We start from the raw sequence: 55,358 nt of genomic DNA, 5'->3' as shown, positions 1-55,358 counted from the left end.
CACATCACCCGCCACCAGCGCTGGCCCCGGTGCGGGGGTTCCGGCTCGGCGTGCGGTCCCGTGTGGCCACCGCCCTTGCCCATGTCGGACAGCCCCTCCAGCATCCAGGCCCGCAGGCGACTGGGAGGGTGCTCGGTCGTGGCCATCGGCGTGCTCCTGAAGTGTGGCTCCGCTGTTCTACGGCCATCACGCGGACGGCGGCACCAGCGTATGCAGAGAGTGACGCCCGGGCCCGTGCATCCGGGATCCGTGGGCATCAATCCTGCGTTAAGAATGACCCCGGCGCGGGTCCGGCGCATCGAGAAGACGAGGCCGGAAGGCGGTCGGTGGGTGGCCGGGCCCGCCGGCGGGGCCGGTGCGGCGACGGCCACCGAGCGTCATGACCCGTGACGCCCGAGGGGCGCGGGACGATCGTCCCGGCCCCAGGGCCGCTCACTCCAGCCCCGAGACCCGGAACGCGCCCAGAGCGGCCTCGCGGTCGAGGCGGTGGGCGAGGCGGTGCAGGGCCACCGCCCCGCACCGCAGGGTGCCTGCCGCCTCGGCGGCGCGGGCCCCCTCGTCCAGCCGGTACCAGAGGGCGGGGTTGCGGACCAGGACCTCGGGGTCGATCTCCACCCGGTTGCCGAGGGCGTCCCGCAGGACCAACCGCCGTGCCACGCCCTCGACCGGGCGTGCCGCGATCAGCAGATCGGTGCGGACCCGGCGCGTGCGCAGCAGACGGCGGGTGGCCAGCCAGCCCGTACCGGCCGACACCCGTGCCGGTACCAGGACGAGGAGGAGCAGCGAGGCCAGCAGGAGCCACAGCGCACCACGCCGCCAGTCGAGGGAGCCGGCCGCGCCGTCGACGAACAGCAGCAGCCCGAACAGCGCGGCGGAACAGCGGACCGACCTGCGCACGTCCGTGGCCCAGTCCCGGTCGTGCACCGCGCCCGGGCCGGCGGACCCGCGCGGCCCTTCGGTCCGGGGGCGAGTGTCACCGAGCTGCTCCATGAGTTCGACGGTAGACCGTCGCGGGCCGGGCGCGGCCCTTCTCGCCCGTACCTTGACGCCGCTCTGACGGCCCGCGGCGGCGAGCCGCTGTCACAACCCCCGTGTGTCCATGCGCAGATGCCAGGTGTTGCGCCGGTGGACGGCCAGCAGCTGGGATTCCAGCGGGGACGGGGGCACCGCCAGCACCGGGCAGACGGCGTGTGCCAGGCAGTGCCGCGACACCCGGCCGGAGAAGGCCCGTTGCAGACCGCGCCGTCCCGCGCCCACGACCAGGACGTCGTTCTCCCGGTCCGCGGTGGCCACCAGCGCCGCGCCCGCGGTGCCGCGGACGACGACGGGATGCATCGGCACACCGGGGTCCTCCGTTCCGAAGATCTCCTCCAGCACCGACGCCAGCCGCTGCCTGGCCAGCCGTTGCCACTCCTCGACCAGGAGACCGGCGGCGGGCGAGCGCCGCGCCGCGGGGTCGCCGCCCGGTGGTTCCCAGGCCAGCACCGGCCACAGCTCCGCCCCCAGCCGGCGGGCCAGCGCGGTGGCCCGGCGCAGGGCCGTCACACTGCCCAGGGAGCCGCTCACACCGACCACCACACGAGCGGTCGCCGAGGCGTCGTAACCGGACATGGTTCCACCGTTCGATCCGCACGGGGAGGCCGCCGGGCGGTTCCCGCGGACGTGCCCGCGTGCGAGGCCCTTGCTTCCTTCCATCCCACCCCCGCGACGGCGATACGACCAGCCGGGCGGTGTTCCCGGGCCCTTCTCCGGGCACCCGGTGCCGGCGGGCGGATTCACCGACCGAGTCATCGGTATGTACGTCACGGAGGGCCGGGCGGCCTTCGACTGGTTCGACTACGCGCCCACGAGCCCCGAGGACCCCGTCGAGACGCTGCGCCGACGGCCGGCCACGGTCGGTGGCCGACCCCCCGGGGACACGGGTCGGGGCCGGTACGCACCGGGTGCGTGCGGCCGGCCCCTCAGGTCGCTCGTGCTCCGCTCAGGCGGCGGTCATCACCTGGTCCGCACCGGGCGGGCGGTGCGGGGCGATGATCCGGCCGTCGGGCAGCAGCTCACCGGTGTCCTCGAAGAGCAGGACGCCGTTGCACAGCAGACTCCACCCCTGTTCCGGATGGTGCGCCACGAGACGGGCGGACTCCCGGTCGGCGGACTCGGCTGGCGGGCACGGTGGCTGGTGCTGGCACATGGGCGGGATCTCTCGCTCTGTCGTGGTCATGGTGGTCCCCCGTAGTGATGAGTCGGTCCCCCGTGGCGATGAGCCGGTCGAAACCCAGTGTTGCCCTCCGGGCGTCGATCCGCAGGGATTTCGCAGCACCGCTTCTCACTGGTTGAGGACGCGTCACCCGCACGGACGGTTCAGCCCAACTGCACTGTCCCTTCGGGTGGTTCGCAGTGGTCACAAAGGGCTAGTCCGGCCGGCGCCCCGTACGGAGGGGAACCGGCACCCCGTGCCGGTACAGCAGTACCCCGCTTCCCTTCCGGGTGGCGGGGTACGCGGACCCCGTTCAGGCGGGAGAGCCGAGCAGGCGGACGGGAGTCGCCCGATGGGTCAGAACCGGGAGCAACTCGGCCACCTGGTAGGGCCGGTGTGCCGAGATGCCGGGCGGCGCCGGAGCCAGCGGCACGAGCAGATCCGTGGCGGCCGGGTGGCCCTCGGCGCCGTCACGGGTGTGGTCGCCGTGCAGCCACAGGGTGAGCATGTACAGACCGGGCACGGACAACAACCTTGCCTGGTACGGCTGTTGCAGCGCCTCGGCCTGTTGCAGCGCGCGTTCGGTGGACGCGACGTACGGGCCCTCGAAGAAGTGCGAGAAGGCCCAGCCGTCGGGGGTGAGCATGGTCTCCGCCGCGGCCACCGCCCGGTCGCCGCAGCGGATCAGGAAGCGCCAGCCCGCCAGCCGTGTCGCGGACAGACCCTGTGCGGTGATCCGGTCCAGCACATGGACGGGCAGCGGCAGCTCGGGCGTTGCCGGACCCTGCGCGGCGCGCAGGGAGGGGGTAGGGGCCTCACGGACCGCGGTGGGGGAACCGAGGGCGGTGAGGACGGAGCGCAGGGCGGGCGCGGGTGCGGGGGACACGTGCAGCGGCATGTGGGTCGCCTCTCAGTGACAGGCGCGGCGGCGCGAGGAGGGTGGGGCGGACGACGCTGTCTGCTCACAGAAGGCCTGAGGGGTGGGGGCCCGGTCGGTGAACAACGGTGTGCGACTCGGCCTGCCGCCCGACATGGTGACGGCAGGAACACGGCAGGAACCAGAACCGAGGGCGCCAACCTTCTGCCTTGTGGACGAAGTTTATATGACGCATGTTCGGCAGTTGTTTCGTCTATCCCGTCCGGGTAAGTCGCGCAAGGCGCTATTGGGCCGTCGATTTGCGGAACTCATCCCGGTTTCCGCACCCACCTCGTGCCGGTGACCTGGCCATACGCGTCGGTAGCGGTCGGCCTAATGTCATCGGCGTTTTTCACGAGGCGTTCGGGGGCACTCGAAGGAGCACATTGCGGCATGCCCCGTGAATGTGCCGCGGGGAACATCCGACAGACTAGCGGGCGCCAGGCCCGTGCGGGACGTTATCGATCGCTTCGGCTGGGCATCATCCCACCTGACCCGGGAGCCCGGCGGCCGGATCGTCGGCCCGCCCAATCGAGGAGGGACACTTCGATGGGGGAGAAGGTCGTGGCAGGGCAGTTCGACCTGTCCGATCGCCAGCGCTACCGCGAAAAGCTCCAAGAGTGCCTGACGGGACTGGAGCGACTGCTGGTCGAGAAGCGATTCGACCGCCCCAGGAACCTCATGGGGGTGGAGATCGAGTTGAATCTCGCGGGGTCGGACGGTATGCCGAAAATGTTGAACGGGCAGGTGCTGGAACGCATCGCGAGCCGTGATTTCCAAACAGAGCTCGCCATGTTCAACCTTGAAGTCAACATCGCCCCGCACCGATTGGGCGGCCGGGTATTCGACCGGCTCGCCGAGGAGTTGCGCACCTCGCTCGCGTACGCCGACCGGAAGGCCGGTGAGGTGGACGCGGGCATCGTCATGATCGGCATCCTGCCCACGCTCGGCCGGGACGACCTGGTCTCCTCCAACCTCTCCGAGGTCGACCGCTACACCCTGCTCAACGACCAGATCGTGGCCGCGCGCGGCGAGGACTTCCGGCTCGACATCGATGGCGTGGAGCACCTCACCTGCACGTCCAAGTCGATCGTCCCCGAGGCCGCGTGCACCTCGGTGCAGCTGCACCTGCAGGTCACCCCGGCCCGGTTCGCCGACGTGTGGAACGCCGCGCAGGTGGCGTCCGCCGCGCAGATCGCCGTCGGCGCCAACTCTCCGTTCCTCTTCGGCCACGAGCTGTGGCGCGAGTCCCGGCCGCCGCTGTTCCTGCAGTCCACGGACACGCGGCCGCCCGAGCTGCAGGCACAGGGGGTGCGGCCGCGAACCTGGTTCGGCGAGCGGTGGGTGTCCTCCGCCTACGACCTGTTCGAGGAGAACCTGCGCTACTTCCCGGCTCTCCTGCCGCTCTGCGACGACGAGGACCCGTTGGCGGTCCTGGACGCCGGCGGCACCCCCAAGCTCGCCGAACTGGTCCTGCACAACGGCACGATCTACCGCTGGAACCGGCCGGTCTACGGCATCGCGGACGGCGTCCCGCACCTCAGGGTGGAGAACCGGGTGCTGCCGGCCGGACCGACCATCACCGACGTGATCGCCAACGCGGCCTTCTACTACGGCCTGGTGCGCTCCCTCGCCGAGGAGTCCCGGCCCGTGTGGACCCGGCTGCCGTTCGCCGCGGCCGAGGCCAACTTCGACGCGGCCTGCAGGTACGGGATCGACGCGCGCTTCGTGTGGCCCCGGCGGGGACGGTACGGCGGCACGGGCGAGGTCGACGCGGTGACCCTGGTCCGCGACGAGCTGCTGCCGCTGGCCGCCGCCGGACTGGACGCGTGGGGCGTCGAGGCCGCCGACCGGGACCTCTACCTCGGTGTCATCGAGGAGCGCTGCCGGCGGCGGGTCAACGGCGCGTCCTGGCAGGCGGCCACCTTCCACCGGGCACGGGAGCAGGGCCTCGGCCGTGAGGCGGCCCTGGCGGCGACGACCCGGCGCTACGCCGAGCTGATGCACGTCGGCGAGCCGGTGCACACCTGGCCGGTGGGGCTGCCGGAAGCGGTGCCCCTGGGCTGAGCACCCCGGACCGGTGTGCGGCACCGGCACGGACTTCTGCGATCCTTGCGGGGCGTAGGGGGCCGTGGGTCCGTGCGGCGGCTTGAGGCAGGGGTGCAGGTGGAAGCTGGGTCGGTGGACGGGTCCGGGGCCGGGGAGGGCTACCCGCGGCGGCGGATGCTGCGGGACGAGACGGTCCTGGTCCTCGCGCTCTCGCTGGGCGCGAGCGGAGTCTCCGCGCTGATCAGCTTCATCGGCTCGGTCACCAAGCCGGGCGGCCTCAAGGACCAGGCGGCGACCCTGAACGCCTCGGCCGCGCCCGGCCGGCCGTGGCTGGACCTCGCCTGGCAGCTGTTCGGCATCGCCAGCGCGCTGGTCCCGGTGGCCCTCGTCGCCCACCTGCTGCTGCGCGAGGGTGGGAGCCTGCGCACCCTCGGCTTCGACCGCAGCCGCCCGTGGCCCGACCTCGGCCGCGGAGCGGGCGTGGCAGCGGTGATCGGCAGCACCGGCATCGCCTTCTACCTGGCCGCCCGCGGCCTCGGCTTCAACCTCACCGTCGTGCCCGAGGCACTGCCGGACGTCTGGTGGAAGTACCCGGTGCTGGTTCTGTCCGCCCTGCAGAACGCGATCCTCGAAGAGGTCATCGTGGTCGGCTACCTGCTGCGCAGGCTGGGCCAGTTGGGCTGGACCCCGGGGACCGCGCTGGTCGCCAGCGCGGTCCTGCGCGGCTCCTACCACCTCTACCAGGGCGTCGGCGGCTTCCTCGGCAACATGGTCATGGGCGTGGTGTTCGTGTACCTCTACCGCCGCTGGGGACGGGTCGGGCCGCTGGTCGTCGCGCACTCCCTGCTCGACATCGGCGCGTTCGTCGGATACGCCCTCCTCGCCGGCAAGGTGGGCTGGCTGCCGACGGCCTGACGGCCGCCGGCGGGCCGTCGGCACCTGCCGTCCGATCAGGCGGGCGCCCGGCGGACACGCCGCGGGAGCGTGTGCCGGGCGCGCCCGTGCGGGCTCCGCAGGACGGGTTCAGGCGCGCAGCTCGCCCTCGATGACCGTGACCGCGTGGCCGGAGAGCAGGGTGCGCTCGCCGCGCAGGCCGGTGCGGACGAGTCCGGTGCGCCGGGAGGCCTGCAGTCCCGTGAGGTCGTCGCGGCCGAGCCGGGAGGCCCAGTAGGGGGCGAGCGCGGTGTGGGCGCTGCCGGTGACCGCGTCCTCGTCGATGCCGAGGTTCGGGAAGAAGCAGCGGGAGACGAAGTCGTGGCCGAGGGCGGGGTCCTCGGCCCGGGCGGTGGCGATGATGCCGCGGGAGGAGTAGGCGCCGAGGGCCTTGAGGTCGGGGGAGAGGGCGAGGACCGTCTTCTCGTCGGCCAGCTCCACCAGCAGGTCGCCGACGTCCGGGCCGGTGTCGAAGACGGCGGCCGGTTCCGCGCCCAGCGCCTCGGCGACCCCGGCCGGCACCTCCACCGGGGTGAGCGGGGCGGTCGGGAAGTCCAGGGTGATCGAGCCGTCCGCGGCGGGCGTGGCGATCAGCACGCCGCTGCGGGTGGCGAATCGCACCGCGCCCTCGTGGGCGCCGGTGCTGTGCAGGACGTGGGCCGTGGCGAGCGTCGCGTGCCCGCACATCGCGACCTCGGCGACCGGTGTGAACCAGCGCAGCGCCCAGTCGGCCTCGCCGCCGGCGGGCAGCCGGTGCGCGAACGCGGTCTCGGCGTGGTTGACCTCCATGGCGACGTTCTGGAGCCAGTCGTCGTCCGGGAAGACGTCGTCGAGGAGCAGGACCCCGGCCGGGTTGCCGGCGAAGGGACGGTCGGTGAAGGCGTCCACGATTCGAATGCGCATGGGGCCGACGCTAGTGGTTCGGCCGGCTCCCGGAACAAGGCCAATTCACGAGTGCCGGACTGATTCGCGCCCGCTGCGCGCGCGGGCCCGCGCCCACGGTGCGAGCTGTGCGGCACCGAAGGACACCTCCACGGCGAGGAAGGGCCACAGCACCGCCGGCCCGTCGTGGGCCAGCGCGTAGGCCTGCCAGAGGGAGAACAGGACGCGCGCGGTGCCGTCGAGGAGACCGTGCAGCGGCAGCGGCCGTACGACGCGCAGGAGGGCCCAGACCACCACGACCGAGCCCATGAGGTTGGCGTAGAGGGTCTGCATGGGGGTGAGCGCGGGCATCGTGCCGAGCCCGAGCGCGTCGCCCCCGGCGGACAGGAGACGGTGCACCAGCGCGTACGTCCAGGGCGTCGCGAAGCCCGCCGTGACGATCAGGTCGTACCAGCCGCTGGTGCGGACGAGGCGCAGGTAGGCGGGGGCTGCAGGGGTCATCGGGGCTCCTCGGGCAGGGGGCCGGGCAGGGGTGCCGCGGCGCCGGCCACGCTAGACAGCGGAGTACGCTCCAAGGTCAAGTCGACCGGGCGGCGGGGGAGTCATGCGCATCGGAGAACTGGCCGCGCTGAGCGGGGTGTCCAAGGACACGCTGCGGTTCTACGAGAAGATCGGCCTGATCGAGGGCGACCGGCTGGCCAACGGCTACCGCGACTTCCGGCCGGAGACGGTGACCTGGCTGCACTACGTCCGCACCGCGCAGACGCTCGGCTTCACCCTGGCCGAGATCGCCCGGCACGGCGCGGAACTGCGGGACGCCCCGGACAGCGCCGAGGCCCTGTCCGCGCTGCTCGAGGACAAGATCCGGATGATCGACGAGCGCATGGCCGCACTGGCGGAACTGCGCTCCGACCTCGCCGCCCGCGTCGGCACCGGCTGCCCCTTCCGGCCGGCCGACGCGACCCGCTGAGCCGGTCCACACCCTCTGCCCCCGCGCCGGGCATTGCCACGCGACAGGTTCCGATATATCGTTGAGGCATCGCGACCGATACGCGATGCAGACGTGACTGATCATCGATGGAATGGAGTGATCGTGATGCGCACGCACGGTTTCGAGCGTGGACACCGGCACGAGGGCCCCGGCCGGCGCGGCGCGGGGGGATTCGACGGCCGCCGGGCCGCCTTCGGGCCCTTCGGGCCGGGCGGGCCGGGCTTCGGTCCCGGCGGACCCGGCTTCGGCCCCGGGCCCTGGGGGCCGCGAGGGCGTGGCGGTCCCAGGGGGCGGGCCCGGCGGGGCGACGTGCGTGCGTCGATCCTGGCCCTGCTCAAGGACCGGCCCATGCACGGCTACGAGATGATCCAGGAGATCGCCGAACGCAGCGGCGGCGCGTGGAAGCCGAGCCCCGGCTCGGTCTACCCGACGCTGCAGATGCTGGAGGACGAGGGCCTGATCGCCAGCCAGAGCGAGGGCGGCAAGAAGCTCTTCGCCCTCACCGAGAGCGGCCGCACCACCGCCGAGGAGGGTCCGGACGCCCCCTGGGAGGAGGCCTCGCGCGGGGTCGACTGGGAGGCCCTCGGCGAGATCCGGCAGGCGGGCGTCGGCCTGATGGAGGCCTTCGGCCAGGTCTGGAGGACCGGCAGCAAGGAACAGCGGGAGAAGGCGCTGGCCGTCGTCAACGACGCCCGCAAGAAGCTGTACCTCATCCTCGCCGACGAGCACTGAGCCCGGCCGATGTGCGAGTCCGGCCGGGGTCTCATCCTCAGGGAGGAGACCCCGGCCGGTGATGTCCACTCCGTGCGGGACGCGAAGATGGTTCCCACCGTGGATGACCCGGGCCGCTGTGGCTGATGGGGTGGGCGGTGTGCACCCCCGTACAGCCCGCCGGACCGTCCACGACGATGCGGCCGCCCACACGGACGACGATGCCGGGCTCTGTGCCGAGCTGGCAGCGGTGGTCGCCGGTGCCCGCCGCCGGGTCGTGCGCGACGGGGACCGGCAGATCGACACCGCCCACCTGCTGCACTCCCTCCTGGAGCACGACCCGGAGGTGCGCGCGGCCGTCGGCGGCCCGGCGCGGCTGGTCCGGCTGCTCGGCTATCTCGTACAGCGCAGCATCGGCTACGGACTGCGCTGGCAGGGCAGCGTGGAGGACTCCGGGGCGCTGAGCGGCGTACCCGCTCCAGCCGCCCCGGCCGATCACGCCCCTCCCGCGGCTCCTCGCGCGCACCGCGGCGCGCGGCCCGGCGAATGCTGGTCCCCGGCCGCGGCCGTCGCGCTGGCGCGGGCCCGCGAGCGCGCCCGGCGGCGCGGCGAGACCCGCGCCACCGGCACTGACCTGTTCGCCGCCCTCGTCGCGGACCCGCGGTCCCGTGCGGCCGAGGTCCTCGGGCGTGCCGGCATCCCCGCCCAGGACCTCCATGCCCGGATCGGCACCGGCACCGGCACCGGGGAGCCGGCCGGCGACGGCCGGCCGGACCGGTGACGAACCGGCCGTCCACCAGCTGAGACAGGTGTCAAGGGGGGTGACGCTCCTGTCGGCGCCTGCCATCATGTGCCGGTGGAAACGTCTGAGAGCAGTCAGGGCGGCCGGGGCAAGGGCGCCGGACTCGGTCTCGCGCTCGTCTCGGCCCTGGCCTTCGGCGGGTCGGGAGTCGCCGCGAAGCCGTTGATCGAGGCGGGACTGGACCCGCTGCACGTGGTGTGGCTGCGCGTGGCCGGCGCCGCCGTGGTGATGCTGCCGCTCGCCGTACGGCACCGGGCCCTGGTACGCGGCCGTCCCGCCCTGCTCGCCGGGTTCGGGCTGCTCGCGGTCGCCGGCGTGCAGGCCTGCTACTTCGCCGCGATCTCCCGGATCCCGGTCGGTGTGGCACTGCTCGTCGAGTACCTGGCGCCCGCCCTCGTCCTCGGCTGGGTGCGCTTCGTGCAGCGTCGGCCGGTGACGCGCGCCGCCGCGCTCGGCGTGGTCCTCGCGGCGGGTGGCCTCGCCTGTGTGGTGGAGGTCTGGTCGGGACTGGGGTTCGACGCCCTGGGCCTGCTGCTCGCGCTCGCCGCCGCCTGTTGCCAGGTCGGCTACTTCGTCCTGTCCGACCAGCGCGGCGAGGCAGGCGGACGAGCACCGGACCCGCTCGGCGTCATCGCCTGGGGCCTGCTCGTCGGTGCCGTCGTCCTGACCGCCGTCGCACGGCCGTGGGGCATGGACTGGTCTGCGCTGTCCCGGACCGCGGACATGAACGGGACACCGGTGCCGGCCGCCGCCCTGCTGGCCTGGATCGTACTGATCGCCACGGTGCTCGCGTACATCACCGGCGTGCTGTCGGTGCGCCGGCTGTCCCCGCAGGTCGCGGGGGTCGTCGCCTGCCTGGAGGCGGTGATCGCGACCGTGCTGGCGTGGGTCCTGCTCGGTGAGCACCTGTCCGTGCCGCAGGTCGTCGGAGGCGCGGTCGTCCTGGTCGGCGCGTTCATCGCCCAGTCCTCGGCGCCCGCCAAGGGCTCACCGGAGCCGGTGGCGTCGGGCGGCGCGGAACGCGAGTTGTCGGCCCGCGGCACCGGTGCCTAGGGTGGTGCCCATGCCGTCGAACGCACTCGTCCTCTCGCCGCCCACCGCCTGAGGCGGGCCCCGGACAGCCGCCCCGCGCATCCGCGCCGGGCCTGACGGTGCTGCCCGCAGACGAAGTCCGCGCGTCCCGCCGAGGCGGGGCGCCCCCGAACTTCCGCACCGTCGTGTGCGCTCCTGCGGAGACGATCCCTTGCCGAACGATGCCTCCCGCCTGCCCGTCGGGCGCGGCCTGCTGTACCTGATCATCACCGGTGCCGCCTGGGGCACCGTCGGGGCCGCCGCCTCGCTCGTCTACCGGACCAGCGACATGGGCGCCTTCGGCCTGTCCTTCTGGCGCTGCGCGCTGGGGCTGCTCCTGCTGCTGGCCGGCCGCCGGCTGCGCCCGCGCGGGCGCCCGGCCGCGGCCGGACCGCTGCGCCGCCGGATCGGCCGGGCCCTGGCGACCGGCCTCGGCCTCGCCCTGTTCCAGACCGCGTACTTCGCGGCCGTGGAGTCGACCGGGCTCGCCGTGGCCACCGTCGTCACCCTCGGCGCGGGGCCCGTGCTCATCGCGCTCGGCGCCCGGCTGCTGCTCGGCGAACGGCTGGGCGCCGGCGGCGTCCTCGCCGTGGCCGGGGCACTCGCCGGCCTGGGCGTGCTGACCCTCGGCGGCACGGCCGCGACGGTCCGGCCGGCCGGTGTGCTGCTCGCGCTCGCGTCGGCCGCCGGCTACTCGGTCATGACCCTGCTCACCCGCTGGTGGGGCCGGGACGGCGGCGCGGACGCCGCCGGCACCACCGTGTGGTCCTTCGCCGTCACCGGCCTGTGCCTGCTGCCGTTCGCTCTGCAGGAGGGGCTGCTGCCGCACACCGCCCACCCGGCGCGGCTGCTGTGGCTCCTGGTGTACATCGCCGCCGTGCCGACGGCCCTGGCGTACGCTCTCTACTTCGCCGGAGCCGCCGTCGTCCGGTCCGCCACGGTCTCCGTGATCATGCTGCTGGAACCGGTGACGGCGGCCGTGCTCGCGGTCGCCCTGCTCGGCGAGCGGCTCACCGCGGCCACCACCGCCGGCACCCTGCTCCTGCTCGGCGCGGTCGTGGGCCTCGCCGTGGGCGAGGCACGCGGGGCCGGCCGCCGGGGGCCCGTCCCGGCCTGAGCGCCGGATCGGCCGCAGGGCGGACCGGTCCCGGCCCGACCGGTCCGCCCTACCGCGCCGCGAGGTAGTCCGGGAGCTCGATGCCCGGCGTCAGGTCGGGGTTGGCGACCGGGGCGTCGTAGCCCTTGCGCAGCGGGAGCACCCCGGCCCAGTGCGGCAGCGACAGGTCCTCCGGTTCGTCGTTGGCCCCACCCGTGCGGACCTTGGCCGACACCTCGCGCAGATCCAGTCGGATCACCGCGGTCGCGGCCAGCTCCTTCCTGTTCGCGGGCCGGGAGTCCGCGGCGCGGCCCGGCACGACGTGGTCCACCAGCGCGTCCAGGGCCAGGCGCCGCTCCTCGGGGTCGGTGACCTCGTGTGCGACGCCGTGCACCACGACCGAGCGGTAGTTGATCGAGTGGTGGAACGCCGACCGGGCCAGCACCAGCCCGTCGACATGGGTGACGGTCAGGCACACCGGCAGGCCCGGGTCGGCCTGACCGGTCATCCGCAGGGGGCGCGAGCCGGTGGACCCGTGGACGTAGAGCCGCTCGCCGACCCGGCCGTACAGCGTCGGCAGCACGACCGGGGCGCCGTCGCGGACGAAGCCGAGATGGCAGACGTACCCCTCGTCGAGTATCGAGTGCACCAGTTCCCTGTCGTACGACGCCCGGTCCGCGGAGCGCGTGGGCACCGTCCGGTCGGTCGGCGTGTACGCGGCGGTCTGCGTTTCCCCGGTGGTGCCCTGCATGAACGTCCCCTCCATGGCGACCCGTATTGCACTAGTGCATAATAGACTTTGTGCTAGGAGAATATCGGATCGAAGGGCGTGGCGCAGCCGAGATCGCGGCCGAGGTGGAGCGCGCGGTCGGGGCGGGCGAGCTGGAGCCGGGACAGTCGCTGCCCCCGATGCGGGAGCTGGCCGCTCACCTGGGCGTGAACCCGAACACGGTCGCGGCCGCCTACCGCACGCTGCGCGAACGCGGGGTCATCGAAACGGCCGGCCGTCGCGGCAGCCGCGTGCGGCCCAAGCCGGCCACGACCGGCCGCGAACAGCTGCGCGTGGAAGTGCCGCCCGGCGGTCGCGACCTGGCCGACGGCAATCCCGACCCGGCCCTGCTGCCCCGTCTCGCCCCGGCCTTCGCCGCCGCGGCCGGGCTCGGCGACCGCGAGCCCGTCCTCTACGGCGACGACCCGCTGGACGCGGACCTCGTCCGCATCGCCCGGGCCGAACTCGACGCCGACGGCGTCCCGGCGGGGCCGCCCGCCGTGACGTCCGGCTCCCTCGACGCGATCGAACGCGTCCTCGCCGCCCACCTCAGACCGGGCGACGCGGTCGCCGTGGAGGACCCCGGCTGGGGCAGCCTCCTCGACCTGGTCCCCGCCCTGGGGCTGCGCACGGCACCCGTCGGCGTGGACGACGACGGGCCGCGCGTCGACGACCTGCGCCGGGCCCTCGGATCCGGAGCCCGCGCCCTCGTCGTCACCGCCCGCGCGCAGAACCCCACCGGCGCCTCGGTGACGGCCACGCGCGCGCGAGCCCTGCGTGCGGTACTCCGGGGCCACCCGCACACGCTGCTCATCGAGGACGACCACGGCCACGGCATCGTCGACCTGCCGCTGCACACGCTCGCCGGAGCCACCCGGCACTGGGCCTTCGTCCGCTCCGCCGCCAAGGCCTACGGCCCCGACCTGCGCCTCGCCGTCCTCACCGGGGACACCGTGACCATCGACCGGGTGCGTGGCCGCCAGCGCCTCGGCCCGGGCTGGGTGAGCCTGCTGGTGCAGCGGGCCGTGGCCCGGCTGTGGGCGGACGGCGCGGTGGACCGGGCGGCGGTGGCACGGTCGTACCGGGTCCGCCGGGACGGGCTGGTGGACGCCTTGGCAGAGCGGGGCGTCGTCGCCCACGGCCGCAGCGGGATGAACGTCTGGGTACCGGTCCCGGACGAGACCGGTGCGGTGGCGCGGCTGCTGCAGGCGGGCTGGGCGGTGGCCCCGGGTGCCCGGTTCCGCATCGACTCCCCGCCGGGCATCCGCCTCACGGTCTCGACGCTCACGGCGCGGGACATCGACCCCCTGGCGGAAGCGGTCGCCGCGGCGGTACGGCCGTCACCGGGGCGTTCCTACGCCTGAGGGCGCACGAACGGCGGCCCCGCGCTCAGCGCGCCGAGCCGCCGCGGACGGTTCCCCGGGAGCCTTCGCGGACACAACCTAGGCCTCGCCCCTGCGCCGCACCTGGGTCAGCGCGGCCCCGGCGAGCACGATGACCGCCCCCACCGGAGTCGTCCACCTCAGCGACTCCCCGAGGATCGCCACCCCGGCGGCCGTGGCGATGACCGGGATGAAGTAGGTGACCATCTGCGCGGTCGTCGGGCCGACCTCGGCGACCAGCCCGTACTGGATCAGCACCGCCAGTCCCGTGCCCAGCGCACCCAGCGCGCCGATCGCCAGCAGCGGCACCAGGTGGACGTGCGTGGGGAAGCCGGCGAACACCGGGGTCACCACGGCCAGCTGGAGCGTCGCCAGCAGCAGCTGCGCACCCGTCATCGACAGGTGGGAACGGCCCGTCCCGGCCAGCGTCCGCCGGACGTAGATCCAGCCCACCGGATAGCTCAGCGAGGCGAGCAGCGCCATCGCCGTCCCCGTGGCGTCCAGGCCGTGGAAACCCTGCCACGCGCCCAGCACCGTCAGCACCCCGAGGAAGCCCAGACCGAGCCCGGCCACCCGCACCCGGGTCGGCCGGTCCTCGGAGAGGGCCACCAGGGACAGGGCCATGCCCCACAGCGGTGACGTCGCGTTGCAGATACCGGCGAGCGTGGACGGGATCGTCAGCTCCGAGTAGGCGAAGAGGGAGAACGGCAGCGCGTTCAGGAAGAACGCGGCCACCGTCATGTGGCCCCAGAGCCGGGCCCCGCGCGGCAGCCGTTCCCGCTTCAGGGCCATCGCCGCCCCCAGCACCGCCGTCCCGAAGACGAGCCGCCCGAGGGTGACCTGGAACGGGGCGTACCCGCCCGTGGCCACCTTGATCAACAGGAAGCTGAAACCCCAGACCAGGCTGAGGGCGCCGAAGCGGAGCCGCCAGTCGAGGCGGGCGCGGGGGCGGGCGGGGGCGGGGGACTGGGTGCGGGAGGCGGTGACCGTGCTCATGCCCTCAACGATGCGGGAATCAACCTCGTAGGACAATCGAGATTTCTCACCTGGTACCTCTTAGGATTCCTTACATGTTGAGCCTTGAGCGCCTGCGCACCCTCGACGCCCTCGCCCGGCACGGCTCGGTCAGCGCCGCCGCCGACGCGCTGCACGTCACCACGTCCGCGGTCTCCCAGCAGCTGAGCAAGCTGGAGCGGGAGATCGGTCAGCGGCTCCTGGCCAAGAACGGCCGGGGCGTGCGGCTCACGGACGCCGGCCGGCTGCTGTCCGAGCATGCGGCGCGCATCCTGTCGCAGGTCGAACTCGCCGAGTCCGACCTGGAGGCGCACCGCGGCCAGGTCGTCGGTGAACTCAGGGTCTCGGCGTTCCCCACCGCCGCCCGCGGTCTCTTCCCGGCCGCCCTCGGCGCCCTGCGCGCCGAGCACCCGGGTCTGCGCGTGCGCTCCAGCGAACTGGAGCCTGAGCAGGGCATCGCCGGCGTGGTCCGCGGCGACCTCGACCTCGCCGTGGTCCTGGACTGGTACAACAAGCCGATGCCCGTGCCCGACGGCCTGGTCAAGGCGCCCCTGCTGGACGACCCGGCCGATGTCGCCATGCCCGCCGGGCACCGGCTCGCCGACCGGGACGAGGTGGAGCTCACGGAGTTCGCCGAGGACGAGTGGATCACCTGGGGCGAGGGCGAGTTCTGCCACGAGTGGCTGCTGTTCACCCTCCGGTCCAAGGGCGTCGAGCCGATCGTCGGCCACCGTGCGGGCGAGACCCATACGCAGCTCAACCTTGTCGCGGCCGGACTGGGGGTGTGCATCGCACCGTCGCTGGGCCGCCACCCGGTGCCCGAAGGCGTGGTCCTGGTGCCCGTCGCGCAGCGCGTCCGCCGGCACGTGTACGTCGTCTGGCGGGCGGACGCCGACCGCCGGCCCTCGATCCGGGCCGCGGTCGGGGCCCTGCGCGCGACCGCTCAGAAACTCGGCTGAGCCCCGGCCCTGCCGAGCCCGGCCCTATGCCCCGCCCAGCTTGCGGAAGTCCCAGGACACGATCTTCTCCGGGGTCAGCCGCGCCCACGCGTGCCGGCCGTCGTGCGGCATCTCGTCCATACCGAAGTTCTTCCGCGCGAACAGCGTCTCGGCCGTGTCCAGTTCGGCGCACAGCTCCCCGGTGCGCGGCACCTCGCCCACGAACTCCACCCGGCCGGACAGTTCGACCCCGCGCAACTGGTCGTACTCCTCTCCCGAGTCGACCACGACGGCCACGCGCGGATCGCGGCGCAACTGCGCCCAGCGCCTGCTGCGCACCACCGAGTACAGCCACAGCGAGGCGCCGTCCCAGGCGAACCACAGCGCACTGACGTGCGGTGCGCCGTCCGCCGAGACGGTCGCGACCCGGCAGGTGCGCTGTGCGGTGAGAAACTCGTCCAGCTCGCCCGGCGTCATCATGATCTTCCGGCCCCGGCGCTGCTGTGTGACGGTCATGCGGTCCCCTCTTCTCCCACGTCGTGCCAGAGAACTCCGTGCCACGGAGATCCTCTGACATCACGTCGGACAAGGGAACGGGCCCGCCCTTCGCCCGCGGCCCGGCACGGCCGCTCCCGGCGCCCCGTACCGCGGCGAAAGGGTACGTGTGGGGCACGGGGAGCGGCGCGCGCCTGTTCCGGGCCGCCGAACGGCCCGCCGGTTCACCGGCCGGGTTCCGCGCCGGCGTGCCGGCTCAGGCCAGCTTGATCTCGTCCCCGGAGACGGTGATCTTCGCCGGGGGCAGCGGCTCGGTCGCCGGGCCCTGCTTCACGCTGCCGTCCTCGGCGGAGAAGTGGCTGTTGTGGCAGGGGCAGACGATCGCGCCCTTGGCCACGCTGCCCACCGCGCACCCCCGGTGGGTGCACTTGGACGAGAACGCCTTGTACGTGCCGGCCGTCGGCTGCGTGACCACGACGCCCTGGTCCTTGAAGATCTTGCCGCCGCCCTCGGGGATGTCCGAGGTCTTGGCGAGCACGGTGCCGCCCGCCGCCGGCGCGCCGCCCTGCGAGGCGCCGCCGGAGCCGGCCGCGCCCGAGGAACCCGAACCGGTGTTCACGGTGTCGGACGAGCCGTCGTCCGAACCGCAGGCGGTCAGCGCGGCGGCGAGTCCCGCCGCGCCGGCCGCCGCCACGACGGTACGGCGGGCCGGTCCCGTTCCGGGCTGGAGCGATGCGCTGGTCATGGGGGTTTCCTTCCGCGGAGCTTCTCGTCTTTCCGGTCGGTCCGCCCAGGGGTACGGGTCCCGGGCACCGCCTGTTCAGACGGCCGGCCGGATCCGCCGCCCGGTGAGACGCGTGCCGTGCGCCGCGGCCGTGGGCCGAAGTCCGCCGCGGACCCGGCCCGTACCCCAGTAACCTGGGGCGATGCTCAAGGAAGTCACCGCGACCCGCTACATCACGCCCCTGCGTGAGGGCGGCTCGCTGCCGGGGCTCGTCGAGGCCGACGACTTCGGGACCTACGTCATGAAGTTCACCGGCGCCGGACAGGGTCGCAAGACCCTGGTCGCCGAGGTGGTGTGCGGCGAACTCGCCCGCCGGCTCGGCTTCCGGATGCCCCGGCTGGTGACCGTCCACCTCGACCCGGTCCTCGGACTGGGCGAGCCCGAACAGCAGGTGCAGGACCTGCTCCGGGCGAGCGGCGGCGCCAATCTCGGCATGGACTTCCTCTCCGGCGCCCTCGGCTACGATCCGCTCGCCTTCGCGGTGAGCCCGCGGGAGGCCGGCCGGATCGTCTGGTTCGACGCGCTGATCAACAACGTCGACCGCTCCTGGCGCAACCCCAACCTCCTGGTGCACCGGGGCGAGCTGTGGCTCATCGACCACGGCGCCACGATGATCTGGCACCACAACTGGCCCGCCGCCGAGGCCTCCGCGGCGCGGCCCTACGACGCGGGCGACCACGCGCTCGCCCGCTTCGGCCCGGACATCGCAGCGGCCGCGGCCGAGCTGGCACCCAGGGTCACCGAGGACCTGCTCGCCGAGGTCACCGCCGAGATCCCCGACGCCTGGCTCGCCGACGAGCCCGGCTTCGGCACCCCGGACGAGCTGCGCCGGGCCTACGCGCGGCCGCTGCTGGCCCGGGCGGCCGTCATCGCCGAACGCATCACCGGCACCGGTATCGAGGAGGGCAAGTGAGCGAGCGGCACATCCACATGGCCGGCCATGTGGCCGAGCGGCACATCACCCGGGCGGGCCAGGGCGGGGACCGGGACGTGTTCGAGTACGCGCTGCTGCGGGTCGTACCGCGGGTGGAGCGCGGGGAGTGCATCAACGCGGGCGTCGTCGTCTACTCCCGCGCCGGGGCCTACGTCGGCGCCCGCACCCACCTGGACGAGGCCCGGCTGCTCGCGCTGGACCCGCGGGCCGACGTGGCGGGGATCCGGGCCGCGCTCGGGGCCGTGGAGAAGATCTGCGCGGGCGGCGACGACGCGGGGCAGGCGGCCGGGGACGACGCCGGGCGGCGCTTCCGCTGGCTGATCGCTCCCCGCTCCACCGTCGTGCAGCCCGGCCCCGTGCACACCGGGCTGACCGGCGACCCGGCCGCCGAGGCGGAGCGGTTGCTGGACCTCCTCGTGAGGTAATGGATCACACCGGCCGGATGTGCCGTTGACACCGGGTGCCAGGCCTTCTAGCGTCACGGGTGCTGAAGGTACTAAGCGGTCGCTCACCGCACGAGGGGCCCCTTCCAGGACCCCGACAGGTTCTCTCAAGGGCGAGGAGAAGCAGCAATGTCCACCACTGAACAGCGGGTCGCGGTAGTCACCGGCGCGGCGCGCGGCATCGGCGCCGCCACCGCCGTACGGCTGGCCGCCGAGGGTCACGCGGTCGCCGTGATCGACCTCGACGAGGCCGCCTGCAAGGACACCGTCGAGAAGATCACCGCGGCCGGCGGCAAGGCCGTCGCGGTCGGCGCGGACGTCTCCGACGAGGCGCAGGTCGAGGCGGCCGTCGCCCGGATCGCGGCGGAGCTGGGCGCCCCGACGATCCTCGTCAACAACGCGGGCGTGCTGCGCGACAACCTGCTGTTCAAGATGAGCGTCTCCGACTGGGACACCGTCATGAACGTGCACCTGCGCGGCTCCTTCCTGATGACCAAAGCCGTCCAGAAGCACATGGTGGACGCGGGCTTCGGCCGGGTCGTCAACCTGTCCTCCTCCTCGGCGCTCGGCAACCGCGGCCAGGCCAACTACTCGGCCGCCAAGGCCGGTCTGCAGGGCTTCACCAAGACCCTCGCCATCGAGCTGGGCAAGTTCGGCATCACCGCCAACGCCGTCGCCCCCGGTTTCATCGCCACCGAGATGACCAAGGCCACCGCCGACCGCGTGGGCATGGGCTTCGACGACTTCAAGAAGGCCGCCGCCACCCAGATCCCGGTCCAGCGCGTCGGCGAGCCCGAGGACATCGCCAACGCCGTCGCCTTCTTCGCCGGCGAGGCGGCCGGCTTCGTCTCCGGCCAGGTGCTGTACGTGGCCGGCGGACCGCTCGACTAGGAAGCCTGGGGAATCACCGACATGACTGAACTCCCGGAGCTGTCCGGCCGGGTCGCCCTGATCACGGGTGCGAGCCGCGGCATCGGCTACGGCGTCGCCGAGGCACTCGTGGCCCGTGGCGACCGCGTGTGCATCACCGGCCGCAACGAGGACGCCCTGAAGGAGGCCGTGGCCGCCCTGGGCGCCGAGCGGGTCATCGGCGTCGCCGGCAAGGCGCACGACCTCGGCCACCAGGCCGAGGCCGTCGAGCGCACCATGGAGGCCTTCGGCCGCCTCGACTTCCTGGTCAACAACGCGGGCACCAACCCCGTCTTCGGGCCCATGGCGGACCTCGACCTCGACGTCGCCCGCAAGGTCTTCGAGACCAACGTGATCTCCGCGCTCGGCCTCGCCCAGAAGACCTGGCACGCCTGGCAGAAGGACAACGGCGGTGCGATCGTCAACATCGCCTCGGTCGCCGGCCTCGCCCCCTCGCCGTTCATCGGCGCCTACGGCGTCAGCAAGGCCGCCATGATCAACCTGACCCAGCAACTGGCGCACGAGTTCGCGCCGAGGGTACGGGTCAACGCGATCGCCCCGGCCGTCGTGAAGACGAAGTTCGCCGAGGCCCTGTACGAGGGACGCGAGGAGGAGGCGGCCGCCGCCTACCCGCTCGCCCGGCTCGGCGTGCCCTCCGACATCGGCGGAGCCGCCGCGTTCCTCACCTCCGCGCAGTCCGACTGGGTCACCGGCCAGACGCTCGTCGTGGACGGCGGCATCTTCCTCAACGCCGGCGTGGGCTGACCGTCCACGTGCTGGACAGCAGTTTCGGGCGCCGTTTCCCCGCGGAACGGCGCCCGAAACGCCGTCCGGACCACATATCGCCGCATGACAACGTAGTCATCGCTCAATCGATCAAGAAGAGCCGCTCCGGGGTAGGTTCAGCGGCCCGGACGCTGCGGTATGGTCTGCCGACCCTTGGTATGGCAGATCGAGGAGCGTGCGCGTGTTCAACCGGAACCGATTCCTGCGGAAAGTCGCGGCGATCGCGTCCATATCCCTGGTGACCGGCTGCAGTCTGTTCTCCGACGACGACTCCGACAGCGCGGGGCCGATCGTCGTGGGCACCACCAGCGCCCCCAGCACGCTGGACCCGGCCGGCGCCTGGGACGGCTCGTGGGAGCTGTACCGGAACATCTTCCAGACGCTCCTCGCCTATCCGAACGGCTCCACCACGCCCCAGCCGGACGCCGCCGAGAGCTGCTCCTTCACCGACTCGACGAGCCGCACCTACCGCTGCAAGCTGCGCGCGGGCATGAAGTTCGCCGACGGCGACGCGCTGAACGCCGAGGCCGTCCAGCACTCCATCGACCGCATCCGCACGATCAACGCCCCCGGCGGCCCCGCGGGCCTGCTCGGCAGCCTGGACCGCGTCGAGACCTCCGGCGACCGCGAGGTGGTCTTCCACCTCAACCAGTCCGACGCCACCTTCCCGTTCGTGCTGGCCACCCCCGCCATGTCGATCGTCGACCCGGACGACTACCCGGCCAACTCGCTGCGCAAGGACGACAAGGTCTACGGCTCGGGACCGTACGAGCTGAAGTCGTACGAGGAGGGCAAGCAGGCCGTCCTGACCAAGAACGGCAACTACGACGGCTTCGCCGACCGCAAGAACGACGAGGTGACGATCCGCTACTTCCAGGACTCGTCCACCATGGTCAAGGCCCTGCGGGACAAGCAGGTCGACGTCACCTACCGAGGTCTCGCCGCCGACGACATCATCGCGCTGCAGAAGCACAACGACACCGACCTGGAGCTGGTCGACGGCGCCGGCACCGACATCAGCTACCTGGTGTTCAACCCCAAGGACTCCTGGGCCAAGCAGCCCGCCGTGCGCAAGGCCGTCGCGCAGATCGTCGACCGGGGGGCCATCGCGCACAAGGTCTACAAGGACACCGTCGACCCGCTGTACTCGATGGTCCCCAAGGGCCTGACCGGCCACTCCACCGGTTTCTTCGACGACTTCGGCAACCCCAGCGTCGCCAAGGCGCGCTCGATCCTCTCCGACGCGGGCATCACGCAGCGCGTCCCGCTCACCTTCTGGTACACCACCGACCGCTACGGCTCCGAGACCGGGCTGATGTTCCAGGAGCTCAAGCGGCAGCTGGAGGGCTCCGGCCTGTTCACGATCACCCTCAAGAGCCGCCCCTGGAAGGACTACGTGGTCGGCTACCAGAAGGGCCAGTACCCGGTGTTCGGGCGCGGCTGGTTCCCGGACTTCCCGGACGCGGACAACTTCATCGCGCCGTTCGTCGGCGAGCACAACGCGCTCGGCACGCCCTACCCGTCCAAGGAGATCACCGGGCAGCTGCTGCCCCACTCGCGCGCGGAGAGCGACCGCGCCCAGACCGTCAAGGACATGGAGCAGGCCCAGCAGATCATCGTGCAGGACGCCCGGCTGCTCCCGCTGTGGCAGGGCCGGCAGTACGTGGCCGCCAGCGACGACATCTCCGGCGGCGAACAGGCCCTGGACCCGTCGACGATCATGATGATGTGGATGCTGCACCGCAAGACCAGTTGGTGAACCGCCCGCGCGGCGGCGGTTGTCAGTGGTCGCCTGTAGGTTCTGGAGGGAGTGACCGCACGCCGCAATTGATCGACATCGTGAGGACGTTGACGTGACCGACATCGCCATGCTGCCCGAGTCCTGGCGCGGGGTTCTGGGCGACGAGCTGCAGCAGCCCTACTTCAAGGAGCTGACGGAGTTCGTCGAGGAGGAGCGGGCGAAGGGTCCCGTCTACCCGCCGCGCGAGGAGGTCTTCGCGGCGCTGGACGCGACACCGTACGACAAGGTCAAGGTGCTGGTCCTCGGCCAGGACCCGTACCACGGCGAGGGCCAGGGCCACGGCCTGTGCTTCTCGGTCCGGCCGGGCGTGCGGACCCCGCCCTCCCTGCGGAACATCTACAAGGAGATGCAGCAGGAGCTGGGCCTGCCGGTCCCGGACAACGGCTACCTGATGCCGTGGGCCGAGCAGGGCGTGCTGCTGCTCAACGCGGTGCTCACCGTCCGGGCCGGCGAGGCCAACTCGCACAAGGGCAAGGGCTGGGAGAAGTTCACGGACGCGGTGATCCGCGCGGTGGCCTCCCGGCCGGACCCGGCGGTCTTCGTCCTGTGGGGCAACTACGCGCAGAAGAAGCTCCCGCTGATCGACGAGACCCGGCACGTGGTGGTCAAGGGCGCCCACCCCTCGCCGCTGTCCGCCAAGAAGTTCTTCGGCTCCCGCCCCTTCACCCAGATCAACGAGGCGATCGCCCTGCAGGGCCACGAGCCCGTCGACTGGCGCATCCCCGATCTGGGCTGACCCCCGGCCGGCGGGCGGCGCCGTGCCGTGCGGGGCCGCCTGACCCGGAATCCCGGCGGTGCCGGATAGCGTCGGAAGCGGACAGCTGACGACGGCCGGAGGACGCGGTGGCGGAGCGACAGGAGCAGGCGGCGCCGGACGCCGTGCTGACGCGGATCGGCCAGGTCGTCATGCTGCACCACGGCGGCGACCGCGAGGAGGCCCGCAGCCGCTTCCTGGATCTGTGGGCGGAGCTCGGCGAGCACGGCGACCCGCTGCACCGGTGCACCCTCGCCCACTACCTCGCCGACACCCAGGACGAGCCGGCGGACGAACTCGCCTGGGACCTGAGGGCGTTGTCGGCCGCCGAGGAACTGGCCGGCGGCCGCGACGGCGCCCCGCCGAGCGTCCGCGGCTTCCTCCCGTCCCTGCACCTGAACCTGGCCGCCGACTACGTCAAACTGGACCGCGCCGAGGCCGCCCGCAGCCATCTGCGCCGGGCCCGTACCGCCGCGGGCGACCTGCCCGACGACGGCTACGGCGACGGTGTCCGGGCCGCGATCCGCCGCCTGGAGCGGCGGCTGGAGGGGCAGGGCGCCCCGGACGGCGACAGCTGGGGGCCTCCGCGGCAGCGGCCGAGCTAGGCCGTTTCCGCCAGGTCCTGGCACGGGCGTGGCTCGGCGGAAACGCCGCGAGGCCGGAGCGTCAGTGGCCGTAGGCCTGTCCGCAGATCAGCGACTCGGGGCTGCCGACGCCCCAGCCGCCGTACTGCTTGCCGATGGCGCACACGTCCGGGGCCTTCGCGCCCGGCTGCGCGAAGTCCGGGACGCCGACGTGCGACCGCCGCGGGCTGTTCGGGTAGGACCGGGCTCGCGGGGGAGCGGGCGGCTGCCGGTTCGCCTGCGGCGGTGCGCCCGCCGCCCGGTCCGGTGCGGCCGGCGCGGCGGGCTGCTGCGGCTGGGACGGTCCGGCCAGCTCCAGCGCCTCCCGGGCCGGCGCCTGCACCACCCGGGGCCGCCCGCTGCCGTCCGGCCGGGGTGCCGACGGCCGTGACGGCGCCGTGTCCGGCGGGGAACCGGGTACTGCCGACCCCGCGACCGTCATACAGCCGGAGAGGGCAGAGAGGGTCACGGTGACCAGGAGGGCTGCGGTGGTGGTCGATCGATGCACTCGCGCAACTCTGCTGGTTCGACCCCGGGCTTGGCAGCACGGAGCGGAGGTTGACGCCCCCGCCCGGGTGAACTCATGCCCCGTGCGAGGGATGCCGGGGTACCGGGGCTGACGGCCGGCCGCCCGGGCCGCGGCCCAGGCCGTCGTGCCCGCGTCCTCGTCCGGCCGTCGCGGCCGCCGCCACGCGTCCTCACCTACCCAGCAGGCCCGCCAGCAGTTCCCGCAGCCCCGCGCGGATGTCCTCCGGGCCCGGGACCTCCGTGCTGAACGAACCGGCCGCGCAGGAGAACATCAGTCCGTCCGCCCACGCCACCAGGGACAGTACGTGCCGGCCCGGGCAGGCGGAGCCCGCGGCCGTGAGCATCACGGCCAGCTCTTCCTTGAACACTGCGCCCGCCCGGTCGTAGAAGGCCCGCAGTTCCGGGCGCCGGGTGGCCTCCAGGGCCAATTCGTAGCGGGCGATCAGCAGGGCGCGGTCGTGGGTCAGCAGGCGGTGGACCGCGCGAGCCACTCCCTCGGCGAGCGCGTCGAGTCCGTCGCCCGGATCCGGCATCTCTCCCAGCGCCAGCACCCGCGCCTCCCGCTCGGCGTGCCGCCGCACCGCGAGTTCGAGCAGCGCCTGCCGGGTGCGGGCCACGTTCGACGTCGAGCCCGGGGGCAGGCCGGCCGTCTCGTCCACCGCCCGGTGGGTGAGCCCGCGCATGCCGCGCTCGGCGAGCAGGGCCAGGGCGGCGTCGGCCACGAGATCGGCGCGGGAGGCGCCGGGGGTGCGTACGGACATACGACGAGCCTATCCAGCTCACTACGGTTGTAGTAGGCTCACGTCCACTACAGGTGTAGTCACTGGAGGGGTCGTGACACGACGGGTACGTGCGATCGTCATCGGCGGCGGGATCGGCGGCCTGGCCGCGGCCGCCGCCCTGGACCGGCAGGGCTGGGAGGTGACGGTGCTGGAGCGGGCGCCCTCGCTGGAACCCGTCGGGGCGGCCATCTCGCTCGCCCCGAACGCCCTGCGCGCCCTGGACGTCCTCGGCGTCGGCGACGAGATCCGCGATCTCGCCGCCTGGCAGGGCGACGGGGGGCTGCGCACCCCGGCCGGCCGCTGGCTCGTCCGTACCAGCGCCGCGGCCGCCGCCGCCCGCTTCGGCGGCCCGCTGGTACTGCTGGCCCGGGCCACGCTCGTCGACCGGCTCGCCGCGCTGCTCCCGGCCGGCACCGTCCGCACCGCGGCCGCCGCGTCCGTCACCGACCCCGGCGGCAGGGCCCGGCCCGCCCGGGTGACCACCGCGGAGGGGGAGCTGGAAGCGGAGCTGGTGGTGGGCGCGGACGGCGTCAACTCGCGCGCCCGCACCGCCCTGTTCCCCGCCCACCCCGGGGCCGTGTACGCGGGGTTCACCACCTGGCGCGTCCTGATCCCGGTGCCCGGCGTGGAGTTCGCCTCGCACGAGACCTGGGGCCGCGGCCACATCTGGGGCACGCACCCCCTGAAGGACGGCCGCGTCTACGCCTACGCGGCGGCCAGGACCCCGGCGGGGGAGCGGGCACCGGACGACGAGAAGGCCGAGCTGCTGCGCCGGTACGGCCACTGGCACGACCCGGTCCCCGCCGTCCTCGCCGCCGCCCGCCCCGCGGACGTGCTCCGGCACGACGTCCACCACATCGCCGAGCCCCTGCCCGCCTACCACCGCGGTCGCGTCGCCCTCCTCGGCGACGCCGCCCACGCGATGCCGCCCACCCTCGGCCAGGGCGGCAACCAGGCCATCGAGGACGCGGTCGTCCTCGCCCACCACAGCCGCGATCTCCCCGCCTACACCGGCGCCCGGCTCGCGCGCACGACGGCCGTCGCCCGCCGGGCCGTCCGGGTCGCCCGCCTCAACATGGCCGGCAACCGCGCCGCCGTCGCCCTGCGCGACACCGCCGTCGCGGCCCTGTCCAAGGCCGGGCCCGCCCTGTTCCTGCGGGGCTTCGACGGCATCGCCGACTGGCGGCCCCCTTATGCTTCCGGGAAGGAGCACGCGGGCGAGCAGCGGTAGGGGAGAGCACGTGAAGGTCGGCTGCATCGGACTCGGGGACATCGCGCGGAAGGCGTACCTGCCGGTGCTGGGCACGCTGCCGGGCGTCGACCTGCACGTGCAGACCCGCACGCCGGCGACCCTGCACCGGGTCGCGGACACCCTCCACCTGCCCGAGGAACAGCGGCACACCAGCCTGGAGTCGCTGATCGCCGCCGGGCTCGACGCCGCCTTCGTGCACGCGCCGACCGTCGCCCACCCCGAGATCGTCACCCGGCTGCTGGAGGCGGGCGTACCCACCTACGTGGACAAGCCCCTCGCCCACGAACTCGCCGACTCCGAGCGGCTGGTGCGCCTTGCCGAGCAGCACGGCGTCTCCCTGGCCGTCGGCTTCAACCGGCGCTACGCGCCCGCATACGCCCAGTGCCTGGACCACCCGCGCGAGCTGATCCTCATGCAGAAGAACCGGATCGGGCTGCCCGAGGAACCGCGCTCCATGATCCTGGACGACTTCATCCACGTCGTCGACACCCTGCGCTTCCTCGTGCCGGGGCCCGTCGACGACGTGACCGTGCGCGCCCGCGTCCAGGACGGACTGCTCCACCACGTCGTGCTCCAGCTCGGCGGGGACGGCTTCACCGCGCTCGGCGTGATGAACCGGCTCAGCGGCTCGGCGGAGGAGATCCTGGAGGTCTCGGGGCAGGACACCAAGCGCCAGGTGCTCAACCTCGCCGAGGTCGTCGACCACAAGGGGCAGCCGACGGTGCGCCGGCGCGGCGACTGGGTGCCGGTGGCCCGGCAGCGCGGCATCGAGCAGGCGGTCCTCGCCTTCCTCGACGCCGTGCGCGCCGGGAAGGTGCTCAGCGCCCGGGACGCGCTGGCGACTCACGAACTGTGCGAGCGGGTGGTACGAGCGGCTCAGGACCGCTCCGGCGCGTCCTGAGCGCCCGCATCCCCTCCGCAGCGCACAGCGCGGCCAGCACCAGCAGCGCCCCGTGCACCGGCCAGTCGCCGTAACGGACGTACGGCGTGGTGCCGTGCGCGAGGGGCACGTCGTACACGCGGGTGGCGCTCGCGCCGGTGCCGAGCCACGGACCCAGGCGCTGCCCGCCCGGACCGTACACCGCCGAGACACCGGTGAGCGTGGCGTGCACCATCGGGCGCCCGGTCTCGGCGGAGCGCAGCGCGGCCAGCGAGGCGTGCTGCTCCGGGGCCCAGCTGTGCTGGAAGGAGGAGGTGGAGGACTGGCCGAGCAGGAGGTCGGCGCCGTCCTCGGTGAGGTGCCGGCTCATGTCCGGGAACGCCGTCTCGAAGCACACCAGCGGGCCGATCCGCAGCCCGTGGCCGGCGTTCATCACGACCTGCTCGGTGCCGCGCCTGCGGTCCTCGCCGGCCGCCTTGCCCACCGAGGTGGCCCAGCCCAGCAGGGAGCGGGCGGGTATGTACTCGCCGAAGGGGACCAGCCGCATCTTGTCGTACCGCTCCCTGGTCGGGCCGTCCGGGCCGACCAGTACCGAGCTCTTGTATATGCCCGGCCGGTCGGAACGGCGGGCGTCCACGTTGACCAGCACGTCCGCGCCGGTCGCGCGGGACAGCGCGGCGATCCGCCGGGCCAGGTCGGGCCGGTCGCCCAGGTCGAAGCCGACGCTGGACTCCCCCCACACGATCAGGTCGACGTCCCGCCCCGCGAGCCGCCGGGTCAGCTGCTCCTCACGCGCGAAGCGCTTCTCCCCGCTGTCCCGGCCGTCCACGATCCCCGGCTGGACGACCGCGATCCGCACCCGTCCGTCGACGGCCGGGTGCGGCGCCCACGCCCACGCGGCCGTGGTCGCCGCCGCCGTGGCGACCAGGCCGGCCACGGCCGGCACGCGCGACTCGCGCACGGACACCAGGACGGCCGCCGCCACGTTGACGGCCACCACCAGGAAGCTGAGCAGCCAGACCCCGCCGACCGAGGCCAGCCGCAGCGCCGGGCCGACCTGCCACTGGCTGGCGCCCAGCATGCCCCACGGGCCGCCCAGCCCCTGCCAGGAGCGCACCAGTTCCACCGTCAGCCAGCCGGAGGGCAGCACGAGCAGCGCGGCGGCGCTCCGGCCCGGCGACGGCGCCCCGCCGAGGAAGCGGCGCACCAGCCAGCCCCAGGGCGCCCAGAGCGCGCCCATCAGGACGGCTATCAGGAAGATGAACACGTGCAGGCTCGGCAGCAGCCAGTGGTGCACGGCCACGAGGAAGCCGAAACCGCCGCACCAGCCGTCGCAGGCCGCCCGCCGCCCGGTCGGCGCCGAGCGGGCCAGCAGGATCCACGGGACCAGAGCGACGTACGCGAACCACCACAGCGACGGCGCCGGGAACGCGAGTACGGGGAGGGCTCCCGCGAGCGCGGCGGCCGTGGAGCGCCGCCAGGGGGAGGTGAGCCAGCGTTCGATCGTCCTCATAGGGACCCTCTCTACCCAGCGCTGGCTCCAGTGTGCGCGCCGGGGTCGATCTCGCGACAGACCGGGTGCAACACGAGGTCCGCGGTGAGGCGTGGTGCCGCGTCACCGGTGCCGGGGCGCGAGCCGGAGCGCCCTGCGCACCTCCGGGCTCAGGGCCACGCGGTTGTCCTTCCCGGGGACCGCCGCACCGTCCTCGACGGCGTACCACCCCTGCGTGGTGTTCACCAGGAAGTAGCGCCCGCCCGCTCCTTCTTCGAGCAGGAGGACGTACTCCTGCCCGGCGGTGAACCCGGTGGTCTCGGGCCCGGATCCGGGGGTCGTGTAGAAGACCTGGATCTCGGCGCCGGGCACCCGGCCCTTGGCGGTCGCCACCACCTTCGCCGGGGCCACCGTCGTGCCGACGCCCTCGACGGTCTCCTCGTGCCCGGCGCCGAGACGCGCCCGTACGATCAGGGTCGCCGCTCCTTCCAGGTCGGCCGTGCCGCCGAAGTACGGTTCGTCGGCGACGGCGCCGCCGCCCGGTCCGGTCGGACGGCCGCCCGGCCCGTCCGGATCCCCCCTGAGCCCGAAGAGGGCGGTGCCGCCGACGGCGACGGCGGCACCGGTGGCGACGGCGGCCATCAGGAAACCCCGCCGGGTCGGGCGGCCGTCCGGCCGGGCCGGGGGAGGGACCGCGGCGTCGGGGCCGACCAGCGCGGCGAGTTCGCCGGCGGCCCGTGCCGACAGGCTCTCGCGCGCCGCGTGCGGGACCGGGTCGGCGTTCTGGATCAGAGGCTTCACGCGCATCGGACACGCTCCTGGGGCAGTCGGTAGACGTCACGGAACGCTTTGCGGGCTCGATGGAGCCGGACCCATACCGCGGACGCACGGCATCCGAGGACCTCGCCGGCCTCGGCGGCGCTGAGCCCGTCCCAGTAGCTCAGCAGCAGCACCTCGCGATGCTGGGACGGCAACCGGTCCAGGGCGTCGAGAACGGCCTCGTCCTGCACGGACGCCGGCGTGCGGCCCAGTGCCTCGGCGACGGCGCGGTGCGCCTGCGTCAGGCGCGCCACGGAGCGGTGGTGGTTGCTCAGCAGGTTGCGCGCGGTGACGAACAGCCACCCGGTTCCCACGTCGTGGCCGGCCGTCATGCGCTCCCACGCGGTACGGAAGACCTCGGCGGCCAGTTCCTCGGCCGCCCCCCGGTCGCCCGACCGCCGGTGCACATAGGCGCACACCCGCGGGTGCTCACGGACATACAAGGCCGTGAACCGCGCGGCGCGCTCACGGTCGTTCCTGGTCTTCAGGGTCTCCACGCCTCTTACATGTCGGAGACCCGGCGCATCCTTACAGCCGGTCCCGCGATCCGTGCTGTCCTGCCGTCACCCCTCCTCCCGTGCCCGCGGCCGGCGCCACATCTCCTGGACGACGACCTCGCGCAGCCGCCAGCCCTCCGGGGTGCGCAGCAGACCGAAGTCGTAGCGGCCGCCGCACACCAGGTCGGGTCCTGCGGGGGCGCCGTCGCCCGTGAACCGCAGCGGGTTCAGGTAGTCGGCCCGCACCCGGGCGGTGTCACCGGTGTCGTGGTCCAGGAGGCCGAAGCGCACCCGGCGGTTGACGATCAGGTGCTGGCACATGCCGAACCGCGCCAGGCTCTCGCCGAGCCAGCCGGCGACCTGCCCCGCCTCGCCCTCGATGCCGCCGGCGGACCGGTAGTCGGCCCGCCCGTCCGCCGTGAACAGCCTCCGGTACGCCGTCCAGTCGCCGTCGTCCACCGTCACCGCGTACTCGGTGATCAGCTCGTCCACGGCCAGCCGGTCCATCACGGTCGCGAGCTCCGTGCGCTGTGTCATCGGCACAGTGTTGGGCATGGCGGGCACGGAGCCAAGAGGCGCGCGCGATGTTCGCTGCGGGCGTCAACCCGGTTGGGCGACCGCGCCGGAGCAGGAATCATGGTCACGTGACGAAGTGGACGAAGACCGAACCGGTGATCGGGCGGCCGGGCCCCGGACCGGGGCTCTCCGCCTACCAGCGGGCGATGCGTGACAGGCTCCTCGCGGCCCCCGTGGTGCCGGCGCCCGAGCCCTGGCGGCGCATCGCCCACGCGCCGGTCGGCGGGCTCCTCGGGATCGGCTTCGCCTCTCACCCCCGCACCGGCCACGACCTGGTGATGGCCGTCTCGCACGACGGTCACGGTCTCTTCGACGCCGTGACGGGGGAGAGGATCGCGCGGGACCGGGACCCGGACCCCGATGACCGCGGCCGCGACGCGGATCCCGCCGCGTCCTGCCCGGGACTGGGGCCGGTCGCCGGGAGAAGGGTGCGCGTCGCCGGGCTGTTCGGGGGCGGACTGCACACCACCAGCGACGGCGGCTGGAAGCTGGAGACCGTCGCCCCGGCCTGGCCGAACGAGCGTGTCCTGCTCTCCCGTGACGGCGGACTGCCGCACGACGGCCCGCACGGCGAAGGCTGGTGGCACGTCTTCCACTCCCACTACTCCGAGCTGCGCGCCGCGGGTTTCTCGCCCTCCGGACAGACCTTCGCCGTGGCGACGAGCAGCGATCTGTCCCTGTGGACCCGGTGTGCCGGACTCGGCGGTGCCGCCGACGCCTGACCGGGCGGGGCCGCGGCCGCCGGTTCGGCACGGACGTCAGCGTTCCGGGCGGCGACGGCCCTGCCGGTCAGGCGGCCTCGATGACCTTGATGCGGATCGCCGCCGCCCACTCGACGACCAGCGACTCGTACTCCGCGCGCTCCTGGGCCGACAGGGTGCCGCCCGCACGTAGCCACAACGCCCGGATCTGCTCGTTCAGTTCGGCAGCAGACCGCACGGAACCAGGGGGCATGGAATCGGGGGACATGCGGACAAGCCTAGGGGCAAGCACTGACACTGCGCTACCGCGTCACTACACAGAAGGTATGGGCTTGGTCACCGCCGGACCCGTCCCGCCCGTGCGGTGCCCGTCGTCCGCCCAGCCCAGGCGGCATATGCCCGGCCGGGTTGCCGGCCGGGAGTTGTCCGAAACAGCCACGGGACGCGGGCGGCCCGGGGTCAGCTCGCCGATTCCGCCGCGTGCGGGCTCAGGGCGCCCGTCGAGACCAGGGCGATGATGACGACGCCGAGGGCGACGCGGTACCAGACGAACGGCATGAAGCTCTTGCTGGAGATCCACTTCATGAACCAGGCGATGACCGCGTAGCCCGAGACGAAGGCGATCACCGTCGCGAACAGGGTGGGGCCCCAGGCGACATGGCCCTCGCTCACCGAGTCCTTCACCTCGAAGACGCCGGAGGCGAGCACCGCCGGGATCGCCAGCAGGAAGGAGTAGCGGGCTGCGGCCTCGCGCCGGTAGCCCATGAACAGGCCACCGCTGATGGTCGCTCCGGAGCGGGAGACACCCGGGATGAGCGCACAGGCCTGGCACAGGCCGAAGACGAGGCCGTCCTTGACCTTCAGGTCCTCGAGCGCCTTGCGCTGCTTGGGCGCCCGGTGCCGGCCGCCCGTCTCGTCCCGCGCGGCCAGCCGGTCGGCGACGCCGATGACCAGACCGACGACGATGAGCATCGTGGCGGTGACCCGCAGATCCCGGAACGGCCCCTCGATCTGGTCCTTGAGCGTCAGACCCAGCACGCCGATCGGGATGGAGCCGACGATCACCAGCCAGCCCATCTGCGCGTCGTGGTCCTGGCGCATCGCCTTGCTGAACAGCGAGCGGAACCAGGCGGAGACGATCCGGCCGATGTCCCTGCGGAAGTAGATCAGCACCGCGGTCTCCGTGCCGATCTGTGTGATCGCCGTGAAGGCCGCTCCCGGGTCCTCCCAGCCCGAGAACGCCGCGGTCAGCCGCAGGTGCGCACTGGAGGAGACGGGCAGGAACTCGGTCAGCCCCTGGACGAGGCCGAGGACGAGGGATTCAAACCAAGACATGGAGGTACGGCGTCCAAGCGCTGAGGGGAAAAGTGATGATCATGTGACGAGCGCAGCGTAGCGGGCGCGGGTGACGGCGCGGCAACGGGGGCTGGCGCAGTGCCCGTCCCCCGCTCGTGCCCGTCCGCCTGCCGCCCCCCGGCGCCGGCGGGCCCGTCAGAAGGCGTAGCGGATGCGCAGCCAGGGTGCGTGCGCCGCGACGAGCCGCCTCAGGGCGTCGACGGCGTCCGCCTTCACGCCGTTGCGGTAACGCACGTTCAGCGCCCCGTTCTCGGAGCGCTTCCCCTGCTGGAGGCCCGGCTGCCAGAGCAGCTCCTCGGCGCGGGGATGCCAGCCGAGGTTGACCTCGTGCAGCTCCCGGTTGTGGGTCAGCATGATCACTTCGGCGGCCGCCTGCCGTTTGACCCGCTCGGGAAGGACGTCGTCCAGCTGCCGGAGCAGTTCCCCCCACGCTTCCCGCCATCCGGGCCGCAGGACCACGGGAGAGAGGTTGAAGTGCACCTCGTACCCCGCGTCCAGGAAGTCGGCCGCGGCGGCGATGCGGTCGGCCACGGGGGACGTCCGCACGTCCAGCAGCCGGGAGTCGTCGGCGGGCATGAGCGAGAAGCGGACGCGGGTGCGGCCCCGCGGGTCGAGGGCCAGGAGGTCCGGGTTGACGAACTTGGTGGCGAAGGACGCCTTGGCGGTGGGCCACTGGCGGAAGGCGTGCACGAGGTCGGCGGTGTTGTCGCTGATCAGCGCGTCGACCGAGCAGTCACCGTTCTCGCCGACGTCGTAGACCCAGGCCGACTCGTCGCACTGGTTGGGTTCCCGTTTGGGGCCCTGCCGGGCGATGTGGCGCCCCAGGTGGGCGATGATCCGCTCGATGTTGGTGAAGACGGTGACGGGATTGGCGTACCCCTTGCGGCGCGGCACGTAGCAGTAGACGCAGGCCATCGCGCAGCCGTTGGAAGGGCCGGGGGCGATCCAGTCGGCGGACCGCCCGTTGGGACGCGTGGTCAGCGTCTTGCGCTCGCCCAGCACCAGGGTCTCGCCCTTCACCCGCACCCAGCGCTCGACGTTCCCCTCGTTGCCGTGCAGCTCCGGAACGCGCCAGTGGGAGTCAACCGGGACAACCCGGGCGGCGGGGTAACGGGCGAGGATCTGCCGCCCGCGCGGCGAGTCGGCCGCCGCCGGCTCCGCGTAGACGGTCCGCACGGGCAGCAACCGGTGGGCGGCGGCCGAGTCGCGGAAGAGCGGACCGGCGGCCGGCGGCTGCTCGGAGCCCGCTCCCGCCGCCGTACCGCCGCCGAGCGCGTCGAGACCGAACAGGGCGTCGCAGTCGTCCGGCAGGGCGGAGGAACCAGGCCTCATCCGCGCTGCGCCCGGGGTCCGTGCTGAGCCTGCATACCTTCACTGTACGCAGCCGCGGCCGGCCGGCGCGAAGTCCCGGACGCGACCGGCGGGGGCGTTCCGACCCGTCCGTTCACGGCGCCCGGCGGCCGCCTTCGGCGTCCGCCGCCCCCCGCCGCGGGCGGCCGTTCACCGGAGCGCCGCCGGGTGCGGGCGCGGCCGTCCGCCGGTGTTCGGGCTCCGCGCGGCTGAGGCGGCCCGGCCACCAGGCGGTCCGGCCCAGGTCCCGCACGAGGGCCGGTACCAGAAGGGAGCGGACCACAAGGGTGTCCAGCAGCACGCCGAAGGCCACGATGAACGCGATCTGCACCAGGAAGGCGAGCGGGATCACGACGAGCGCCGCGAACGTGGCCGCCAGCACCACACCCGCCGAGGTGATCACCCCGCCCGTGGTGACCAGCCCGCGCCGCACGCCCTCGCGCACCCCGAGCCGCAGGGACTCCTCGCGGACCCGGGACATCAGGAAGATGTTGTAGTCCACACCGAGTGCCACCAGGAACACGAACCCGTACAGCGGCACCGACGGATCCGTGCCGCTGAATCCGAGCAGGTGCTCGAAGACCAGGGCGGACACGCCCAGCGTGGCGAGGAAGCTGAGCGCCACCGTGGCCACCAGCAGCACAGGCGCCACCAGTGACCGCAGCAGCCCCGCCAGGACCACGAGGATGACGGCCAGCACGACCGGCACGATGACGGTCCGGTCGTGCCGCGCGGTCTGCTGGGTGTCGTACAGCTGAGCCGTGTACCCGCCGACCAGCGCGTCGGCTCCGGGCACCGCGTGCACGGCCGAGCGCAGGCGGGGCACGGTCGCCCGGGCCGCGTCGCTGTCCGCGCCCGCGTCCAGGGTGACGTACAGCAGCGCACGCCCGTCGGCGACGAGCGGTTCCCCCGGCCCGCCGGGCCGCCCGGCACCGGTCAGCGGCGCGACCGACGCGACGCCCGGCGTGCCGCGCGCGGCGGAGCGCACCTGGGGCAGACGCCCGGCGTCGGCGGTGACCAGCGCCGGGTTCCCCGACCCGCCGGGGAAGTGCCGGGCCAGCGTCGCCTGCGCGGTGACCGACGGCGCGTCGTCGACGAAGATCTCGTCCAGGGGCACGCCCTTGGAGACGAGGGTCGGTGCCGGGGCCGCACAGGCCAGCAGGGCCACCAGCGCGGCGGCCCACACCCGGCGCGGCGAACGGTCCACCCGGTCCGCCACGCGCTCCCACAACCGCCGGCCGCGTTCGGCTCCGGTCCGCCGCCCCGGTACGGCCGGCCAGTACGCCGCCCGGCCGAGCAGCACCAGCACCACCGGCAGGAAGGTCAGCGCGGACAGCAGCGCGCAGACGATGCCGACGGCACCGACCGGTCCGAGCGCGCGGTTGTTGGTCAGGTCGCTCAGCAGCAGCGCGAGCAGACCGGCGGCGACGGTGGCGCCACTGGCCACCACCGCGCCCGCCGAGCGGCGCACGGCGGCCCGCACGGCACCGAACCGGTCCCGGCCGGCCTCCAGTTCCTCCCGGTGGCGTGCGGTCAGCAGCAGGGCGTAGTCGGTCGCGGCGCCGATGACCAGGATCGACAGGATGCCCTGCACCTGGCCGTCGACGCGGACCAGGCCGTCGGAGGCCAGCGCGTACACCACGGCACACGCCACACCCAGCGCGAACACCGCGCCCAGGATGATCAGCAGCGGGAGCAGCACACTGCGGTACACGAGCAGCAGGATCACCAGCACGGTGACGAGGGCGACCACCAGCAGCAGCCCGTCGATGCCGGCGAAGGCGTCGGACAGGTCGGCCTGGCTCGCGGCGGGTCCCGCGAGCAGCACGGTGGTGCCGGGCACCTGGCCGGCCGCCTCCCGGACGCGGTCCAGGGCGGCCGGCAGCCGGTCCCCGAGGTCGGGGCGCAGCGGTACGACCGCCTGCAGCGCCCGTTCGTCGTCCGAGACGACCGGCGGCGAGGCGGCCCGCCCGGCCAGCGCCGGGTCGCCCGCCAGCGAGGCGAGCGCCTTCGCCGCCCGTGGTCGCGCCGCGGCCACGGACCCGCCGTCCCGGCCGGTCCACACCACGATCGCCGCGAGCGACTCCTGCTGCCGGAACGCCTCCTGCTCGCGCAACACGCGCGTCGACTCGGCGCTGCGCGGCAGGAACGCCGTCTGGTCGTTGGTCGCGACCTCCCCGAGCCGCCCGGCGAACGGCCCGAACGCGGCGCCCGCGCCGAGCCAGACGACGAGCAGCACCAGGGGGACGAGCCAGCGGGCACGCCGTTGGGAGGACATCGGTCTCCTCTGATCGGATCAGCAGTGACGGCGGGGGGACGTAGGGCACCCGCACCGCATCCGGTGCGGGGCAGCGCCGCCACCCCTGCCTACGGCTGCCCCGTACCGTTCGGATGCACCGGTCTCCCACCCGCCGTCGGCGTGAGCGCCCGTCAGCCGCGGGGCGCCGTGGCCCCGCGCCACCGCCCGCCCGCTCTCACCGGCCGGCCCCGGCGCGCCCCGCCACCCACCGCAGGGCGCCCGAGCGGCCCCGGCCGGGCACCGTCCACAGGTCGTGCCCCCGCAGTCCCCACCGGCCCAGCAGCTCGTTGGCGGCGAGGAACCCGCTGGTGGCCGCCCGTTCCATCAGCGCCACCGGCAGACCGGTGCGGACCGAGTCGCCGGCGACGACCAGGCCGGGCACCGTGGTGCCCACCGTCGGCCGGTCGGCGTGGCCGCCCACGGCGAACAGCGGGCAGTCGGCCCGCCATTCGTGACGGGCGTCCACCACCCGGGCCCGGGCCGTCTCCGGATACAGCCGGTGCAGCTCGGCTAGCAGCGCCTTCTGCGTGGTGGCGCGGTCGGTGTCCTCGGGCAGGGCGTACGCGTGCAGTTCCACGACCGAGCCGCCGGTGCGGGCGGCCCACCGCGCGGCCTCGCCCTCCCAGCCGCTGAGCACACTGACGTTGTCCAGGGCGCCGTGTCCGCCGGTGCCGAGGAACCCGGGCCGGTCCGCGCGCACGGGCGCGTCCAGCCACAGGCGGGACACCAGGAAGGACGGGGCGGTGCGCAACCGCGCCACCCGCTCACGCCACTCGTCGTCGCCGAGCCCGTCCGAGCGGGCCACCAGTGCGCGCAGGCCCGCCGGGTCCAGGGCGAGGACGACGGCGTCGTACGGCTCCTCGGCGCCCGCGGCGGTCACGCGGAAGCCGCCCGAGGACAGGACGCGGACCCCCTCGACCGCGGTGCCCGTGCGCACGTGCGCGCCGAGCCGGCGCAGCCGTCCGGCGAGCGGGTCCCACAGCGCCTGCGGGAACGGCTCACCGGGCACGTCGAACAGCAGGCCCTCCGCCGAGCCGAGGAAGTAGACGTGGAACATCAGCGCCATCTCGGCGGCCGACAGCTGCCGGGGATCGGCGAAGAAGCTGCGGGAGAACACCTCGAAGGCCAGGTGCCGCGCCGCCGGCGGGAAACCGATCGCCTCCAGGAAGTCGTGGGCGCTGACGTGGTCGAGCCGCCGGTACACCTCCGGCACCCGCACGTCGAGCAGTGGCAGCGCCGCGCGCGGGTGCATGCGGGCCAGGTCCCGCACACGGAACGACGGGCTCAGCGCCACGAACCCCAGCGCGCTGAGCGGCGGGGTGCGCGGCACGTGCCGGAAGCTGTCCCGCCGGCCGCTGCCGTGCCGCAGGGGGTAGTCGGGCAGCCCGGTCAGACGGGACAGGGCGGGGTCGGTACGGCGCAGCAGGGCGCGCAGGTTGTAGTACTGCCGGAAGAAGGCGTGGAAACCACGGCTCATCGTCACCGTGGTGCCGTCGGCCAGCCGCGTGGGCCACCCGGCCAGCCGCCCGCCGAGCTGGGCGTCCCGCTCGTACAGGGTGACCTCCACCCCGCGCTCGGCGAGCGCGGTGGCCGAGGCCAGTCCGGCGATGCCGCCGCCGACGACGGCCGCGCGCGGCGCGCCGGCTCCGTCTGCCCGGTCCGCGCCGGGCGGTGCGGGCAGCAGCCGGGCCAGCCGGTCCCGGCCGGGGCGGGTGGTGCCGGAGCCGGGCACGAAGGACGGACGCCGGCCGGTCACCGCCCCGCCTTCCCTTTGCCGGACGACGGGCGGCGGGCGACGACCGTGTGGGTGATGCCCGTCTGCCAGCCCGGCAGCGGAAGAACCCGCACCCGTTCGAACCCGGCCCCCCGCACCCGCCGGGCCAGCTGCCCGGCCGTGTCGAAGGTGACGACGCTGCGCCACAGATGCCGGTAGAGCGGCCCGTCCCCGAGCAGCGTGGCGACCGGCAGGACGAGACCGCCGCACACCGCGCTCCACACCGCCCGGTGCGCCGCCCGTCCGCTGAGCGCGTACTCGTGCACCGCGAGCCGGCCGTGCGGCGCGAGCAGCCGGTGGGCGCGGGCCAGCACGGCGTCGGGATCGGCGGTGTTGCGCAGCAGATAGGCGGCGAAGACGGCGTCGAACGGGCCGTGCACCCCGGCCTCGGCCAGGCCTTCCACCGGGGCGTTCACGAAGCGCACCGGCCGCGGCCACGACCGCCGGGCCGCGCGCCGCAGCATGCCGGCCGACGCGTCCACGGCGGTGATGGCCGCGCCGGGCAGCTCGGCGGCCAGCGCCGCCGTCGAGGCCCCGGTGCCGCAGCCGAGGTCCAGCACGCTCAGGCCCGCGCCGCCGCGGGGCAGGCCGAGGCGCCGCACGGAGCGCCGCAGGTGGGCGTGGTAACCGGGGTTGGCCGCCACCAGTGTGTCGTAGCTGCGGGCGGCGTGGTCGAAGGCGGCGGCCAGGTCGGCGTCGCGCAGCAGGGTCATGCGATCTCCGCAATCGGTCGTCGGGTCGGGTCGGGTCGTCAGACGGCGGGGGCGCCGCGGCGCCGGGCGAACGGCAGGGCGAGGGCCGAGCCGAGCATCGCGGCGGCGGGCACGTGCAGGCCGACGGACAGGTCTTCCGCCAGGCTGGTGCGCCCGTCCAGGAAACGCAGCAGCCGGGGTGCGGGCACCCGGGTGAACAGCCGGGTGAAGAAGGCGGGGCCGTCCACCCGGCCGTGGTCGAGAGCGTGCAGCAGCACGGCGTCCATGAGGTGGGAGCGGGCCGGGTGGGCGCGCGGCGGCAGCGGCGGGCGCCCGGAGTGCAGCGCGGCGGCCACCGCGTCGGCCTGGCGCTGCACGGCACTGAAGGTGTAGCCCGTGGCGGGGCGCGTGGCTCCGGCCGCGGCCCCGATCCGGAACACGCACGCGGCGGTGCGCCGGGGGAAGTGCGCGTCCGTCATCGGGATCACGCCCTGCTCGCACCCGGTCACCTCGTGGTCGCCGATCCGCAGGATCCGGGCGGTGTAGTCGCCGAGCGCGCGGTCGTACGCCTCGCGGCCGAGCGCCCGGCGGGAGAACTCCGTGTACTCGACCAGCGCCTCCCGCGGACCGGTCGGCAGCACGTAGCCGAACGACAGCCCGTCCGCGGGCTGCGGCGTGCGGAAGTCCATCAACTCCACGGTGGCGGGATCGAACACCGGTCGGCGGGTGCGCACGAACCAGCCGCGGAAGTGCTGCAGCAGCGTCGTGCGGGCCGGCGGCGGGCACGGGAGCGGCCGGGAGTCGAACACCCAGCGGGCGCGCACGGTCAGCAGGCCGCCGCCGGCCCCGCGGGCGTGCACCACAGCGCCGCCCGGCACGGACCGGACCCGCTCGACGACGGCCTCGACGGTCCGCACCCGCGCGTTCCCCGCCATCAGCCGGCCGGCCAGTTCCTCGAAGGCGTCGGAGCGCAGCATCTTGTAGCGCAGCGGTGCGATGGCGGCGTTCACCGCCCGGCCGTCGCGGGGGCGCACCCGCAGCCGCTGCCAGCAGGCCGTCAGCGCCCCGTCGTAGGGACCCGCCCCCTCCTCCCAGTAGCACCACGTGCGCCGCGGCGCACGGAACGGCCCCGGCGGCGCCGCGAGCAGCACGGCCGTCACCGGGCGCGCGCCCGCGGGCGGCCGGGCCAGCCGCAGGGCCAGCGACAGCCCGGCGGCCCCGGCGCCCACGACGGCGACATCCGACTCCACGTCCACGGCGACTCCCTTCGCGGGCCCGTCGACCCGGCCAGTCTTCCCGTCCGCGGGCGCCGGCGGATGCAGGCGGGAGCGTGTCGCGCGGCTGGGCACCCACCCCGCCGGCATGTCCACCGAACGGCGCATCCGGCGGGGTGATCCACGCGGAATGTGTGACGAGGAAGCGACACGGCGATGCAGGCGATGCAGACGCAGGCAACGCAGGCAACAGGTGAGGGACCGGGTGCCGGCCCGTCTCCCGACCGGCGAGAGGATCCGCGATGTGTTCCATCCAGGCGACCGGCCGTCCCACGGCGGCCGCGCCGCGCAGGCCGTCCGTCGTGGCCGGCCCGCACGCCAGCGGGGGGCAGGCCGGCGAGCCGGTCCCGCGCGACGCCCGCGCCGTCGACGACGACGTGCCGGGAGCCGTCGCCCGGGAGCTGCGGGACCTGCTCGCCGGGCGGCTCGCCGAATGCCGGGGCCTCGACCCGGTGTTCGCCGGCGACATCGCGGACCGGGTCGACCGGTTCACCCGGCGCGGCGGCCGCCGTATCCGCGCCAGGATGCTGTGGTGGTCCCTGCGCGCGTGCGGCGGCGGGGACACCGCTCAGGTGCGCGTGGCACTGCGGACGGCCGCGGCGCTCGAACTCATCCAGACCTGCGCCCTGGTCCACGACGACCTGATGGACCGGGCCCCCACCCGCCGTGGCGCCCCTGCGCTGCACGCCGACGTGGCCGGCCAGTACACCGGTACGGTTCCGGAGGCCGCCGCCCACCGGCTCGGCACGTCCGCCGCGATGCTCGCCGGCGACCTCGCCCTGGCCTGGGCGGACGACGCGCTGACCGGCGTACTGCGGGATCCCGCGCTGCCGGACGGCACCGCGCACCGGCTGGCCGGGGTGTGGCGCGGCCTGCGCACCGAGATGGTGGCCGGCCAGTACCTCGACGTGCACGGCCAGGCCACCTCCGCCCACTCCATGGCCCGTTCGATGCGTGCCGCGTACCTCAAGAGCGCCCTGTACACGGTGGAGCGGCCCCTGGAGCTGGGCGCGGTCCTCGCCGGAGCGGACGCCGCCACCGCGGGGACGCTGCGCCGCGCCGGACGCAGCGCGGGCCTCGCCTTCCAGCTGCGGGACGACCTGGACGACCTCTTCGCCGACCCCCGCGTCACCGGCAAGCCGTCCGGCGGGGACGTGCGCGAGGGCAAACCCTCCTATCCGCTGGCCGTGGCCCGGGCCCTCGCCACGGGCGCCGGCGACCGCACCGCGCTCGGCGTACTGCGCTACGCGGTGGGCCGCGCCGACCTCACCGACGGCGAACTGGCCGACGTACGGGAGGTCGTGCGGACCACGGGGGCCCTCGAACTGGTGGAGACCCGGATCGCCCGGCTGACCGAACAGTGCCTGCACCACCTCCACGAGCCCGTCCTGGCGCCGGGCGCGGCGGCCCGGCTGCGCGGCCTGCTGTCCGAGATCACCGGCTGCCGCGCCCAGGTGCCCGAACCGGCCGGCCGACCGCCGGCCACCGCGCCGGCCGCCACCGCGACGGAGGCGGGCCGGTGACCCGGACGATCGCGGGACCCACCGACCACGTGGTCGTGGTCGGCGCCGGACTGGCCGGCCTGTCCGCCGCGCTGCACCTGCTCGGAGCCGGCCGCCGCGTCACCGTCGTCGAACGCGGTGCGGAACCCGGCGGCCGCGCCGGACGACTGGAGCTGGGCGGCTATCGGATCGACACCGGGCCCACGGTGCTCACCATGCCGGACATCGCCGACGAGGCGTTCGCGGCGGTCGGCGCCTCGCTGCGCGACCGCGTCGACCTGATCGAGCTGCGCCCCGCCTACCGGGCGCGCTTCGCCGACGGCAGCACCCTGGACGTGCACACCGACGCCGAGGCGATGGAGGCGGAGATCGAACGGTTCGCCTCGAGCGCCGACGCCGCCGGCTACCGACGGCTGCGGCACTGGCTGCGACAGCTGTACCGGGCCGAGCGGGGCCGTTTCCTCGACGCCGACTTCGACTCGCCGCTGCAACTGCTCACCCCCGGCCTGGTACGGCTCGCCGCGCTCGGCGGCTTCGGCCGCTGGGAGGCGTGCGTCGCCCGCCACCTGCGCGACGAACGGCTGCGCCGCGTCTTCACCTTCCAGTCCCTGTACGCCGGCGTCCCGCCCGAGCGGGCCATGGCCGCCTACGCGGTGATCGCCTACATGGACACCGTCGCAGGCGTGTACTTCCCGCGCGGCGGGATGCACGCCCTGCCCCGGGCGATGGCCGACGTCGCGGCCGGGGCCGGGGCGGAGTTCCGGTACGGGCAGAAGGTGACCCGCCTGGAACGCGCCGGTGAGCGCGTCACCGCCGTGGTCACCGACGACGAGCGCATCCCGTGCGACGCCGTCGTCCTCACCCCCGACCTGCCGGTGACCTACCGCCTGCTGGGCCGCGCCCCGCGCCGCCCGGCTCGGCTGCGGCACGCACCGTCCGCGGTGGTCCTGCACGCCGGCTGCGACCGCACCTGGCCGGAGCTGGCCCACCACACCCTCTCCTTCGGCCGCGCCTGGCGGGGCACCTTCCGCCAACTGACCCGCACCGGCGAGCTGATGAGCGACCCCTCCCTGCTGATCACCCGGCCCACCGCGACCGATCCCGGCCTGGCCCCGCCCGGCCGGCACCTGCACTACGTCCTCGCCCCCTGCCCCAACACCGACATCGGTCCGGGCGTCACCGAGTGGTCCACCCTCGCCCCCCGCTACCGCGACAGCCTGCTGCGCGAGCTCGACCGCCGGGGCCTGGCGGGCATCGGGTCGGCCATCGAGGCGGAGTGCCTGGTGACCCCCGCCGACTGGAGTGCGCAGGGGCATGCCGCGGGAACGCCCTTCTCCGCCGCGCACACCTTCGCCCAGACCGGTCCCTTCCGCCCGCGCAACCTGGTGCGCGGCACCGCCAACGCCGTACTCGCCGGCTGCGGCACCACACCCGGCGTGGGCGTGCCGCCGGTGCTGCTGTCGGGAAAGCTGGCCGCCGCCCGCATCACCGGACGGCCCGGTCCCGGCGCCGCCACCAGGAGCGCCCGCCGGCCGCTTGAGGGAGTACGCCCGTGACCGCCCGAGAACTGGACGCAGCCGGCATCACCGACCCGTTCCTGCGCACCGCCTACACCGACTGCCGCGCGCTGAACGCCCGGCACGGCCGCACCTACTTCCTCGCCACCCGGCTGCTGCCCGCCGACCGGCGCCCCGCCGTGCACGCCCTGTACGGCTTCGCCCGCTGGGCCGACGACATCGTCGACGCGCTCGGCGACGGCCCCGGCCCCGGCCCGCGCGACGATGGGGAGACGGCACGACGGGCCGCCGCCCTGGACCGGCTCGGCGACGACCTGGCCCAGGGCCTCGCGAGCGGCCGGGGAACGGCGCCGGTGGTCGCCGCCCTGGCGGACACCAGCAGCCGGTACGCCATCGACCACCGTCACTTCACGGACTTCCTCGCCTCCATGCGCAGCGACCTGACCGTCACCGAGTACGCCGACCAGGGTGCGCTGCGCGGCTACATGCACGGCTCGGCGGCGGTGATCGGCCTGCAGATGCTGCCCGTCCTCGGCACCGTCGTACCCCGCGCGGAGGCCGCCCCGTACGCCGCCGAACTGGGCGTAGCCTTCCAGATGACCAACTTCCTGCGGGACGTCGGCGAGGACCTCGACCGCGGCCGCGTCTATCTCCCCCAGGACCTGCTCGCCGCCCACGGAGTCGACCGGGAACTGCTGCGCCGCTGCCGGGACAGCGGCCGCACCGACCGCCGGGTCACCTCGGCGCTGCGCGCCTTCGAGGCCCTCACCCGCGCCGCGTACCGGCGTGCGGCGCCCGGCCTGCCGATGCTCGATCCCGTCGCCCGGCCCTGCATCCGCACCGCGTTCGTGCTCTACGGCGCCATCCTGGACGCCGTCGCCGCCGACGGCTTCGCGGTACTGCACCGCCGTGCCGTAGTGCCCCGCAGGCGCCGGGCCCTCGTCGCCGCCGACGGCCTGCTGCGGGTGACCGCGGCCCGCCTCGCCGCACGGCGGGCGCCCACCCCCGCGCCCCCTCGCGTTCCGCATCCGTGCCGCCCCTGGAAGGAGGCCGCGTGACGTCCGCCCACCCGCCCCGGCGCGCACGCCTGCCGCTGCGCCTGCGTCGCGTCCCCGTCGCCTGGGAGCGCCAGCGCCCGACCTGGCGCGAGGCCCGGCCCGCGACCATCGCCGACGCGCTCAAGCGGGCGCAGGGGCGGCCGGCCGGCAACTGGTTCGTCGTCGGCGCCTCCCGCGACCTGCGCCCGGACCGGCCGCTGGCCCGGACCGTCGCCGGCCGGGAAGTGGTGCTCTGGCGGGACGGGCGGGGCCGCCTCGTCTCCGGCCCCGGCGCCTGCCCCCACCTCGGCGCGCCCCTGGGGGACAGCCCCGTGCGCTGCGGCGTCCTGGTGTGCCACTGGCACGGACTCGCACTGGACGGCACGCCGTTCGGCGGCTGGGACCCCTGGCCCGCCCATGACGACGGGGTGCTGTTGTGGGTGCGGCTGGACGACGCCGGGGGCGAGGAGCCCACCGCCCGGCCGCCGGTGCCGGCCCGGCCCGCCGCGGCCGGCGCGCTGGCGTCCGTCTACACCGGGACGGGCGTGTGCGAGCCGGAGGACGTGGTCGCCAACCGCCTCGACCCCTGGCACGGGGCGTGGTTCCACCCGTACTCCTTCGTCGACCTCACCGTCGTGCGTTCTCCCGAACGAGGTGACGGGGAGGACGCGTTCACGGTGGACGTCTCGTTCAAGGTGGCCGGCCGGCTCGTCGTCCCCGTCCGCGCGGTGTTCACGGCGCCCGGGCCGCGCACGGTCGTCATGCGCATCACCCACGGTGAGGGCGAGGGCTCCGTCGTGGAGACCCATGCGACCCCGCTCGGCCCCGACCCGCGGGGCAGGCCGCGCACCGCTGTGGTGGAGGCCGTCGTCGCCACCTCCGCCCGGCCGGGCTTCGCCCTGGCACGGCGGGCGGCTCCGCTGCTGCGCCCCGCGATCCGCTACGCGGCGGGCCGGCTGTGGCGAGACGACCTCGCCTACGCCGAACGGCGGTGGGCCTTGCGGGCCGAGGGGCGTTTCCCGGGGTGAAACGGCCCGCGGCGGCGGCTTGCCCCCGCATGTCGGCGAACCCGCCGCCCCGAGCGGGTGCCCGGGGCCCGTTCCGCCGACCACGCTCGTGCAGCGCGAGGTCCGGCCGGCCGGGCTCCGCTCTGCCGCGGTGACCCGTCCCGTGCCGAACCGGCGCCGGGCCTTCCCGGGGTGAGACGGCCTGCGGTGGCGGCTTGCCCGTCGGCTTCCCGGTCGCGGCCCACCAGTGCGGGCGGTGCGTGCCGGGAGCGGGCCCCGGTGGCAGCGGTGCCGTCGGCGGGCTGTCGCGAGTCGGTTCGGGAGGTGGCCGGCGGTGCTCAGGAGCCGCGCAGGTGGTGGCGTTTGCGCCAGGCCACGACCGCGCCCACGAGCGCGGGTACGGCGATGCAGGCCATCGCCAGCAGGAAGGCCGGGGACGTCGGCGCCGAGGCGCGGGCGCCGGCGACCGCGTAGGCGGCCGTGTTCGGGATCGAGCCGAGACCGGTGGCCAGCAGGAACGCCGGCCAGCCCATGCGGGAGACGGCCGCGCAGTAGTTCGCCGCCCAGAACGGCACGCCCGGGAAGAGCCGGGCCGCCAGCATGGACCGGAACCCGTGCCGGCTGAGCTGCCCGTCGGCCGCCTTCAGCCAGCGGCCCCGCAGCAGCGGGCGCAGCGCGTCCTGCCCGAGGAGGCGGCCCAGCCCGAAGGCCACCCCGGCCCCGAGCACCGTCCCGGCCAGCGCCGTCGCCAGACCCAGCTGGGATCCGAAGAGGGCGCCGGCCGCCAGGTTCAGCAAGGGGCGCGGAACGAACGCCACGGTGCACAGCCCGTACGCCGCCCCGAAGACGACGGCAGCCGCGGCCCCGCCGAGCTGTGGCGGCCAGCCGTGCGTGAGCAGCCGCTGCGGCTGGAACAGCAGCACGCACGCGGCGGCGCCCGCGAGCAGGGCGAGCAGCAGGGACAGCCGCGCGTACGGGGACAGCACGGCACGCGAGCAGCGCGCGGCCAGTCCCGCGTGGCGCAGGGGGGGTACGGGGACGGTGAACTCCGTGGCGGCGGCCCGGGGAGAGGCCGTGGCGGTGCCCCCAGAGCGGTTGGTGGCATCGAGCATCCGGTGACACTAACCGACGGACGTGTGTGATCGCCGTCAAGTGTGTCGCAGTACCGTCCCAGCACGGGGTCCCGGGCACCGCCGGCGCCCGGGACCCCGTGTCCGCCTCACGCGGCGAGAGCGTGACCGGGGTGCAGCACCACCTTGGTGTAGCCCTCGATCCGCTTGTCGAACTTCTCGTACGCCTGCGGTGCCTGGTCCAGCGGCAGCTCGTGGGAGACCACGAAACTGGGCTTGGCCCGCTCGGCGATGATCAGGTCGCGCAGCTGGCGGTTGTACCGCTTGACGTTGCACTGACCCGTGCCCATCTGCTGGCCCTTCTCGAACATCCGGCCGATGGAGACCAGAAGCTGGCCGTGCTTGGCGTGCTCGTCGGGACCGCCCGGGTCGGAGGGCACGTACAGCCCCGGCACGCCGAGCATGCCGGTCGGGCGCACCGTCTCGACCAGCGAGTTCAGGACGACGGCGGGCTCCTCGTGGCTGGCGTCGTGCGCCTGGGCCTGGTAGCCGACGGCGTCGACGCCCTTGTCGGTTCCCTCACCTCCGGTCTGTTCCTTGATCTGCGCTGCCGGGTCGCCCTTGGTGAAGTCGATGGGGATCGCTCCGATCTCCTCCGCCTTGGCGAGCCGCTCGGGCACCCGGTCGACGGAGAAGACCTTCGACGCCCCGCGCAGCAGCGCGGAGTAGGCGGCCATCAGCCCCACCGGCCCGGCACCGTAGACGGCCACCGACTCGCCGGGGGAGACCTGGGCGAGTTCACAGCCGTGGTAGCCGGTCGGGAAGATGTCGGCGAGCAGTACGAAGTCGCTCTCGAACTGCTCGCCCGGGGGCAGCTTCAGGCAGTTGAAGTCGGCGTACGGCACCCGCAGCCGCTCGGCCTGGCCGCCGATGAACGGGCCCATCGCCACGTATCCGTAGGCCCCGCCGGCGAATCCGGGATTGACCGTCAGGCAGAAGCCGGTCTTGCCGATGAGGCAGTTCTTGCAGAATCCGCACGCGACGTTGAAGGGCATCACGACGCGGTCGCCCTCGGACAGGGAGGTCACGCCGCTGCCGACCTCCTCGATGATGCCGAGGTTCTCGTGCCCGAAGACGATGCCCGACGGGGCCGCCGTGCGGCCCTCGTACATGTGCAGGTCCGAGCCGCATATGGCGGTCGAGGTGACCCGCACGAGCACATCGTTGGGGTGCTGGATCGAAGGGTCCTCGACGTCCTTCACCACCACACTGAAGGGTTCTTCGTAGACGACGGCTTTCACCTGTGTCACCTCCGCGTCGAGCGCTGGACGGCGGCGGCGAGAGGGGGCCGCTGCCGAGGAGACGCGCGGGGAGGCGCAGGCCTCCGGACCGCGCCGTGGCCCCATGCGCTCGCTTCACCGCCGGTACTTCCAGGGAACGCCGGTACGGAAGCGGTTGCAACCCATGCCGGCAGGGGTTCGGCCCACCGCGACGCCGGGCCCCGGGAACGGACCCGCGGGCGCGCGCCGACGTTAGGGTTCGTGTCATGACCGTCACAGGCGCGGCCCCGCCGGAGGCGCCGCCCAGCGCCCTCGCCGACGCCCTGCTGGACCGGCTGACCGCCACCTACTCCGCCGCGGCCGATCCGGAACGGGCCGCCACGATGCGCACGTACATGAAGGACGTGGCACCCTTCCTCGGCATCCCCACCCCCGCCCGCCGCGCCCTGTCGCGCACCGTGCTGGCCGGCACCCCGCGTCCGGGCGAGGCCGACTGCGCCGCGGTCGCCCTGCGCTGCTGGCGGCTGCCCGAGCGCGAGTACCACTACTTCGCCGTGGACTACCTGCGCCGGCACGTGGGCCGGTGCTCCCCGGGCTTCCTCCCGGTGGCCCGGCACCTCGTCGGCACCGTCTCCTGGTGGGACACCGTCGACCTGCTCGCCGCGCACGTCGTCGGCCCCCTGGTCGCCGCCGGCCCCGCGCTCACCGCGGACATGGACGCCTGGATCACCGACGGCGACCTGTGGGTGGCGCGCACGGCCCTGCTCCACCAGCTGTCCTACAAGGAACGCACCGACACCGGCCGGCTGTTCGCCTACTGCCTGCTCCAGTCCGCGCACCCCGACTTCTTCATCCGCAAGGCGATCGGCTGGGCCCTGCGAACGTACGCCAGGACCGACCCCGAGGCCGTACGGGCCTTCCTGGCGCGGGAACGGGGCCGGTTCGCCCCGCTGACCGTGCGGGAGGCGCTGAGGAACGCCGGCGCCTGAACCCGGCCGGCGCCCCGCCCGAAAACCGTTCGACGCCGGACGGCCCGTCGGCGATGATCGACGTCATGTTCCGGTACGCCTTCCTCCTCGCAGCGTCCGCCGTCGCGGACGCGCCGAAGGCTGCCGTCCCGATCCTCGTGGCCGCTGTCGACGGCGCCCGAAGCTGACCCTTCCCGGACCGTCCGGCGGACCCCGCAGGGGGAGGGTCGGCCAGTTCCCGGGGTCCCGCATTCCCGTACGACCGAAAGAGGCTACGAGACAGCCATGTCCAAGACGGCCTACGTACGCACCAAGCCGCACCTGAACATCGGCACCATGGGTCATGTCGACCACGGCAAGACCACCCTGACCGCCGCCATCACCAAGGTGCTCGCCGAGCGCGGCACCGGCACCTTCGTCCCGTTCGACCGCATCGACCGGGCCCCGGAGGAGGCCGCCCGCGGCATCACCATCAACATCGCGCACGTCGAGTACGAGACCGACACCCGGCACTACGCGCACGTCGACATGCCGGGCCACGCCGACTACGTCAAGAACATGGTCACCGGCGCGGCGCAGCTCGACGGGGCGATCCTCGTCGTATCCGCGCTTGACGGGATCATGCCGCAGACCGCCGAACACGTGCTGCTCGCCCGGCAGGTGGGCGTCGACCACGTCGTCGTCGCCCTCAACAAGGCCGACGGCGCGGCCGACGAGGAGCTCGTGGACCTCGTCGAGCTGGAGGTCCGCGACCTGCTCACCGCACAGGGCTACCCCGGCGACACCGTGCCCGTCGTCCGCGTCTCCGGACTGCGGGCGCTGGAGGGCGACCCGCGCTGGACGGCGTCCGTCGAGGCGCTGCTCGACGCCGTGGACACCTATGTGCCGATGCCGGAGCGGTACCTGGACGCGCCGTTCCTGCTGCCGGTGGAGAACGTGCTCACCATCACCGGGCGGGGCACGGTCGTCACGGGTGCCGTGGAACGGGGGACCCTCCGTGTCGGGGACCGGGTCTCGGTGCTCGGCGCGGACACGGAGACCGTGGTCACCGGTATCGAGACGTTCGGCAGGCCGATGCGGGAGGCGCAGGCCGGGGACAACGTGGCCGTGCTGCTGCGCGGCGTGCCCCGGGACGCCGTCCGGCGCGGGCACGTCGTGGCGGCCCCGGGAAGCGTGGTGCCCGCGCGGCGGTTCCGGGCGCGGGTGCACGTGCTGTCCGGGCGCGAGGGCGGCCGTACGACACCGCTGTCCACCGGGTACCGGCCGCAGTTCCACATCCGTACCGCGGACGTCGTGGGGGACGTCGACCTCGGCGAGGCGGCGGTCGCCCGGCCCGGACAGACGGTGGAGATGACCGTCGAGCTGGGACGGGAGGTGCCGTTGGAGCCCGGTCTCGGGTTCGCCGTCCGTGAGGGCGGGCGGACCGTGGGCGCCGGGACCGTGACCTCCGTCGGCTGAGGCGCGGGCACGCGCGCCCACCGCACAATGGACGGGTGAACGAACCGATACCCGTCACCAGGACCACGGACCACGGCACTGCCAAGCTGATGCCCGACATCGACCGGGAACGGGCCTGGCTGCTCACGGTCGACGGGGCGCCGCAGTCGTACGTCGACCTGGACGAGCCCGCGCACCTGGAGTTCGAGTACGTGCGGCGGCTCGGGCACGTGCTGGACGTCACGGCCGGGGCCGGGCGGGCCGTGGACGTGGTGCACCTGGGCGGGGGCGCGCTGACGCTGCCCCGGTACGTGGCGGTCACCCGCCCCGGCTCCCGGCAGGACGTCGTCGAGGCCGACCGGGGGCTGCTGGACCTGGTCGCCGAGCACCTGCCGCTGCCGGCGGGCTCGGGCGTCGCGCTGCACGCGGCCGACGCCCGGGCCTGGCTGGAAGCGGCCCCGGACGACCACGCCGACGTGCTGATCGCGGACGTCTTCGGCGGCTCCCGGGTGCCGGCCCACCTGACCACGCTCGCCTACGCCCGCGAGGCCGAGCGGGTGCTGCGGGCCGGCGGGGTCTACCTGGCCAACCTCGCCGACGGGGCGCCGTTCGCCTTTCTGCGCTCCCAACTGGCCACGTTCGCGGCCGTCTTCCCGGAACTCGTGCTGATCGCCGAGCCGGGGGTGCTGCGTGGCCGGCGGTTCGGCAACGCGGTGCTCGTCGCCTCGCACCGGCCCCTCGACAGCGCCGCACTGGCCCGCCGGGTCGCGGCGGACGCCTTCCCGGCACGGGTCGAACACGGGGCGGCGGTGAGGAGGTTCACCGGCTCCGCGCGGCCGGTGGAGGAGGCCGACGCCGTACCGTCGCCCGAGCCACCCGGCGGGGCCTTCGGTTCTCCGCAGGCCTGAGGGTCACTCGCTCGCCGGCATGCCGTGCAGCCGGACGGTGCTGAGGACCTTGAGGACGGTCGCCCTGGGCACCTCACCCGGCACGCCCTTGGCTCCGAAGAAGTTGAACGACACGTAGTTGTGGGCGGCGTTCTTGAAGCCGAAGGTGAGCGCCTTGCCGTCGGTGACGCACTTGCCCTTGCGCGGTGTGCCGGTCGACTGCGCCCAGCCGATGCTGCCCTTGATGCCCGAGGTGGTCGTGAACGGGGTGGCCTTGCGGTCCCACGACAGGCTCTTCTTGTCCGGCTCGGTGTAGCCGCCGTAGACCCACCAGGCCGGAGTGTTGATGGCGATCTCGTCCGTGTTCCTGGCCTTGTTGGCGCCCTTGGTGCCCACCGCCGCCAGCGCGGTGTGCTCGGAGCGGCCGTCCTTGTCGTCGTCGGAGGTGCACCAGGACGGCTTGTACTCCGCCGTGCCCGACATGGTGATGCCCTTCTCCTTCTCGTCGTCGAAGTCGAAGATGATCGCGGTGCCCGGGGTGTTGACCTGCCAGCTCGGGGGCACGTCGAAGGCGATGCCCCACTTGGGGTTCACCACGACCTTCCAGCCCTCGACGGTCGGCTTCTCCGACTCGTTGCCGCGCGGGTCGTCGTCCGGGGCCGAGGAGGCCGGGCCGGGCGCCGGGTCGGCGGCGGGGGACCGGCCGGTGTGCCGGCCGGCCTTGCCGCCGTTCGCCTCGTCGCCCTTGGAGCCGCCGCCGAGGATCAGGTAGCCGGTGACGGCGGCGGCGACCGCGACGGCCGTGGCCGCGACGATCGCGACCAGCTTCGTGCGGCCGCCGCCCCGCGGGGGTCCGGGGACGGGCGCGGCGGGGGCCGGCTGCCCCCGCTGCGGCTGCTGCCCGTACGGGTCCGCCTGCTGCTGTCCGTAGGGACCGGCCTGCTGCTGCCCGTACGGTCCCGCCTGCGGCTGCTGCTGCGGTCCGGGCTGCTGGTACGGATTCGGCTGCTGGTAACCCGGCTGCTGGTACGGGTTGTGCTGCGGGTTCTGCGCGCCCCCTGGCGGCTGCTGATCTGGCCACATGGCCCGTAACCCTAGTGCGGCGGCGGACACGGTTCGGCAACCGGTACCCGTCAGGATCGTGACGAGTGCGGCGGGCGCCGGAACCGGACCTGGCCAGCGGCGGCTACTCGTGAGTAACCTAGCGGTCATGAGCGCAGACCAGATGTCGATCGGCGAGATGCTCGCCGCCACCGTGCCCATGGCCCGGACGCTGAACCTCCAGTTCCAGGAGACCACCCCGGACCGGGCCGTGGTGTCCCTGCCGGACCAGGGCGACTACCACAACCACGTGGGCGGCCCGCACGCCGGAGCGATGTTCACGCTCGGGGAGTCGGCCAGCGGGGCCATCGTGCTGGCCGCCTTCGGCGACCAGCTCTCGCGGGCGGTGCCACTCGCCGTGCGGGCCGAGATCGCCTACCGGAAGCTGGCGATGGGCGCGGTGACCGCGACCGCGACCCTCGGCCGTCCGGCGGCCGAGGTCGTCGCCGAGCTGGACGCGGGGCAGCGCCCCGAGTTCCCGGTGTCGATCGAGATCCGGCGCGCGGACGGAGCGGTGACCGGCGAGATGACGGTTGTCTGGACGCTGCGGCCCAACAGCTGAGACGGCCGGCGAGGGGTCCCCGGTGGGGCCCCTCGTGCGCGGGCCTGCCGCCGCTCACCGCCGACCAGGTAGCCTTCCTGTGGGGCGGGCGCCGCGTGCGCCGCCCCTGAGCGTAGGTCGGCGAAACGGGAGGAACCGGCGGTGCACGTCCAGGAATGGCTCGACTCGGTACCTGCGGCCGCCGTCTATGGCCTGGTGGCCCTGGTCATCGGTCTGGAGAGCCTGGGCATCCCGCTGCCGGGTGAGATCATCCTGATCTCGGCAGCGCTCATGTCCTCGCAGCACTCGGGCGTCAACCCGGTCGTGCTCGGCGTGTGCGCCACCGCCGGGGCGGTGATCGGCGACTCCATCGGCTACGCGATCGGCCGCAAGGGCGGACGCCCGCTCCTGGCCTGGCTCGGCGGGAAGTTCCCGAGACACTTCAGCGAGGGCCACGTCGCCACCGCCGAGCGGTCCTTCGAGAAGTGGGGCATGTGGGCCGTCTTCTTCGGCCGTTTCGTCGCCCTCCTGCGGATCTTCGCCGGTCCTCTCGCGGGCGTGCTGCACATGCCGTACTGGAAGTTCCTGACCGCCAACGTCCTCGGCGGCATCTGCTGGGCCGGCGGTACGACGGCCGTCATCTACTACGTCGGCGTCGTCGCCGAGGACTGGCTGAAGAGGTTTTCCTACCTCGGCCTCGTGGTGGCCCTCGGGATCGGTCTCGCGTCGATGCTCGTGCTGAAGCGCAAGGCGAAGAAGGCGCAGCCGCAGGAGCGGGAAGCGGAACCCGTGGGCGCCGGGGACTAGGACCCGCCCACCCGCCCGCTCCCGCCGCGGAGCACGGTCCGCTCCTACCCGTGGACCTCGCGGTGAGCCTTCGCCAGGTCCGCGTACATCGTGCCGTTGAGGGTCACCCCCTGCCGCTCCTCCTCGGACAGCGTCCTCTTCACCTTCGCCGGCACCCCGGCCACCAGCGAACCGGGCGGCACCACCATCCCCTGCGGCACCAGCGCCTGAGCCGCGACGAGGGATCCGGCGCCGATCACCGCCCCGTTGAGGACGGTCGCCCCCATCCCGATCAGGCAGTCGTCCTCGACGGCCGCGCCGTGCACCACCGCGTTGTGCCCGATGGAGACGCGCTCCCCGACGTTGACCGGGAAGCCGGGATCGGCATGCAGCGTCACGTTGTCCTGGACGTTCGCGTTCGCGCCCACGGTGATCCGCTCGACGTCACCGCGCACGACGGCCCCGTACCAGACGCTCGCCCCGGCGTGCAGCGTCACGTCGCCGATCACGGTGGCCGTGGGCGCCACGAACGCCTCCGGGTCGACCTGGGGTTCCCTGCCGCCGATGCCCACGATCAGCGCCTTCTGCGTCATCACCGTCTCCTCCGGTCCGTGGTGTCCCCGCACGGTACGACACCGGGTGGGGCACAGATCACAGCAGCCCTCCCTCTCGCCCGGGGCGACCGATGAGTAACGTGTCACCTCGTGCCGAAGCGCAAGAACACGTTCTCATCCTGGCGACGCCGACTGGCGCAGCGCGCCGTGCACACGGGCTGGTCGTGGGTGCAGCGCGCGGGGTCGGTGACCGCCGAGAACCCCGGCCGCCTCCGGTTCGGCTCGATCGGCGAGGCCACCCGGCTGGCCTTCCCGCTCGGCACGGTCTTCGGCGAACCCTGGATCCACCTCGGTTCCCACTGCATCATCGCCGAGCAGGTCACCCTGACCGCCGGCCTGATGCCGGACCTGGATCTCGGCCCGGACCCGATCCTGCGCATCGGCGACGGTGTGGTCCTCGGCCGGGGCAGCCACGTCATCGCGGACACGACGGTCACCATCGGCCGCGACTGCTACTTCGGCCCCTACGTCTACGTGACCTCCACCAACCACTCCTACGACGATCCCCACCAGCCCATCGGCAGGCAGTGGCCGCGGATGGAGCCGGTCGAGATCGGGCCGGGCTGCTGGATCGGCACCGGCGCGGTGATCCTGCCGGGCGCGCGGATCGGCCGGAACGTGGTCGTGGCGGCCGGTGCGGTGGTCCGCGGCACGGTTCCCGACCATGCGGTGGTGGCAGGGGCGCCGGCCCGGGTCGTCCGGCGCTGGACGGCGGACGAGGGCTGGCAGCCGCCGCTCAGGACCCCCGCCCCGGTGCCGATCCCGGCGGGGACGACCTCCGAGCAGCTGCGGGCACTGGCGGAACTGGACGAGGACGGGGTGGCGCGCCTCGCCGAACTGGAGCCCGAGCCCGGGAGCTGAGGGAGTCCGCTGCCCGGTGCCGGGACGGGAAGTGCTGCCACGGTCGGCCGCGCAGTACAGTTCGTTGCACGATCGGGTGCGCCTCACCGCGGTTCGGCGGACGGGACCCCGGGGTGCGCGACGACTGACGAGCACGGCTGTGGCGATCTCGGATATGGACGGAATGTGTCGGACCTGGAACTCCTGACCCAGTCCCTGGCGCGTAACGTGAGGCACTGGCGCTCGGTGCGCGGCTTCACCCTCGACGTGCTCGCCGCCCGGGCCGGCGTCAGCCGCGGGATGCTGATCCAGATCGAGCAGGCACGCACCAACCCGAGCATCGGGACGGTCGTCAAGATCGGTGACGCGCTCGGCGTCAGCGTCACCACGCTCCTCGACTACGAGCGGGGCCCCAAGGTCCGCGTCGTTCCGGCCGACCGGGCCGTACGGCTGTGGCACACCGAGGCCGGCAGCTACAACCGGCTGCTGGCGGGCACGGAGGCCCCCGGCCCGCTGGAGATGTGGGACTGGCGGCTGATGCCGGGAGAGAGCAGTCCCTCCGAGCCGCACCCGAGCGGAACCGTCGAACTGGTCCACGTCACCGCGGGTGAACTGACGCTCACCGTGGAGGGCGAGGACCATCGCGTTCCGGCCGGCGCTAGCGCCTCCTTCGAGGCCAACCTCCCGCATGTCTACGGCAATCGCGGTCAGGTCCCGATGGAGATGGTGATGGCCGTCTCCGTGCCGCCCGTGCTCTGAGACACCGGTACGGCGGCCGGGCCCGGCTTGTTAGCGTGCGCCCATGCGCGCACCCATCGGAGACTTCGACACCGCCACCCCCGCCCCGGACTGCCTGGACGAGCTGACCGCCCCGGTCGCCGACGCCGTACGCGACTGGCAGGGCGGTGTCCCCGCCGACCGGCTCCTCTACGTCGACACCGACCCGCGCTGGGCCGACACCGCCGTCTTCGTCGAGCACTACGGCCGTGACCTGCTGGAGCGGTCGGCGAACTGCGTGGTGGTCGCGGGCAAGCGGGGCGGCGTGACCACCCTCGCCGCATGCGTGGTCCTCTCCACCACCAGGGTTGACGTCAACGGCGTCGTGCGCCGCCAACTCGGCGCCCGCAAGGCATCGTTCGCCTCGATGGAGACGGCGACCGGCGAGACCGGCATGGAGTACGGCGGCATCACCCCGATCGGACTGCCCACGGGCTGGCCGGTG

The 55,358-nt window shown here is 74.0% G+C and carries 59 protein-coding genes (2 of these 59 only partly in view); 31 read left to right on the top strand and 28 right to left on the bottom strand.

Annotated features, from left to right (window positions below):
* The 5 genes from IE177_RS11245 to IE177_RS11225 all read right to left on the bottom strand — a co-directional run.
* On the bottom strand, window positions 1-146 hold the beginning of the coding sequence (locus IE177_RS11245) for an APC family permease (RefSeq protein ID WP_190015059.1). It extends 1,807 nt beyond the left edge of the window; 146 of the gene's 1,953 nt are visible here — the first part of the coding sequence; the start codon lies at window positions 144-146; its stop codon lies off the left edge, out of view.
* Between the two features lie 286 nt (window positions 147-432).
* Window positions 433-990 carry a hypothetical protein gene (locus IE177_RS11240; RefSeq protein WP_229815991.1) on the bottom strand — a complete coding sequence of 186 codons (558 nt, stop codon included), beginning with the start codon at window positions 988-990 and terminating at the stop codon, window positions 433-435.
* Window positions 991-1,080: 90 nt separating this feature from the next.
* A complete protein-coding gene (locus IE177_RS11235) occupies window positions 1,081-1,611 on the bottom strand; it encodes a universal stress protein (protein ID WP_190015058.1) in 531 nt (176 codons plus the stop codon).
* A 370-nt stretch (window positions 1,612-1,981) separates the two neighbouring features.
* Entirely contained in the window at window positions 1,982-2,188 is a 207-nt protein-coding gene (locus tag IE177_RS11230) for a DUF5999 family protein (protein ID WP_190015129.1), read from the bottom strand.
* A gap of 319 nt (window positions 2,189-2,507) precedes the next feature.
* On the bottom strand, window positions 2,508-3,092 hold the full coding sequence (locus IE177_RS11225; RefSeq protein ID WP_190015057.1) for a hypothetical protein: 585 nt from the start codon (window positions 3,090-3,092) through the stop codon (window positions 2,508-2,510).
* Window positions 3,093-3,659: 567 nt separating this feature from the next.
* Between IE177_RS11225 and IE177_RS11220 the strand changes: the two genes are divergently transcribed.
* Complete coding sequence (locus IE177_RS11220; protein ID WP_190015056.1) at window positions 3,660-5,177, top strand: glutamate-cysteine ligase family protein; 1,518 nt, start codon at window positions 3,660-3,662, stop codon at window positions 5,175-5,177.
* Between the two features lie 93 nt (window positions 5,178-5,270).
* Window positions 5,271-6,074, top strand: a complete 804-nt coding sequence (locus tag IE177_RS11215) for a CPBP family intramembrane glutamic endopeptidase (protein ID WP_190015055.1) — start codon at window positions 5,271-5,273, stop codon at window positions 6,072-6,074.
* 108 nt (window positions 6,075-6,182) lie between these two features.
* On the opposite strand, the gene IE177_RS11210 is transcribed toward IE177_RS11215, so the two are convergent.
* Together IE177_RS11210 and IE177_RS11205 are read right to left on the bottom strand one after the other, a co-directional pair.
* Entirely contained in the window at window positions 6,183-6,995 is an 813-nt protein-coding gene (locus IE177_RS11210; protein WP_190015054.1) for a PhzF family phenazine biosynthesis protein, read from the bottom strand.
* Window positions 6,996-7,040: 45 nt separating this feature from the next.
* On the bottom strand, window positions 7,041-7,475 hold the full coding sequence (locus IE177_RS11205) for a hypothetical protein (protein WP_190015053.1): 435 nt from the start codon (window positions 7,473-7,475) through the stop codon (window positions 7,041-7,043).
* Window positions 7,476-7,578: 103 nt separating this feature from the next.
* On the opposite strand from IE177_RS11205, the gene IE177_RS11200 reads away from it, so the two are divergent.
* The 5 genes from IE177_RS11200 (at window position 7,579) to IE177_RS11180 (ending at window position 11,666) form a co-directional block, all read left to right on the top strand.
* The gene (locus IE177_RS11200; protein WP_190015052.1) at window positions 7,579-7,944 is read left to right on the top strand and encodes a MerR family transcriptional regulator; all 366 of its coding nucleotides are present in this window, start codon (window positions 7,579-7,581) and stop codon (window positions 7,942-7,944) included.
* A gap of 126 nt (window positions 7,945-8,070) precedes the next feature.
* Window positions 8,071-8,697 (top strand): PadR family transcriptional regulator, encoded by a 627-nt coding sequence (locus IE177_RS11195; protein ID WP_190015051.1) that lies wholly within the window; start codon window positions 8,071-8,073, stop codon window positions 8,695-8,697.
* A 139-nt stretch (window positions 8,698-8,836) separates the two neighbouring features.
* The gene (locus IE177_RS11190) at window positions 8,837-9,457 is read left to right on the top strand and encodes a Clp protease N-terminal domain-containing protein (RefSeq protein ID WP_373305062.1); all 621 of its coding nucleotides are present in this window, start codon (window positions 8,837-8,839) and stop codon (window positions 9,455-9,457) included.
* A gap of 69 nt (window positions 9,458-9,526) precedes the next feature.
* Complete coding sequence (locus IE177_RS11185; RefSeq protein ID WP_190015050.1) at window positions 9,527-10,531, top strand: EamA family transporter; 1,005 nt, start codon at window positions 9,527-9,529, stop codon at window positions 10,529-10,531.
* Between the two features lie 190 nt (window positions 10,532-10,721).
* On the top strand, window positions 10,722-11,666 hold the full coding sequence (locus tag IE177_RS11180; protein WP_190015049.1) for a DMT family transporter: 945 nt from the start codon (window positions 10,722-10,724) through the stop codon (window positions 11,664-11,666).
* A 49-nt stretch (window positions 11,667-11,715) separates the two neighbouring features.
* Here the strand turns inward: IE177_RS11180 and IE177_RS11175 are convergent, their stop codons facing one another.
* A complete protein-coding gene (locus tag IE177_RS11175; RefSeq protein WP_190015048.1) occupies window positions 11,716-12,396 on the bottom strand; it encodes a pyridoxamine 5'-phosphate oxidase family protein in 681 nt (226 codons plus the stop codon).
* Between the two features lie 50 nt (window positions 12,397-12,446).
* Between IE177_RS11175 and IE177_RS11170 the strand changes: the two genes are divergently transcribed.
* Entirely contained in the window at window positions 12,447-13,778 is a 1,332-nt protein-coding gene (locus IE177_RS11170) for an aminotransferase class I/II-fold pyridoxal phosphate-dependent enzyme (RefSeq protein ID WP_190015047.1), read from the top strand.
* 78 nt (window positions 13,779-13,856) lie between these two features.
* Here IE177_RS11170 and IE177_RS11165 read toward each other — a convergent pair whose 3' ends face one another.
* Window positions 13,857-14,792 (bottom strand): DMT family transporter, encoded by a 936-nt coding sequence (locus IE177_RS11165; protein WP_190015046.1) that lies wholly within the window; start codon window positions 14,790-14,792, stop codon window positions 13,857-13,859.
* Window positions 14,793-14,866: 74 nt separating this feature from the next.
* Between IE177_RS11165 and IE177_RS11160 the strand changes: the two genes are divergently transcribed.
* The gene (locus IE177_RS11160) at window positions 14,867-15,769 is read left to right on the top strand and encodes a LysR family transcriptional regulator (RefSeq protein ID WP_190015045.1); all 903 of its coding nucleotides are present in this window, start codon (window positions 14,867-14,869) and stop codon (window positions 15,767-15,769) included.
* 24 nt (window positions 15,770-15,793) lie between these two features.
* On the opposite strand, the gene IE177_RS11155 is transcribed toward IE177_RS11160, so the two are convergent.
* Window positions 15,794-16,264 (bottom strand): pyridoxamine 5'-phosphate oxidase family protein, encoded by a 471-nt coding sequence (locus IE177_RS11155; protein ID WP_190015044.1) that lies wholly within the window; start codon window positions 16,262-16,264, stop codon window positions 15,794-15,796.
* A 235-nt stretch (window positions 16,265-16,499) separates the two neighbouring features.
* Entirely contained in the window at window positions 16,500-16,988 is a 489-nt protein-coding gene (locus IE177_RS11150; RefSeq protein WP_190015043.1) for a Rieske (2Fe-2S) protein, read from the bottom strand.
* A gap of 181 nt (window positions 16,989-17,169) precedes the next feature.
* On the opposite strand from IE177_RS11150, the gene IE177_RS11145 reads away from it, so the two are divergent.
* The 7 genes from IE177_RS11145 (at window position 17,170) to IE177_RS11115 (ending at window position 23,259) form a co-directional block, all read left to right on the top strand.
* A complete protein-coding gene (locus tag IE177_RS11145) occupies window positions 17,170-17,940 on the top strand; it encodes a HipA family kinase (RefSeq protein ID WP_190015042.1) in 771 nt (256 codons plus the stop codon).
* A gap of 17 nt (window positions 17,941-17,957) precedes the next feature.
* A complete protein-coding gene (locus tag IE177_RS11140; protein ID WP_190015127.1) occupies window positions 17,958-18,386 on the top strand; it encodes a DUF3037 domain-containing protein in 429 nt (142 codons plus the stop codon).
* Between the two features lie 147 nt (window positions 18,387-18,533).
* Window positions 18,534-19,295: a 3-oxoacyl-ACP reductase FabG gene (gene fabG, locus IE177_RS11135; RefSeq protein ID WP_190015041.1), complete on the top strand. Its 762-nt coding sequence runs from the start codon at window positions 18,534-18,536 to the stop codon at window positions 19,293-19,295.
* 21 nt (window positions 19,296-19,316) lie between these two features.
* Entirely contained in the window at window positions 19,317-20,078 is a 762-nt protein-coding gene (locus IE177_RS11130; protein ID WP_190015040.1) for an SDR family oxidoreductase, read from the top strand.
* A gap of 202 nt (window positions 20,079-20,280) precedes the next feature.
* Complete coding sequence (locus IE177_RS11125) at window positions 20,281-21,858, top strand: ABC transporter substrate-binding protein (RefSeq protein ID WP_190015039.1); 1,578 nt, start codon at window positions 20,281-20,283, stop codon at window positions 21,856-21,858.
* Between the two features lie 94 nt (window positions 21,859-21,952).
* Window positions 21,953-22,636, top strand: a complete 684-nt coding sequence (gene ung, locus IE177_RS11120) for a uracil-DNA glycosylase (RefSeq protein WP_190015038.1) — start codon at window positions 21,953-21,955, stop codon at window positions 22,634-22,636.
* Window positions 22,637-22,743: 107 nt separating this feature from the next.
* A complete protein-coding gene (locus IE177_RS11115; protein ID WP_190015037.1) occupies window positions 22,744-23,259 on the top strand; it encodes a hypothetical protein in 516 nt (171 codons plus the stop codon).
* 61 nt (window positions 23,260-23,320) lie between these two features.
* Here the strand turns inward: IE177_RS11115 and IE177_RS11110 are convergent, their stop codons facing one another.
* Both IE177_RS11110 and IE177_RS11105 read right to left on the bottom strand, forming a co-directional pair.
* Window positions 23,321-23,785, bottom strand: coding sequence for a hypothetical protein (locus tag IE177_RS11110; protein WP_190015036.1), 465 nt, complete (start codon window positions 23,783-23,785; stop codon window positions 23,321-23,323).
* 190 nt (window positions 23,786-23,975) lie between these two features.
* Window positions 23,976-24,566 carry a TetR/AcrR family transcriptional regulator gene (locus IE177_RS11105; RefSeq protein ID WP_190015035.1) on the bottom strand — a complete coding sequence of 197 codons (591 nt, stop codon included), beginning with the start codon at window positions 24,564-24,566 and terminating at the stop codon, window positions 23,976-23,978.
* Window positions 24,567-24,639: 73 nt separating this feature from the next.
* Here IE177_RS11105 and IE177_RS11100 point away from each other — a divergent pair, with 73 nt between their 5' ends.
* A complete protein-coding gene (locus tag IE177_RS11100; protein ID WP_190015034.1) occupies window positions 24,640-25,818 on the top strand; it encodes an FAD-dependent monooxygenase in 1,179 nt (392 codons plus the stop codon).
* A 10-nt stretch (window positions 25,819-25,828) separates the two neighbouring features.
* Window positions 25,829-26,740, top strand: coding sequence for a Gfo/Idh/MocA family protein (locus IE177_RS11095; protein WP_190015033.1), 912 nt, complete (start codon window positions 25,829-25,831; stop codon window positions 26,738-26,740).
* Here the strand turns inward: IE177_RS11095 and lnt are convergent.
* The 4 genes from lnt to IE177_RS11075 form a co-directional block, all read right to left on the bottom strand.
* Window positions 26,658-28,232, bottom strand: coding sequence for an apolipoprotein N-acyltransferase (lnt, locus tag IE177_RS11090; RefSeq protein WP_190015032.1), 1,575 nt, complete (start codon window positions 28,230-28,232; stop codon window positions 26,658-26,660). The genes IE177_RS11095 and lnt overlap by 83 nt on opposite strands.
* 102 nt (window positions 28,233-28,334) lie before the next feature.
* Complete coding sequence (locus tag IE177_RS11085) at window positions 28,335-29,018, bottom strand: hypothetical protein (RefSeq protein ID WP_190015031.1); 684 nt, start codon at window positions 29,016-29,018, stop codon at window positions 28,335-28,337.
* Entirely contained in the window at window positions 29,009-29,527 is a 519-nt protein-coding gene (locus IE177_RS11080) for an RNA polymerase sigma factor (RefSeq protein WP_190015030.1), read from the bottom strand. Before IE177_RS11080 ends, IE177_RS11085 begins: the two co-directional genes overlap by 10 nt.
* A 66-nt stretch (window positions 29,528-29,593) precedes the next feature.
* Complete coding sequence (locus IE177_RS11075) at window positions 29,594-30,064, bottom strand: nuclear transport factor 2 family protein (RefSeq protein WP_190015029.1); 471 nt, start codon at window positions 30,062-30,064, stop codon at window positions 29,594-29,596.
* A gap of 107 nt (window positions 30,065-30,171) precedes the next feature.
* On the opposite strand from IE177_RS11075, the gene IE177_RS11070 reads away from it, so the two are divergent.
* Window positions 30,172-30,825: a hypothetical protein gene (locus IE177_RS11070; RefSeq protein ID WP_190015028.1), complete on the top strand. Its 654-nt coding sequence runs from the start codon at window positions 30,172-30,174 to the stop codon at window positions 30,823-30,825.
* 67 nt (window positions 30,826-30,892) lie between these two features.
* On the opposite strand, the gene IE177_RS11065 is transcribed toward IE177_RS11070, so the two are convergent.
* The 7 genes from IE177_RS11065 to IE177_RS11035 form a co-directional block, all read right to left on the bottom strand.
* A complete protein-coding gene (locus tag IE177_RS11065; RefSeq protein WP_190015027.1) occupies window positions 30,893-31,072 on the bottom strand; it encodes a hypothetical protein in 180 nt (59 codons plus the stop codon).
* A gap of 191 nt (window positions 31,073-31,263) precedes the next feature.
* Window positions 31,264-32,139, bottom strand: a complete 876-nt coding sequence (locus tag IE177_RS11060) for an undecaprenyl-diphosphate phosphatase (protein WP_190015026.1) — start codon at window positions 32,137-32,139, stop codon at window positions 31,264-31,266.
* Between the two features lie 156 nt (window positions 32,140-32,295).
* Complete coding sequence (locus IE177_RS11055; RefSeq protein WP_190015025.1) at window positions 32,296-33,492, bottom strand: spore photoproduct lyase family protein; 1,197 nt, start codon at window positions 33,490-33,492, stop codon at window positions 32,296-32,298.
* Between the two features lie 112 nt (window positions 33,493-33,604).
* Window positions 33,605-35,788: an MMPL family transporter gene (locus tag IE177_RS11050; RefSeq protein WP_190015024.1), complete on the bottom strand. Its 2,184-nt coding sequence runs from the start codon at window positions 35,786-35,788 to the stop codon at window positions 33,605-33,607.
* Window positions 35,789-35,984: 196 nt separating this feature from the next.
* Window positions 35,985-37,565 carry an FAD-dependent oxidoreductase gene (locus IE177_RS11045; protein ID WP_229815989.1) on the bottom strand — a complete coding sequence of 527 codons (1,581 nt, stop codon included), beginning with the start codon at window positions 37,563-37,565 and terminating at the stop codon, window positions 35,985-35,987.
* A complete protein-coding gene (locus IE177_RS11040) occupies window positions 37,562-38,296 on the bottom strand; it encodes a methyltransferase domain-containing protein (RefSeq protein ID WP_190015023.1) in 735 nt (244 codons plus the stop codon). Before IE177_RS11040 ends, IE177_RS11045 begins: the two co-directional genes overlap by 4 nt.
* A gap of 38 nt (window positions 38,297-38,334) precedes the next feature.
* On the bottom strand, window positions 38,335-39,531 hold the full coding sequence (locus IE177_RS11035) for a lycopene cyclase family protein (RefSeq protein WP_229815988.1): 1,197 nt from the start codon (window positions 39,529-39,531) through the stop codon (window positions 38,335-38,337).
* A 260-nt stretch (window positions 39,532-39,791) separates the two neighbouring features.
* Here IE177_RS11035 and IE177_RS11030 point away from each other — a divergent pair, with 260 nt between their 5' ends.
* From IE177_RS11030 to IE177_RS11015, 4 genes are read left to right on the top strand one after another with little or no spacing between them, the layout of a single operon-like run.
* On the top strand, window positions 39,792-41,072 hold the full coding sequence (locus IE177_RS11030) for a polyprenyl synthetase family protein (RefSeq protein WP_190015022.1): 1,281 nt from the start codon (window positions 39,792-39,794) through the stop codon (window positions 41,070-41,072).
* Window positions 41,069-42,607, top strand: coding sequence for a phytoene desaturase (locus IE177_RS11025; RefSeq protein ID WP_190015021.1), 1,539 nt, complete (start codon window positions 41,069-41,071; stop codon window positions 42,605-42,607). Before IE177_RS11030 ends, IE177_RS11025 begins: the two co-directional genes overlap by 4 nt.
* Entirely contained in the window at window positions 42,604-43,626 is a 1,023-nt protein-coding gene (locus IE177_RS11020; RefSeq protein ID WP_190015020.1) for a phytoene/squalene synthase family protein, read from the top strand. Before IE177_RS11025 ends, IE177_RS11020 begins: the two co-directional genes overlap by 4 nt.
* Window positions 43,623-44,633, top strand: coding sequence for a Rieske (2Fe-2S) protein (locus IE177_RS11015; RefSeq protein ID WP_190015019.1), 1,011 nt, complete (start codon window positions 43,623-43,625; stop codon window positions 44,631-44,633). Before IE177_RS11020 ends, IE177_RS11015 begins: the two co-directional genes overlap by 4 nt.
* Before the next feature lie 317 nt (window positions 44,634-44,950).
* On the opposite strand, the gene IE177_RS11010 is transcribed toward IE177_RS11015, so the two are convergent.
* Both IE177_RS11010 and IE177_RS11005 read right to left on the bottom strand, forming a co-directional pair.
* On the bottom strand, window positions 44,951-45,724 hold the full coding sequence (locus IE177_RS11010) for a TVP38/TMEM64 family protein (protein WP_190015018.1): 774 nt from the start codon (window positions 45,722-45,724) through the stop codon (window positions 44,951-44,953).
* A gap of 107 nt (window positions 45,725-45,831) precedes the next feature.
* The gene (locus IE177_RS11005) at window positions 45,832-46,983 is read right to left on the bottom strand and encodes a glutathione-independent formaldehyde dehydrogenase (protein ID WP_190015017.1); all 1,152 of its coding nucleotides are present in this window, start codon (window positions 46,981-46,983) and stop codon (window positions 45,832-45,834) included.
* A 245-nt stretch (window positions 46,984-47,228) separates the two neighbouring features.
* On the opposite strand from IE177_RS11005, the gene IE177_RS11000 reads away from it, so the two are divergent.
* The 3 genes from IE177_RS11000 (at window position 47,229) to IE177_RS10990 (ending at window position 50,275) form a co-directional block, all read left to right on the top strand.
* Window positions 47,229-47,951 carry a DNA alkylation repair protein gene (locus tag IE177_RS11000; RefSeq protein WP_190015016.1) on the top strand — a complete coding sequence of 241 codons (723 nt, stop codon included), beginning with the start codon at window positions 47,229-47,231 and terminating at the stop codon, window positions 47,949-47,951.
* Window positions 47,952-48,215: 264 nt separating this feature from the next.
* Entirely contained in the window at window positions 48,216-49,388 is a 1,173-nt protein-coding gene (tuf, locus tag IE177_RS10995) for an elongation factor Tu (RefSeq protein WP_190015015.1), read from the top strand.
* 35 nt (window positions 49,389-49,423) lie between these two features.
* Window positions 49,424-50,275, top strand: a complete 852-nt coding sequence (locus IE177_RS10990) for a spermidine synthase (protein ID WP_190015014.1) — start codon at window positions 49,424-49,426, stop codon at window positions 50,273-50,275.
* A 3-nt stretch (window positions 50,276-50,278) separates the two neighbouring features.
* On the opposite strand, the gene IE177_RS10985 is transcribed toward IE177_RS10990, so the two are convergent.
* Window positions 50,279-51,337 (bottom strand): DUF8017 domain-containing protein, encoded by a 1,059-nt coding sequence (locus IE177_RS10985; RefSeq protein WP_190015013.1) that lies wholly within the window; start codon window positions 51,335-51,337, stop codon window positions 50,279-50,281.
* 127 nt (window positions 51,338-51,464) lie between these two features.
* Between IE177_RS10985 and IE177_RS10980 the strand changes: the two genes are divergently transcribed.
* Together IE177_RS10980 and IE177_RS10975 are read left to right on the top strand one after the other, a co-directional pair.
* Entirely contained in the window at window positions 51,465-51,917 is a 453-nt protein-coding gene (locus IE177_RS10980) for a DUF4442 domain-containing protein (protein WP_190015012.1), read from the top strand.
* Between the two features lie 141 nt (window positions 51,918-52,058).
* Window positions 52,059-52,703, top strand: coding sequence for a DedA family protein (locus tag IE177_RS10975; RefSeq protein WP_190015011.1), 645 nt, complete (start codon window positions 52,059-52,061; stop codon window positions 52,701-52,703).
* 44 nt (window positions 52,704-52,747) lie between these two features.
* Here IE177_RS10975 and IE177_RS10970 read toward each other — a convergent pair whose 3' ends face one another.
* The gene (locus IE177_RS10970; RefSeq protein WP_190015010.1) at window positions 52,748-53,275 is read right to left on the bottom strand and encodes a gamma carbonic anhydrase family protein; all 528 of its coding nucleotides are present in this window, start codon (window positions 53,273-53,275) and stop codon (window positions 52,748-52,750) included.
* 111 nt (window positions 53,276-53,386) lie between these two features.
* Here IE177_RS10970 and IE177_RS35375 point away from each other — a divergent pair, with 111 nt between their 5' ends.
* The 3 genes from IE177_RS35375 to IE177_RS10955 all read left to right on the top strand — a co-directional run.
* Entirely contained in the window at window positions 53,387-54,157 is a 771-nt protein-coding gene (locus IE177_RS35375; protein ID WP_190015009.1) for an acyltransferase, read from the top strand.
* Between the two features lie 165 nt (window positions 54,158-54,322).
* Complete coding sequence (locus tag IE177_RS10960) at window positions 54,323-54,895, top strand: helix-turn-helix domain-containing protein (RefSeq protein ID WP_190015008.1); 573 nt, start codon at window positions 54,323-54,325, stop codon at window positions 54,893-54,895.
* A 43-nt stretch (window positions 54,896-54,938) separates the two neighbouring features.
* On the top strand, window positions 54,939-55,358 hold the 5' portion of the coding sequence (locus IE177_RS10955; RefSeq protein ID WP_190015007.1) for a YbaK/EbsC family protein. It continues 138 nt past the right edge of the window; 420 of the gene's 558 nt are visible here — the first part of the coding sequence; its start codon is at window positions 54,939-54,941; its stop codon lies off the right edge, out of view.

The sequence above is a fragment of the Streptomyces lucensis JCM 4490 genome (assembly GCF_014650035.1).
Lineage (GTDB): Bacteria > Actinomycetota > Actinomycetes > Streptomycetales > Streptomycetaceae > Streptomyces > Streptomyces lucensis.
The sequence above is the reverse complement of the archived record's forward strand: the minus strand, read 5'-3'. Positions and strand labels throughout refer to the sequence as shown.

What these genes read in the sequence shown, in the direction of transcription:
- IE177_RS11130 (WP_190015040.1), top strand. Translation starts at nt 19,317, where the DNA reads ATGACTGAACTCCCGGAGCTGTCCGGCCGGGTCGCCCTGATCACGGGT.
- IE177_RS10970 (WP_190015010.1), bottom strand. Translation starts at nt 53,275, where the DNA reads ATGACGCAGAAGGCGCTGATCGTGGGCATCGGCGGCAGGGAACCCCAG.
- IE177_RS11010 (WP_190015018.1), bottom strand. Translation starts at nt 45,724, where the DNA reads ATGCTCGATGCCACCAACCGCTCTGGGGGCACCGCCACGGCCTCTCCC.
- IE177_RS11205 (WP_190015053.1), bottom strand. Translation starts at nt 7,475, where the DNA reads ATGACCCCTGCAGCCCCCGCCTACCTGCGCCTCGTCCGCACCAGCGGC.
- IE177_RS11050 (WP_190015024.1), bottom strand. Translation starts at nt 35,788, where the DNA reads ATGTCCTCCCAACGGCGTGCCCGCTGGCTCGTCCCCCTGGTGCTGCTC.
- IE177_RS11155 (WP_190015044.1), bottom strand. Translation starts at nt 16,264, where the DNA reads ATGACCGTCACACAGCAGCGCCGGGGCCGGAAGATCATGATGACGCCG.
- IE177_RS11085 (WP_190015031.1), bottom strand. Translation starts at nt 29,018, where the DNA reads ATGCGCGTGAAGCCTCTGATCCAGAACGCCGACCCGGTCCCGCACGCG.
- IE177_RS11140 (WP_190015127.1), top strand. Translation starts at nt 17,958, where the DNA reads ATGGCCGGCCATGTGGCCGAGCGGCACATCACCCGGGCGGGCCAGGGC.
- IE177_RS11165 (WP_190015046.1), bottom strand. Translation starts at nt 14,792, where the DNA reads ATGAGCACGGTCACCGCCTCCCGCACCCAGTCCCCCGCCCCCGCCCGC.
- IE177_RS11225 (WP_190015057.1), bottom strand. Translation starts at nt 3,092, where the DNA reads ATGCCGCTGCACGTGTCCCCCGCACCCGCGCCCGCCCTGCGCTCCGTC.
- IE177_RS11220 (WP_190015056.1), top strand. Translation starts at nt 3,660, where the DNA reads ATGGGGGAGAAGGTCGTGGCAGGGCAGTTCGACCTGTCCGATCGCCAG.
- IE177_RS11150 (WP_190015043.1), bottom strand. Translation starts at nt 16,988, where the DNA reads ATGACCAGCGCATCGCTCCAGCCCGGAACGGGACCGGCCCGCCGTACC.
- IE177_RS11235 (WP_190015058.1), bottom strand. Translation starts at nt 1,611, where the DNA reads ATGTCCGGTTACGACGCCTCGGCGACCGCTCGTGTGGTGGTCGGTGTG.
- lnt (WP_190015032.1), bottom strand. Translation starts at nt 28,232, where the DNA reads ATGAGGACGATCGAACGCTGGCTCACCTCCCCCTGGCGGCGCTCCACG.
- IE177_RS11145 (WP_190015042.1), top strand. Translation starts at nt 17,170, where the DNA reads ATGCTCAAGGAAGTCACCGCGACCCGCTACATCACGCCCCTGCGTGAG.
- tuf (WP_190015015.1), top strand. Translation starts at nt 48,216, where the DNA reads ATGTCCAAGACGGCCTACGTACGCACCAAGCCGCACCTGAACATCGGC.
- IE177_RS11000 (WP_190015016.1), top strand. Translation starts at nt 47,229, where the DNA reads ATGACCGTCACAGGCGCGGCCCCGCCGGAGGCGCCGCCCAGCGCCCTC.
- IE177_RS11200 (WP_190015052.1), top strand. Translation starts at nt 7,579, where the DNA reads ATGCGCATCGGAGAACTGGCCGCGCTGAGCGGGGTGTCCAAGGACACG.
- IE177_RS11040 (WP_190015023.1), bottom strand. Translation starts at nt 38,296, where the DNA reads ATGACCCTGCTGCGCGACGCCGACCTGGCCGCCGCCTTCGACCACGCC.
- IE177_RS11075 (WP_190015029.1), bottom strand. Translation starts at nt 30,064, where the DNA reads ATGACACAGCGCACGGAGCTCGCGACCGTGATGGACCGGCTGGCCGTG.
- IE177_RS11240 (WP_229815991.1), bottom strand. Translation starts at nt 990, where the DNA reads ATGGAGCAGCTCGGTGACACTCGCCCCCGGACCGAAGGGCCGCGCGGG.
- IE177_RS11195 (WP_190015051.1), top strand. Translation starts at nt 8,071, where the DNA reads ATGCGCACGCACGGTTTCGAGCGTGGACACCGGCACGAGGGCCCCGGC.
- IE177_RS11055 (WP_190015025.1), bottom strand. Translation starts at nt 33,492, where the DNA reads ATGAGGCCTGGTTCCTCCGCCCTGCCGGACGACTGCGACGCCCTGTTC.
- IE177_RS11210 (WP_190015054.1), bottom strand. Translation starts at nt 6,995, where the DNA reads ATGCGCATTCGAATCGTGGACGCCTTCACCGACCGTCCCTTCGCCGGC.
- IE177_RS11060 (WP_190015026.1), bottom strand. Translation starts at nt 32,139, where the DNA reads ATGTCTTGGTTTGAATCCCTCGTCCTCGGCCTCGTCCAGGGGCTGACC.
- IE177_RS10985 (WP_190015013.1), bottom strand. Translation starts at nt 51,337, where the DNA reads ATGTGGCCAGATCAGCAGCCGCCAGGGGGCGCGCAGAACCCGCAGCAC.
- IE177_RS11160 (WP_190015045.1), top strand. Translation starts at nt 14,867, where the DNA reads ATGTTGAGCCTTGAGCGCCTGCGCACCCTCGACGCCCTCGCCCGGCAC.
- IE177_RS10980 (WP_190015012.1), top strand. Translation starts at nt 51,465, where the DNA reads ATGAGCGCAGACCAGATGTCGATCGGCGAGATGCTCGCCGCCACCGTG.
- fabG (WP_190015041.1), top strand. Translation starts at nt 18,534, where the DNA reads ATGTCCACCACTGAACAGCGGGTCGCGGTAGTCACCGGCGCGGCGCGC.
- IE177_RS11105 (WP_190015035.1), bottom strand. Translation starts at nt 24,566, where the DNA reads ATGTCCGTACGCACCCCCGGCGCCTCCCGCGCCGATCTCGTGGCCGAC.
- IE177_RS11175 (WP_190015048.1), bottom strand. Translation starts at nt 12,396, where the DNA reads ATGCAGGGCACCACCGGGGAAACGCAGACCGCCGCGTACACGCCGACC.
- IE177_RS11030 (WP_190015022.1), top strand. Translation starts at nt 39,792, where the DNA reads ATGTGTTCCATCCAGGCGACCGGCCGTCCCACGGCGGCCGCGCCGCGC.
- IE177_RS11230 (WP_190015129.1), bottom strand. Translation starts at nt 2,188, where the DNA reads ATGTGCCAGCACCAGCCACCGTGCCCGCCAGCCGAGTCCGCCGACCGG.
- IE177_RS11065 (WP_190015027.1), bottom strand. Translation starts at nt 31,072, where the DNA reads ATGTCCCCCGATTCCATGCCCCCTGGTTCCGTGCGGTCTGCTGCCGAA.